Source organism: Prochlorococcus sp. MIT 0701 (genome assembly GCF_000760295.1).
Lineage (GTDB): Bacteria > Cyanobacteriota > Cyanobacteriia > PCC-6307 > Cyanobiaceae > Prochlorococcus.
Window position 1 is genome coordinate 1 of the sequence record NZ_JNBA01000014.1, and the last position, 52,312, is coordinate 52,312.

Here is a 52,312-nt window from a genome sequence, read left to right on the forward strand (position 1 = left end):
TTCACGCGAGGGTCTTTTTTTTGTTGATCAGCCTCCCAATTGGGCTCCAATGAGCCTCCTTGTTGGTCGAGGGCATAATGCAGAAAGCTTGATGAGCGGTGATTCGATGGACGAACCGCAGCCGAAAGAGAGTTTGCTCAAGAAGGGTGGACGAATCGGAGCAATCCTTGGTTTCGTCTGGATTGCTCTGAATATTGTTGTGCCATTGGCTTTGTTGCGTGTGCCAGCGGTGCAGCGCTGGCTAGTGGCCTTTGACGACAAGCTCCCTTTTCATATTCCAGGAATTGGCTAGCTGCCTTTTCTTTCCTATTGCTGGGGTGTGCATGATTGGCCCCGTAGTCACGCCCTCTTCAAGGTCAATAGCCTTGGACAACTCATCTGTTTACGGAACAAAACCTGATGAGCCGAATTTTGAACCTTTTGGCGGGTCTATAAGACGTTAAGTACAAGGGGGCGGCAGGCTGGCGTTATGGGTAACGACTCCTCGAAATGAAGCGATGACGCACGAGGTCTCTCTTGCTGTGCTGGAAAGGGATGGCCGCTGGCTCCTTCAGCTTCGTGATGACATCGAAGGAATCTTGTTTCCAGGTCATTGGGGATTATTTGGAGGCCACCTGAATGCAGGGGAAACGCCTTTTCAGGCCGTGAACCGTGAACTTGTCGAGGAAATCAACTGGGCACCTGAGAATCTCCTCGTTCCTTGGTTCAGCAACCACAGCAGCACGCTTGTGGCGCATGTGTTTCGAGGGTCACTGTGTGTTTCCCTTGGCCAATTGCAGTTGCTTGAGGGTCAGGATATGACCCTGGCGAACTTGGAGGAGCTGGCGAGTGGTGCCATCTGGAGCCCCAGACTTAGGGAGTTCAGACCGATTGCGCCAGGGCTGGATATCGTGCTGCAGCGTCAGCTCTCAGAGACAGACTGAAGCCAGGTTGTGAGGAGCAATGTTTTGAGGTTTTGCGGAATTTCGATGCAGAAGGTCTTGTAGGCCGATCCCTTGCCAAGAATGCAGGACAGGACTATCTCTTTGTTGGGCTTTGGGGAAATTGAGGGGGGATGGCATCCCCTAATCCAACGATGATGATCACCTTGGTCAAGTGCACGACTTCATGGAGGAGCTTTCCCCTCAGTTGGGCAGCTATGAATGTCTTGGCTCTGGTCAGCTAGTTGCTTGAACCAAGCGGCGATGCAGAGACAAACACTGCTCTTCATCAGAGAGGCACAGCCCCTCTCGCTGGTCATCAAGGCTGGAATTCAGATGGCATCCTTAAAGTCATTGTGCTGATACCAATTTCATGACCATTCCTGTGCTTCCAGCCGTTGTCACCTTGACTGCCGCGATCGTCTATCAAGGAACCATGTTTGCTGTGGCATTTGCACGAAGCCAGCACAAGGTAAAAGCTCCAGCAACGAGTGGGCCAGAAGAATTTGAGCGAGTGCTACGTGTTCAGCAAAACACCCTTGAACAGATGATGTTCTTCCTGCCGGTGTTCTGGCTAGCAGCTCTTTCTAGCAACACGTCTGTTGCCTGCTTGATTGGCTTCATCTGGGTGGGCGCACGCATTGCTTATGGCATTGGCTATTGGAAAGCGGCCAAGTTGAGAGGGCCAGGCTTTGCCATTAGCCTCCTTGCCAGCGCAGTTCTACTGGTGATGGCAATTGTTGGTCTATTTAACTAATAGTTCGCGATCTTATAGGAAGCTTCCATCGGCAATATTGGCCTCTTCTTCCAGAGGTCAACATTGTGAGTTTCGTTTGCAGAGGCTGCGCACCATTGGCTAATTGATTGGTTAGCAGAAAATATGCCGAGAGATAGTGATGCCTTCCTTTGCCTGGCCAGCTTAAGGTAAAATTCTCATCTTTCCAATTCTGTCTAGAATCTAGGATTTGATTGTTTAATATGAATCAATTTCTGTGAATTGGTTTCCAAGTAATGCTTTTCTAAGCAGATTCCTCAAGATTCTTCTTCTGCACAGCAATTGATTCGCTAAAACCTGCGGCAAGAATTCCGGCAGGTATTGCTATGGCGCCAATTCCCATAAGAGAAGTTACTGAAGCGATAATCTTGCCTACCGCACTAATTGGCACTGAATCTCCATGCCCCACTGAGCTGACTGCATTAATTGACCACCAGAGGCATCTTGGTATTGACCCTAATAGATCAGGCTGAATAGATGACTCTGCAAGATACATCAATGTGCTGCTAACTAGTAAAAGCAATAATGTATAAACAGTAGATATCTGCAGCTCTTGGCTCTTGGATCTCAGTGCATAGTTAAAATGAAGCATGCTTTGCTTGAATCTTTCACTTCGCCCAATCTTTAGAATCGTAAGAAGACGAATGATTCTAAGGATCTTTAGTTCTGTCCTTACGCCTATGAAGGAGGGGACAATTGCAATCAGATCAACAATGGCCATTGGTGAGAGCATGTAGCGAATAGCGCCTTCTACACCCTCTCCATATTTGCCCTCAAGTGGGGCAGTCCATGCTCGACAAAAATATTCAATACAAAATAGACAACCAATGATCCAATCGATTGCATCTATTTGTCCGCCAAACTGAAAATCAATTTGATTTTCAGTGCTTAGAACTGCAAAAAAGATTGAAACAGCAATTGTTGCGCCACTTAACTTATTGAATATCGATGTATTGCCTCCTGGGGTCTGGTTGATTACCTGTTCATGCAGTTTGAGGCGGAATCCCGTGATGGTCCCCAAGGCTTCCTCTCTTTTTGTTCAATCCATCCTAGGCATGGGCCGCTTGTGGGAGCCTGAGCTTGGCTGTTCCCCTGACTTTGCCTGGCAGTGATGAACAGAATATTTTGTTTTCTTGATTTTTCAGCTTCGACCTTGTTCTGAGAGGATGATGCAGATGTCTTGTGGAGAGTCATGTTTGCTCTTGTTTTTGCGATGGCTCTTGAGCTGAGCCCACTTACGCTTGGAGCAATTGTGGTTGTCGGAGTATTATTCATTGCGATGTTTGCGATCAGCTCGATTTTTGGCGACTTTCAAGGAATTTTTGATTGGACCAAGGTGAAGGAAGGTGATCAAAAGAAAAAATGAGAAATTAATCAATCATGAACAACTCCTTGCTTGCTTTAGGGAATTGTTCTGTCGACATCTTAATCCCTAAGTGGTAGTAGTTTTGATTGCTAGATTAAGTGGTCTGAGGCTTGATCTCTAAGGGCATTTTCAATCGTGATTGTTTATAAAGTTGGTGTGCTGAATACTCAAGAAGCCACTTTGAACTGAAAATACACACCCATCTTTTAAAGGTCTTTAGCTATCCAGCCAGCACCATACTGGTCGGAGGCCTAAACAAGGTGACCATTGCTAATCAATGCATCTCCATCGCTCAGCAGTTGTTGGGTTCGTTTTTAACGCTTGAATTGACCCATCAGTGGCTTTGACTGTATTTGTTTTTTGATTTCTTCTGCAATGGCTGCATTTTCTGAGTGGAAATTGGATTGTATTGCCCACCACAAAGCTATTGTTGAGAAACCTTTCAGGGCAACAGCCTGGTCAGCATTTGGGCTAAGTGAACCAAAGGCTGAAATAGCGACTTAAAGGATTTCGGGGTTTTATTAAGAACTGATAGATCACACAAGACCGAAGGCGGTAAGTGTCAGATAGGCGCATGATCGCCAATCTGCTCTTGTTTAGATCTGGAGTCCTGCGATACGGGCTATTGCTCGCTGCCCGGATTGGCTTCAGGGGATCTGATAAACGGACTCCTGTCAAGCATGAGCTGACCAATTAGCCGACAAGACTTGTGAAGCCACCTGTTTACATCAATCGTGAGTTCTTAACTTGAATGAGTGAGAACAGTCCCCCTGAACCTGTCGCCTGGGGGCGCGCTTTATTCGTTTGGAAAGCCGTTCACCATGATTTTTGCCGGAAGCAATCGGGCCGAGGTTTGGCAAGGTAGATGGGTCATTGCTGCCTTGATACTTCCTTGTTTTGATAGCACTTCTCAAGAGGTGTGGGCCCATCACAAGAGCTCGATGTGCAGCAGGTCCTTCTGAGCAAGTGATTAGTTCAGTAGAACCGTTGGTGGGTTTTGGCAGATTTTGCTTGGTAGATCTTGTCAGGATGCAGCAGTGGATCTTCAGCGGACTAGGGCTTGCCTGAGAAGACATCTTGCTTAAAAGGGTGTCTGTCTCGTAAACAACACTTGCCCTTTGTATTTGGTTGTCAAATTGGTCTCTCTTGGGATCGAAGCGACCTATTTGTAGCGAACTAAGGTCTTAGCGGAATCAGCAAAGGAATGTCTGAGCGAAATGATCCTGTTGAGCCAGAGTGAAGTGAGTAATCAGCGGTTCACTGTCTAGCCGTGTTGGCGAGAATTAGGAACCAGGCGCGTCTGGTTTGCTGTTCTGGAGCGATCGAGACCCCAAAGATGTCCCCTCTCTGAGGCAATCAGGATGGCCTCGTAGAGATCGCTGGTTCTGGCTTTGAATTGGCTTTTCTTCATGTAGGTAAAAGTACCGACAAGAGTGGCCTTGGATCAATGGAAATACCAGATCCTGATGCCTTACATAGGCTTGGTTTATTGATCAGATCTCCAATTCTCAAGGTGATGCCGCACACCTTGTTGTTGTGTTGGTGAATTTCTAACGAGAGGTGGCCTGGTAAATTCGTTGATTGGTTGAATTTGCTTATGGCTCAGGTCACGGTAGGGGAGAATGAGGGCGTTGAATCGGCCCTTCGTCGCTTTAAGCGAGCAGTCTCTAAGGCTGGGATTTTTTCTGATCTCAAGCGCATTCGTCACCACGAGACCCCAGTCGAGAAGTACAAACGCAAGGCTCAGCAACGTCGTCGTAGTCGCAGGCGTTGATTCCACTCCAATCGTGCAGTTGATCCCTCCTGGCAGCTCTTGCTTTGATGGCTAATGTTTGCTGCTTGGGTCCAAGAAGATTCTCCTGGGAATGATTGTTTTGCTAATTTGCGATTAGAGCTTCGACAGCATTTACGCATCCATGGCTTATCTGCGCAGATTGAGCTGGCCCTCAATCTTCTCGGTTTGATGCTTCAACTGAAGCCATACCTCCTAGCGCCAGTTCCTTGTTAGTGGTGCAAGCGGTGCTCCGAGAAAATGGCGAACGTCGTTTTTGCACGACTTGTGTGAACGGTTTTCACTGGCGCTGGAACGGTAAATCCCAGCCGAGTCAAGTTGAGATCAAGTTCTTATTAGCTGTTCTGTCTCTGGATGCGTTTCGGCCGAGCGGAAGCGAACGAATCTTTGGGCGGCAAGTGGTCACCTAGGCAATCAACCATGGCCACCATCACACCATCAGTAGGGCGATAAGTTCTTATTGCTTAGTTAGCACACTAAATATGGCATTGGCACTTGAATTAGACCTAAGCAAGTAGCAAGAGTTTCAAGGATATCCCTGACCTCTATAGCTACCTGCTGGATGGTTTACGAAGGCTGAGCTCTAGGGCTCAAGTAGTTGTCCTAGCTTGAGCGAAGAATGTGATCTATCGCATTTGGATGCTCATGGACGAATTTGAGCGTTTCCATGGCAACCTGCCTGGCCTCAAAAGAGTCATTCGCATAGGCACAGAATTCGCACCGATGACTCTGAGCATCGCGATAGCTGATGGTGTAACCGTGGCGGCTCATTAGCCCAGCCATTCAATTGATCATTTACATCCTTGCTCAGCTGAGTATGGAGTTGCCACTAATTGTTCAAAGAAGTGAGCGAATGCACAAGAACCAACCTTTTTCAAAGCTCTTCCTGACCACATCAACTTCAGGATCAGTGCCCATTCCTCTGTTGAGCAGTGGGCCCTTTTTTCATATCCTTGTGAGGGCTTACTGACAGACTCTGGCAAAGGCACAACGTGATTTGCTGCAGTGGAAGGGTTCTCTGGATGATCCATGAAGAAGGTCTCCTCCGTAGGTTTGGCAATTGCCGCAAATGTCTCTCTATTCCTTTGGGCTGCGATCAATAGTCCCGTTGGCTAAAGATTTAAATCGCTCCGTCTAGCAGCATCAATCGCCTCAACCATCAAAGGAAGTGAAGGCTTTTGTTGAAGCGCATGAAAAAGCCCCGCTATTAGTGCGGGCTTTTCTTATTCGTACCACCCTTAGGGTCGTGGAGGCTTTTTGTTTTCGTCCTTCTCCGCTGAACATAGGTTCTTGCCGCTTCTGTAGAAATGCAGTGGCTTGGATCAAGTTCAGCAATGAGCCTGATCCCAGTGCGCTGGCACTGCAGACTGAATCGGTATGTGGCATTGATGTCTCATGCTTAAAAGGCGTTGCGCTGCAAGCTTTGTTCATGGTCAACCTTCGCTGATTAAAAACGGTCAACCAAGCGTTGCCAACTGGATTGCTTCAATCACAGCAGCCGTTTCAGCAGCAATTTGATTTGTTTTGGTGCCTTCGCTCATCACACGATGCAGCTCTATAAGGAGCTTCTGTTCACTTTGATTATCGGCTTAGGCCTGAGAGCTGATTGAGTGCTTAGTTGAGCTGGCAACAGTGATCATTTGCATCCCTTCTGAGAATCTTTTGTTTGCAGAACTCCTACATTTATTTGTTGGGTTTCACCAGTTTGAAGAACGCTGATGGCATGGACGCCTTCTTTCCCAATTGCAACCATGGCAAGCGCTCGATTGGCATCAGTCGAAAGACCAGCACGGCTTAGAACTCATCTTTGATCTGTTTGGCGGCGCGCACAACAACTCCTACGCCTTAGGAACATTCGGGGTGTAATTTGCTACCCGCTCGGCTTTTGCCTGTTGGATGTAAGGCTTTTGCCAGCTCAGGGGGATCTCTAGTAGGGCTTTTGGACCGGTGATTGCTTCTGCCAGGAAGATCACCGCCGCAAGACTATTGGCGGTGATGTGCAGCCATCGCCAGCGCAGATCACGCAGGATTTCTTGTCGGGATGCCAGCGAGAACAGCATCAGACCAACGAGACCAATGCCACCCCAGAAATGCGATTGCCAGAATTCTGCTTTTAGGGGGTTGTCACCGAGGCGGAATACTTCCGGCTGCATCCCAAGGACGATGACACCTGCCCAGCAGAGTAAGGAGAAGCATGCTCGATAGGTGGGTCTTTTGTCTCGCCAGGTTGTCAGCAAAGCGATGCAACTACCAATGAGCACCAGTAGAAGTAATCCAGCACGGATCAGACCTCCCTCAAATTCCATCAGCGGATGTTCAGTGCTGATCATTACGACCAGAGCAAGCAGCACGATTGCGACCACTCCGGCTGAGAGCCATCGCCCGAGATTGCTGTGCACACTCCCGACATTGGCGGGACTTTCGTTCTGGCGTTTTAGCCGACGACTGCGGGTCTGAAGTGACAGGTTTAGTACTACCCCCAGTAGGGGGTAGATCAAAACTACGGCGAAAATCGGGTGTAGCAACCAGATCCAGTCAACGGTCTGCATGGTGAGGGTCTGGCCGGGGAATCAAAAGGGAGACACCATTGGGTTAGCAATGGTGCCAAAAGCCTGCACGCCATCGCTTAGAGCTTATTGAGTTGAACTCGATGGAGAATCTCTCCATTTCTGGGTCCCTGATTCCCTCCCTATCGAAGGAGCTTATGGGAATTCAGGTGGCTGATGTTGCTGAGTCATTCTACAAACCCCCCTAATTCGTGAGAGTGAATGAATATTTCAGCTCCTTGGCTAGGTGAGTAAGCATTTTTAATTAGCCTAAATCCCTGTGCCGTTGCAACAGTGATTAATAGAGCTTGATTGGGATCTAAGAGGATGTAGGTAAAGCAATCAGGAATGTTTCTTAGGCCCCATGCATTTGCTGATACAAGCAGGAGCGATCGTGATAATAGGCCAGCAATTGGCAATGGGGTTGGAGTGAAGAACTGCGCCTACGCATATGTCGATACTTTGCTGCCGTTATCAGTCTGCATCAAATTCAATCAGTGGGAGTGAAGGGGCTTGGAGTGAGGTTTTGAGTCGAGTGGCGAATGAACGAGATAAGTTCTTTCATTCGTTCCGCATGCCGATCGAATTTAATCAGATTTCGCTTGCTTCGCCTAGGTTTTGGCTTGCCTAGAGGCTAAGAGCAACTTTTTTGCAGTTGTGTCAAAGCAAGAGCTAAGTCGAATGCAATTCAGTCATGTGAATCAGGCGGGAACCCTATCGAAGAAGATCAGGTAAAGGCTGAACTGTTGCTACTAATGATTCAGGGCTTGCTGGTCATAGGTGAGGTGAGCTACGACTAGCTCCTAACTGAGGCGACAGATGGGTGGCCTTTTTGAGCTGTTGATGGCTTGGCGTTGGCCGCTAGCCGTTATCGTGAGCACAGCCTTTTTAAGCAAGGCTTTAATCGCGATTACTCGCGCGGGCATTCGTGTTGAGATTTTCACCAGACGTCCTATCAAGGTTTCCACTGGACCATCAGCGATTCAGGCCGAGGTCACCAAAGTAAGGCTTTAGTGGCTGTCATCTTTGTGACTCTAGACAGGAGAAGGCTCTGGTAATCTCATTAAAGATTCAAACGATTCAGCAGAGCTAGACTCTTTCTGATTATGGAAATAACGGGTCAATATCTATTGCCAGAATTACCAATTATCGGTTGTCAAGACTGCCTACAATCTTTATAGGCTGATCGGCAGTATTTGTTCTCCATTTGATTTTTCTTTGAGCCCTGCTCACTCCGTGCAGCCATGTCTGATCGTAAAGACAGCGGCTTGCGTTAGATTGGGTATATCAAGCTTACTAAAACAGAAATCCGGAGAGAACGTGATTGGAGATTGTAAGTCGCTAGAGCTGCAGAACTTGGTTCCTAAAGAAGGCCGCTGACGTAGATCGAAAAAACCTTCTGCCGTTCCTTCTAGACCAACCTATTGATTCGTGCGTGAGCAAGGAAAGACCCTTGGATGATCCGGGCACCCAAGGGAGTGAGTCGCTGTATCTCCACGCATACAGATCATGAATGATCCAGAGAAAAACCGATGTAGGCAATGATCCAAAGACATGTATTCGTGCTTACCACTTGGATGATGATGTTGGAGTGATCGAACATTCACGCGATCAAGTGAGCTTTGATGAACCCTTGGAAGACAAGGGCTATCCGCTTGGCTGATCTCAAAGTCCCGTCTATTGCGTTGAGATTTGGCGAGCGGATGGCCAATCGTTAAATGGTGAAATTGGAGTGGAAGGCATCACTGGATTACCCAATGAGCAACGTGGTGATCGGCATGAACGAACTGATGCAACCACAAAAATGCCTTTCTGGGATGGCAATCACAAGGTAGCGGCAGACCTCTACATCAAGGCCCTGACTTGATATGGAGCAGTGGGATCAACAGATGTGCAACTAGAAAATGCCTTGGGGATGGGCATTTCTGCCCCGGTTATTCAAGCCCAGGGTTGAAAAAAGAGGTCTCAGCCGTTTGTTTCCCGTGGCTGATGAGCATCGCAGTCAACGGTGTGCCGGTAACGACGAGGCCCAGCTGTTGAGGAGTGCTTTTGATCAAGCCATCTATTCCTCGAGGCAACTTTATTGGTGATTACCGTACAAATGTCACTTTGGAGTGGATTTTTAATCCCAACCGGGCCTGGTTCTCCGTACTGTTTTTGTACGGTCTAGGCATCTACGTCTACCAAGATGTAGAGATCTATCAAAGAACATCATGTACTCCCTTTATGACGAGTTTTTCTCTAGTCCACGCTTCTACAAAACAGGTCCTCGCGTTTATGTGATCAGTGATTCTGAGTACAAGGCTGCTCAGGATCGCCAGAACGCAGAACGGGTTTCTCATCTTGAGAATGTAAGGGCCGATTTGCTCGATTCAGTTAACAAGGTTGAAGCACAGATTGTGGAGCTTCAAACATCATTACCGCAGGCCAAGCAAGCCATCAAGGCACCTGTCGCTGAGCCTGCCACAGAAAAGGAGGCCAGCTCGCTCTAGGCATGAAAAGGATTTTGGTGGGGGTAAGGACGAATGACTTACAAGCTCGGTTGCGAGCACTGAAGCCTCTGCCAGTGCGGGGGCTTTCTATTCCCTGCATGTAGCTGCAATTCTTGGTAAGAAGATCGATAGACCATTCTCGTAAAAGATCCTCTTTGGCAGCTTAAACTCATCTGCTCGAGTGGATTGGCACTGAAATGATCTATAGAGAGAAACTCGCAAAAGTCGACTATGGCGAGCATATTTTACAGATATTAGGTCAGTTGAATCTTGTGAGGCCTTGAGGTTATTGACTCGCGGATTGGTTTGGACGAGGCCAGACTAAACATCGCTTCCCAATCCCCTTGGCGGTTCAAGTCCTTCGAAACGAACAACGTTCCAAGCTCGATCAGAACGATGACGTGCTTTTTTATGCTGAGCCTCGTTTCGTTCATCATCTGGACGAGGCATTTCGGGGGCGTTTGACACAGCTTTATCGAGAGAAGGTTCCGCCTTGCTCCACAGTGCTCGACTTGATGTCGAGCTGGGTGTCTCACCTGCCTGATGACGTCATCTATGACCGTGTTATTGGTCATGGCCTCAATGAAAAGGAACTAGGGGCAAACAACCGGCTTGATAGCCATTGGGTTCAGAATTTCAATCTCAACCAGTCTATTCCGCTTAAGGATGAGAGCATTGATACGACTCTCATCATTGCCGGTTGGCAATACCTTCAGCAGCCTGAGAAGATGGCTGAGGAGTTACGGAGGGTGACGTGCCCTAAGGGTCAAGTCATCATTGCGTTCTCGAATCGTATGTTTTTCACGAAAGCTCCGCAGATCTGGAGGGATGGCGATGACCGTGATCATTTCACCTACATTTCCAAGGTGCTGATGGCTCAGGGTTGGCCAAAGCCTGAGATCATCGCAGAGGAAACTCGTTCAAAAGGTGTGCTGGGTTTGCTAGGCGGCAAAGGCGACCCTTTCTTTGCGGTTATCGCGACAAAGCCTTGATTTCAGTAAAGCCAACTAAGTTAGTGATTTGAGTTGACAACCATGTCGAGACTCTTTGCATGAAGGGTACATTTACACCAGGCTCTATCGAGACATTGCTAATCCATCGCCTCTTCTCTAGTCTTAATTAGTGGTTGCTTAATTCCTGAGAGTATTGCTTTTCCTAACTGACTATGATTAATACAAAAGATGAAGGTTAAGTCACTCTATTGCTATTGATGGCTTTAGGACTATTAGGAGGAGCTTAAAATCAAACAGTGACTCTTTCGTGAGAGCTAAAATAGAAAGAGAGTAAAATCAAGGCCTCCTTTGTTTGCTGAATGATTTGATTGATGTATTGATTTTATGATTGACTCCCATACTCTTCAGCAATGCAAAGTCAATAAGCATATTTGTAAGCTTAAAGCTAGAAACCTAGAACATGCTGTTCATCAGGCAAAACTGATGATTGCAGAGTCTGCTATGGACCCTGAATCACTGGTTTCTTTAAGACGTAAAGTTGCTGAATCCATTCAGGACTTAGAAGTATTGTATTTGCTGATGGAGGAGGAGGGCCAAGCAAACTAGTAGTTTATAAGTCAACTGTTTAAAATTTACACTGATTGGTTTTGTCTCGTAACCGAATGTCTATTGATGCCTCATTGCATGTCGTCTATTCAATGACTTTTATTTGCTATAATTTGAAATGTTTATCTCTTTCACATGGATAAGTCGACCAAAAATCAAATTGTTGCATCTTCTGCTGGCTGGGTTGCTGTTGCATTAAATATTTTGCCAGGTATTGGGGCTGGTTACCTCTACCAACGTAGGTGGAGGGCCTATTGGATTACTTCCGCGATCGTTAGTCTTTGGATTGTTATTGGTGCTGTCTTGGGTCAAGACATTGACCCTGTCAATGATCAAAGAAATCAATTAGTTGGCCTAATAGGTCTCTTGTTTGTAGCTGGAGCAACGGCTGTAGAAGCTGGTCTGGCGGTAAAACGAGCGCGCAACAATGAATCGACTTGATCGATATTATTAACAAAAAGTCTAGAGCCAGCAGTCCCAGTGCAGTCTGTTGGCAATTAATGTCGGTGGTTGTCCTTATTTGTATGCCTATAGGCCCCCCGTGCTTTACTCCAGGAGGCTTTGCCCGTAAGGCAGGATGAACGGAATAAGGGATTGATTAATGGTTTAATATAGGGATTAGTTTAAACTTTCCATACCGTTAATAAGGCTTAAGCATTTTTGCTTCATTTCATTAAACATGTTTGTTAACATTGGGATGTACGAGAGAATTTAGTATGCACACATACCTTGTCGAGGCATTGATCGTTGTCTCATCTACACTTTGGGTTGTATTGTTGCTTTGGAGGCCTCAAAAGGAATAGCTGATGGTCTAATTTCAAAGTGTCTTTTGGCCTTTGCTCTTTTCTTTCAGCAAGCTGGCTTAAGTGAAGCTTCCGTGCCGTATTCCTCTTTAATCATCAAAAGTGATCTTTTCCCTGATTAGTCTTTTATAGAGATGAATCTCTACCTTGTTGTGCTGGGCGGGAGGACGCGCGGAGGACACGTGGAGATGCACGATGTGCGCTGGGTGGTGGGAGACACGATTGAAGCAACAGTTGCGCAGCTGAAATCACAATGGATTGGCAACCCTCGAGGGTTGCACGTGGACAGCTACAAGCTGATTCGCTACGTGGATGGCTATCGGATCACAATGGTTTGCGTCGACAAAGTTGATACAAGCGAGGCCAATAATCTCTGGTTCATCAACCTGGGAGGTTATAAGGCTGGCGAAATGCTTGAACAGCATCATTTGGAACTTGTGGTGGCGCCCACAGCCCAGATTGCCAAGGGGGAGGCACGTCGCCGCTGGCTCGATCCGATGGACCAGATACACAAGGATGATCACGCAGCGATCATTCGTCTACAAGGATATTCAGTCGTCCTGGAGATCGATCCTAAGGGGCGACATGATGGCATGAAACCCGACTGGAGTGGCTACTGGGTTATCGCTTGATCACCATATTCTCGATGGTCTTTATTCATGGTTCTGCTGGCTCCTTGTAAGAGAAGATTTGGTAAAATTAGATTTTATAGCGAGCTTGATTCGACTATGCTATTAGCTCTCTATGTCAAGATACTATATTCACGAGCAGTGAGTCTTTCAATGATTGTCTTTTACTTTCCAAGCTAGTCAATAGAGAGTATCCCTCTCTGCAACCCTGATATACCGTCTAATGTTCGCATTGCTTTCCATAGATCATGCGTTTTTACCCATACAGAAGGATAGCGATATCGGGCAACATCTAGGATTAGAACTTTGTCACTAATAGCGTCATAGGCTGCTAGTGGAGAAAAGTGCCCACCTCCTTTTTGACCAAGAACTCTTCTGTCATAATTAACGATCAAGCGATCACTAGAATCGTCAAGACTATTTTTTAGATGTGATCTAAACGCTGAAAGATTCAGGATATCTCCGTGTAAACGCTTTGAAGAAACACCATGATGACTGAGTAGGTTTTGCACTTCTTGAAGTGTCATTCCTTGACGCCTGACTTTGGCTGGGCTAATTAAACTCTTAGAGGGCTTAAAAGTGAAGATATTGTCTTGGGTCCAGAAGTTGTAGTTTCTGAAACCATCTACTGGAGGCGCCGGAATTGCTAGGCTGTTTAGAACCATTACGGCACTGGCAACCCCGCAATAGGCAAGGTTTGATTGGGTCAGAAAAGCTTCCATTAACGAGGCGTAATCTGATACAGACTTGCTTCTTTGCAACAAGACCATTCCTTCTGAGGTAGTTATTGGAACTAGTTTTTCCGCTAGGGCAGGATTAGACCAAGGGATTACTATCAGAGCAAAACTCACCAAGCCGATTCTGGGAGATGTTATCCAAATGAAATGCTTAGCTTTCTTGTATTGTTGATCAGGATTAAAGAGCATGGCTTCACCTATACTAAGCGGAACTCCATCTTATCTAGTTTTAGATTTTTTGAGAGTACAGATGAACCCTTACAGTATGAATACTTTCAATTTATACACAATATCCAGCGAATCTCAAAACATCTACGCCGTTATTTTCACCTGTTTGGGATATTGATCGCATTTAATACCTACTTCGAGTGTATGATCGGTTCAGAGCTTAGTTCACTCACCCCAAGGTCAGCAGAAAGCTCTTCAAGTAGCTCAAGAACTTTATCAAGAGCCTCGATCATGGCAGTGTTGTCAGCTACGATTTTAACCCTGTTCTCCCAATCCCCCCTGCAATATAATATGCCCTTCTTACATTATTTCTACCGTCTTATATTTTAACGCTGATGCATGTTTATATTTTCCGGATCTTAAGCTTATTTCAACTCTGATTGGTGTTCTGGGTCTCATTTTTATTGTAGGTAAAATTCGACGATGTCAGATCTTTGTTCAACCATGCCGCTTCTGATGATTGCCTCTCATCTATTTCTTCTGTAGCTGCTTAAGTGTGCTGAGCACCTCTTGACTGTGGCGAGATGGACTTACGTTCGCCCAGCGAGCACGAAGGATGCCATCGGGATCAATCAGAAAGGTGTGACGTTGGCTGAATGGTGAGGTCCATGATCCATACCTTTCGCTTACGACTCCACCCGGGTCAGACAAGAGTGTGTATCCAAGACCTTCGCTGCTACAAAAACTCACGTGTTCTTCGGTGCCATCAGCGCTGACTCCAACCACAGCAGCAGCTGCAGCTTTAAAGTCTGAGAGATCTCTCTGGAATCCACGGGCCTCGAGTGTGCAGCCACTCGTGAAGTCGCGAGGGTAAAAGTAAAGAACCAGCCAACTGCCTAGAAAGGCATCACGTTGTATTTTTTCTGCCAGCGCACCATCTTGAGCAGCGGCCTCTAGCTCAAAGTCTGGGGCTTGAGCGTCTAGAGCAGGAAGCTTTCCATCCATTGCCAAGGCTTGGCTTGGGCGCGCTAGACATTGGCTGATACTCAACACTGCCGCCCCTTTTATGACTCTCAAGAGTTCAGATCGTTTCACCGGTAGAAAACCAACTGCATGAGACATTAGTCAGAACAACTGCATGCCGGAGCCAATGTGGCAAACGAATCATAAGATTGTGATCTCAACCAGTTTAATTTGATTCATGAGACAATCGCCCTTGATTTTTATTTAGCACCAACAGCTTGCGTTGAATTGAGGTCTAATCCTTAGTCAGACCCCTTAAGACTTGCAACAGTTATTAGTGACTCTCTGAGCTTACACGTTGATTTAAATTTTCCAGTTCTGACCGGTAGTCTCTTCACTCTTCTTCCTCTTTCTTTGCTGCAAGCACCTCTGCTTCAAGAGTGAATGTCACACTTTTATCAGTACTGAAACGATCCACAAGAGTTTGAAGTTCTTCTTTGAGCTGTGCCTCAGAAATTGGTTCGATAGATTCTTGAACGATAGCTTCCTTCCATGTCATATCGATGAGCTTCTCTAGTGCTGCTGCTTTGATACGTGCAATACCGATCTGCTGAATGATCACTTGCTTAGGAATCTTTCCTGGACGGAACCCTGGAAGCCTTATCGCGCTACCTAGGCGCGATAAGGCAGCCTCATAACTTGATTTGCAGCGAGCTGCTGGCACCTCTATCTCTATCGAGATGTGGTTGTCTGGCAACTCACTGACTTTGACTCTCAACCCTGACTTCGTCATTGGTAAGACTCCTTAAGCAGTGACAATGCAATAGCAACAGACCCACTAACCCCTACAGCACTTGCACCAGGACGACGGAGGCTCATCAAAAGGACGTGTGTTCTCATAACCCTCACACTAGTATTCTTTCGCTGATTTTCCTTAAACGCTGTTCTGTGCATCCCTAGCTCACTGGAGGTGCTTCTTTGTCAACTTGGATGAATCATTATGAGCAACGCTGAGAATCTATCCATTTGATTGTGGCTAATTGGAGACTGACTTGATAGACAAGGGAGTGGCCATACCTAAGCCAATGTTAGCCGGCTGCGCTTCACAGTTGAATTCTTGAATTTCACCCAGCGCTGTAAGACGCTGGAAGGTTGGATGTTGATGATCTTCATAGCTCCACCACCACTTACCATCAGTAAAACTGGTTTCGCCAACGTTGAATGTTCTTGGCAGCATCAGCTTCGAATTCTCTAGGTTGATCACGACAAAAGCGCCAGCATCAAGCTCTTCATATGCTTTGACTATGCTGTATGCTCCATTCTCATTGTTGTAGATCGTTGTCTCAACAAGATTCCCATCACATGTAAATGAAGTCAACTCCGGTGCTAATGCACTTGGGACCACTGGTGAGATACTGACTAGAAAACTCATCATGAAGCTAAGAAATGTCATCATTAACTCTGATCTAACTGAAATCGAAGGAATCAAGTGATTGACAGTATGGCAAATACTAGCTCTAAACGTACTGATTCTTAAGTCATCGCAATGAATAAGAACTCGTGGAAAGCGTGGCTTTACTTATTGGTTTCACATTCTGTGGGGCTGGCGATATTTTCTCCATCCTTCACCGCTTTCTATAGGTTATTGCAACTTGCTAGGGAAAGTCGTTGCCTTGTTCAATGATAGCTGTGAGCTTGATCATAGTTTTCTAGTGGATAGGCTCTCCTCTTGTGAACCAGGCCAGATCACTTGCGTGAACATGGGCAGCTCTGCGAAGGAGTGTCTTTGATACCTGGGCAGGGCGCTAATTTCAGAGCCCCATTCTGAAATGGGTTTTCGTGTCGTCGCGATGGTCTGCAGGGAACTCCGATCAGGGGAGTGTCACCAACAAGATCAGCAAGCCGTCAATCAACCCTGTTGACAAAGCCTAGACGTAACGCTAGTACAGGTGTACTTCAATGAGTGCCATGCAAAGCTCTCCAGTGCAGCAGGTCAATGGCTGGCTCATCAGCCCTGATGGCCATTTCTGCTATCGCTTCCATCGCGATTCAAAGAGTTGGATAAGAAATCCCTTTGTTTTTGTTGATCAGTGGAGTGCACAAGTTGATGGAACTCCATCGCAAATGAAACAACGCCTGAGGCTTCCTTTGGATGAAGCCCTTGAACTATGCGGTCAGATGCTTCTTGATGGATGGCAAAAACTGACGACTCAATTCGGGGAAGACCCAGACCCTCAGCTCACAGAAGAGATCGCCGCATGACCCAGAACGAACTCGCCATGACATTGGCTCGAATACTGCTGCTCAAAGAGGGTGGTGGCAAGTTAGAGAGCTTTGAATCCTTGCTTTGCTTGCGGAGTTATTTTTCCGAATTGACGCTTGACGAGCTGCATGGAATCGCAATTGAGTATGGGATCGAGACCTAGGGAACCTGGACATGACGAAAGAAATGCCCTGGTTTTGACTCGGGTGCTTTGTTGAGCTTAAGAAGCGAATTGATCTTGATGGTTCTTGGCGACGCCGCTTTTAATCCAGCGACAACTAGGCCTTATTGAAGGGCTGAGCCGTGGTACCAGCAGTAACGGATCAAGAATGTTCACCTGCCGCGGGGAATGAACCTTGACTGGTCCATCAGATCTCTCGAACCCTTCTTGGTGGATTCAGTCGGGCATGGTTCTATTTGTCTTGCTCATGATTAAAGGTCTCGATGATTCGCAGAGCAAAAGTGATATGGGTAGCAGCCTTCATTCATCCTAATCTGTAGGCACTTTTTTGTTTTAGTTTTTGCTAGGTGGTTTCAATTAGATCGTGTTAATGAGGCACTAGTGCTCGCTAGCAGGCGGGTCTCTACAAAGACACGGCATTCGCGGCCCAGTTCGTAGACTTGGTGGGTGAGGATTGCCCACTCTTTGAGATGGATCAGCCAACGAGCTTTCACATTTGAACCTTGCTCAGACCAGGAGACAATTCCACTGGCTCGGTCTGAGTTCCTTTTGCGCTCTACCCCCAGCTCTGTAATCAGTTCATTGCGGGTCCATGCTCTACCCGTGCTTGGGTTGTTGGGGATTGGTGTGTTTGCGGCCATGGTGTTTTTATCGGCAACGTGAGCAAGCATAGTACACCTGTATTGTCGACCACGAGGAAGGGCGGCCCGCCTCTCCTCATGGTGAAAGCTTTGAGACCTTTTCACTTGTCAAACATGAGGCAAGAAGCAAATCGGAATGTCAATCGATGCCAGATCTTTTGTATTGGCAAGGGTGCTGGCGTTGACCCTCCATGCTTAGGGCTCATCTTCAGAGCATTGCCTTGTTTGTACTCCTTGCTTAGATTTGGCTCGCTGGAGAATGACATTGCCTAGGCGACGGAATTCATGCTTTGGCGCATGGTCCAGCGTTCCCAAGGGTGCTAACTCATTCCGGAACCTCAATACCTCAGATACGCGTTATCGTGACTATGTAATTACTTCGAATGCTTATTGATGGATGTATTTGCTCTAGGGCCAGCTGTTCAATGGCCGCGAACGTGGGCGAAGCAACAAGTTCTGCTTGAGGTTCATCACGACAGGCTCGAAGCGACACTCTCCTCCAGGAGATTTGATTGATCAGCTCTGCGTCATTGCGCTCATACCTCTCACGCAACTGTCACTGTTCATCACTCCTCTTGATGTTCAGGCTTTGATGTGTGAGCTCGTTCACATTGAATTGAGATCCAGCCCTCTAGCTAAGAGGCTTTTTTGTTGCTATCAAGAGCCAACAAAAATTTTTCGTCATGTCAGCAACACTCAAACTCGTTGAAAACTACTTGCCAGTAACACTGACTGAAGTTCAGAAAGTAGCCTTGGCTCGTGCAAGAGATCCTCAAGCAACAAGCGTTGATGAGTCAGTCAACCTCTTGAAGACGGTGTACTTAAGCGCCGAACCAGAGAACTGGGATGACACCACGGAATCTGAGTGGAATTGCATCGCCACCTGCATCCGTGCTGCCTAGGCAGGCTGATCTGCAAGCCTGTACAGAGCGAGGCAAAACAGCGCGATGAAAACGCCAAGTGTGATCGTGTAGAAATCCACCTGATTAAGCTCTGGCTCTGGCATAGATGGGTTGAAGTGTCCCGCCGCTTTGATCATCATCATCTTCGTTATCGAAGAACGAGAGGCCTAATAAAAGTGCGCTTACTGGCAGTAAAGGGAATAGCGCAGCCAGTTGACCACTACTTAGTACTGGCTGTACTGCATCCCAAGCGGACCAAACAATCCAGAGTGATGTGAAGAGGATGAAGGAGAGGGTGAGCTTTGATTGAGGCATTGAATGTGCCTGCCAACAGATTTTCCATGACAATGGCAAAAAATCAGCGCCAATGTGGGTCCTTAGAACCCTGCGTTGGTACGGATAGCCGAGGCTTTATCGCTACTTATCGAAGCCCAAAGCAGCGATTATCTAAGTGGCTTCAAGTGGTCTTGCTGCCATCAGTAGCGCACCGGAGTTCAAACCACTAGCTTGATCAGCCAGGCCATCCTCACTTGCTTCTTTCACCAAGCAGAAAGTCTCGTTCCCCAACTGGATGTTCATTTCTTTTCCGTGCTGTTAGTGATCTAATGGCTCATCGAAATAGGCTTCATTGATGGCTCCCTCCTCCACTATCTCGATCAATTCAGGCTTCTTCTGTAATCCTTGAGGGCGGCAGCTTTGCGTTGGGTCAAAGTCATGTCTTTAGCTGCCTCTCACTAGCAGTCTTCTCAGAAGCAGCTCTCTGTTCGCTGCTGTTTTGAGTTCGATCACAGTGACTTTTCTGCCTATGGCGGGCGACTTGCTTTTGTTGGAGACATCTTCATAGCCAACGTCAACAAACTCAATGACCAGAGATGTTGAGAGCTAAATCTCGTTTTATCCAGGTTGTTGTGGTAATCGCATGAGGAGCTTCTGCAGAACCCCATCGAATGAATTCGTGAAAACCGTATCGGAGCCGTCTAGGAGGCAACTTCGAACACTAACCGGCCCTGGTTCTTACTACCTTTTTTGTTCGGTCGTATTCATTGGAGGTCGCAGACTGTAGAGGTCTCGCACAGGACGCCATGTATTCACTCTTTGATGATTTCTTTACCGCTCCCTTTGGCTATGCAGTGCCACGAGATCGCGTTGTTGTGATCCCGCAATCTGAGTACGAGAAGCTGCAAGAGCGTCAGAACGCTGAGCGCGTTGTTCGCCTGGAGGCTCGCAAAGCAGACTATCTCGGAGTTGTTGAACAGCTCGAGAAGCAGATTGCTGAATTGCAGCCTTCTCTGCCAGCAGCAGAGAAGGAAAAAGAGTTGGCGGCAGCTCAAACCTGACCGCTAGCACCTGGTGATGGGAACACCTGGTGATGTGGGATACAAAGGGCCCCCTGCTGCAAGCGAGGGGCTTTTTTCTGCCCGATTGAAACTCGCGATTGAATGCATCAGCAGCGTTCTCTTTTTTTGAGGCTGTTGTCTTGCTTGCAGGAAGCCATGCTGAACTGGGTGCGAGCCCGCTACAGGTAGTGCTAGAAAGTCAATATAAATGTATTTAAACCTAAATATAGTGTGAAGACCATCATCTTCGTCCTTGACAACCACTAGTCTCTTCTCGTGGCCGGGTGATGGGGATCAGTCGGTTTTTGCATAAATCCGCCCCCTCGTTAGCTGGGGGCTCTTTTATTGCCTCTATAAAAACCCGCGCAGGCGCGATGTGCAAGAGGGGCTGGCCGCAACACTGCCAACAGTTCTGACTTCACTCAGCTTTGACAGGCTGTTTGAGCGGCACTCCTTCTACTCCTGCCCAGGCAACAAACACAACGGCATCTTCATTGCCAATGTTTTCACAGGCGTGTTGGGTGTCTCCGGTAGAGGCAACAAAGGCTTCACCTCGTCTGAACTCCCTTTCCTTCCCGGACTCTGTGAGTGTGCACTTGATCCAACCTTTCTCGATATACACGACACCAGGTTGAGGGTGTGTATGGACTGGGGTTTTGGCGCCAGGCGGAAAAACAGCTCTTATGAATGTCATCTCAGCTTTGCCTTGCGGATAGCTGAACCCCTCCCCATCCCATGACTCTGTTGAAGAGACCAGGACATCAGATGTGATGGGTGCAGTGGCCTGATCCTTCGTTTTGCTGCAACTGACGGCCAATAAACCAGTGAGGCAGATTGCCGAGAAGAGGAGTGCTCGCATAGGAAATAAAAAAGCGGCTTCCATGAGGAAAGACCGCTGATGTGATGTGAAGTGATTTTTAGAAGACTTAAGTGATTTATATGGTGTAGTCAACCCTTTGATCGGTGCGGTTGTGGGCACCGAGCTTCGCGGGGGATTGATGAGCCGAGGTGTAGTCAATTCCTCGATAGCTTTTCGCCATCAGAAACTGGGAATGAGACAGGGCAGATTGCTTTTGAGCTTTGCGCTGAATCATGGAGAGGATGTTCATAGAACGCTCCTGCAGTGCTTAAGCCCCCGTTGCCTGGCTTAAGTCTGACTGCGCCCCGCAACGGGGCCAACGGTTGCAAAGACTATACAGACGTTTGCTTGGCATCTCAGGCTAGAGGGATCTGGTTTTCCGACCGTCCACAATGGGCAGCAAGACTTTTTTGATGTCGTTTGCATCTTATTGTTTTCTCTTTTTTCAATTGAGAAGTAATGGACCTTTGAGCTGATCGGGCTTTTTACTGGTTCAAATTAATTGGCAGTGCTTTAGAGGCCACTACCCGCAAATAACAGAAGAACATGCTTTCTTGCGCTTTTTCGGGAGAGTCTTTCTGATCACTTGGGGACTAAGAGCGATCATTTTGGCTCGACTGGTACGCAATAGTTAATCTGTTAATTCTACGCTTATTGGCAGACAAAAACATCAGCTTAGCTAAATAAGCTTTAGAGATTTAATCTTATCTTTCGCAGATCTCCGGGGCTTGAAACTTATCGGCAAGACCAGGGGCAAGATCAAAGTAATTTTGGCCCAATGCAACTTGACGAAATGCCTTGTTACTGATATCAGCAAAAATGCTTCCAGTAACATTTGCTTCCTCTTGGTAGACATCGATTGTTTTATTACTTGAAGCTACGAAATCTGTGCCGGCGAGGAATCGTGTAGGGTAATTGCTGATAAACTTTGCATACATTGATCTTTTGTTTGGTGTATTGAAGTAATTATCAGCAATCACTCTCCATGAGAGATCTAGATATAGATTTGGATGTTTATTGAGGTAACGTGACATTAGTTTTATATGCTCAGAAGCTGAGTAAGTTGTCAATTCCTTTGACAGCCCCATGTGCATCCAGATGATTTTATTGTTTGGATACAACTCAAGGACTTTGTCCATTAGATAAATAAATTTTTCGGGATCTGCGTTGTTGCCCAAGTCAGAGTGAAGGGCTAATGGGATTCTTCGATCTCTAAGAATCTCCATAAACGGCTTCCATTCAGCAATTGAGTTTGTTGTAGCTGGCTCGTGGGCATTCCCGAGTAATGCTTGCTTCATCACATTAACCTCTCCCATCCACGTGAACAGGCCCGGAAACTCCTGATCAAGCAGCATAATATTGTCAACAATGTTTGATGGGTTTGCAAGGTCTGGGAATGTCATTGACAGCCCTATATGAACCTCTCTCTGTGGGAATTCATGGAGGTTTGCAGCATTTTCAAAATCATTCTTTATTGTTGGCGAGGCTTTTGTTCCTAGACAGTTGAGATAGTAGGAGCAGCTACTAGTATGCGGCAGTGTCTGCCCAATTCCATAAAGAAGAGCAAATGGTACTTTGGCTTCCTTTAGGTAGGTCATAAGTTCTGTGTAACGAAGGCTTCTTCCTCCAAATGGCTGCGAATGAAGGTGTAGATCTGTTACTGAATTGCTTGAATTGTATTTGCGATCATAGCAAGATTTGTTTTTGTTTGATTTCTGGAAATTAGTTAATGAACGCTGCTTGTTTAATTCTTCTGATCTTTCAAATGCCATATTCCTCTTATGAATAACTAATCCTGTTAGCCCAAGAGCTATTATGATTGTAGGCAAAAGAAGATGTTTTTGTGATAGAATCTTTTTCATGGCTGTATTTTAAAAGAAAGCTATTTATTTATTTATTTTATAGTAGGCCTGGCAGATTTTTGCGGCATCGCAGGTATCTGTTTAATATTTTCAGAGCCAATGATTTTGGCCTGGTCAGACCAGCCCAATGATCGTTAGATATGTATTGGTTTCATCCAAATCAAGTCTGCTGGACGCAGCACCTCATGTTTCTTTGAACACCACGAGGATCGACTTATCAATAACACCTCTAGGAATGCGCATTTGTGATGCGCAAGGGCGTGATGCTCAAGTGATGATATCGATCATTCATCGTTGCGATTGCTTTGCTATTGATTGAAATGGTGTGGCTTTTGCTTTGGCCTGCTGGTCAGACGAACAACTATCTCAGGGCTTGGTTTGCTGAGTTGATCATGGCTTCCCCGCGCCGGTGGATCTCATTGGCGTAGTTGGTCCAGGTGCCTTGGCCCCAATAGCGGAAGCAGCTGGTTTCTAGCAGAAGCAAGTAGAGCAGAGCTTCTTGATAGTGCAGGGTTTGTGTGATTGCTGGATCCTTTGCCACCAAGGGATCAAACAGCTGGTGGAACTTGGCGCTGAGGCTGTTGATCGGTTCTAGAACATTTTCATAGCCCTTGATCCAGCTGAGGTTGTTGGTCCAGGACGCGCCGTCCATTGAGAAGGAGGGATCTGTTTCTTTGAGGCCGCTGATGGTCGCTTCGATTGATTCCGGGTTGATGGGGCTGTCAGTGTTATGCCACAGCTTGTGTTGTTGAATGGCCTGAATCTTCGGGTGACCAGAGGCTTCGACACCGGCGGCCTCCAGTAACTCCAAATATTCTGTGCCGTTGAGCGCCACTGTGCTTACAGCATCAACCTGTGAGGCAATGGTTTGATGGGCTTGGATAAAGGCGGCTGGAAACTCATTCATCATTACGCCTCCATTTTCTCCGTCGGCAATTTGAGAGACCAATGATGGAATCGATTTGCCTGCCAGTGATTGTCTTTCTAGGCCTAATGCTTCGTGATAGGGCTGCATCTGTCCTACCAATTTGGTGTCTGAGCCCTGGGTTTTGATCAAGGCCACAATGCTGACTGTTTCCCCTCTGGAGTTGCGAGCTACAAGTTGATTTGGACCGTATTTTTGTGCGTGGCGAAGGCATGAGCCATCGAGGTTCTCAACGCTGTTTTCTTGAACAAGTAGCCAACGGTATCCGCAATCTCTTAGGGCTTTCACCAATTCATAGAGGGTGTCTGGATGGTTGGGAAGGTGCATTTCCGGTGGCGAGAAACCCCTCACCCGTTGCAATGCTTGCTGCCCAAACATGGCAGCGAATTGGTGTTGCCAGGCCAGGATTTGTAGCTTTAGATCTGGGATAGGAGTGGAAGGTGCAACGGCATGGCTCCAAAAGGTGCCGAGCCATTCCACATGGGGTTGAAGAGTGGGATCGCATGCGAGACGTTTGAGCGCCTCGAGAATGTCGAGGCGGCCCATTTGCTCAACACCCCAGAGCAAGTTGCCTGAGTAATCCAGCATGATTCGAGGGTTGCATCCTTCTTGAATCAGTTGGGGAATGATGTCTGCGAGGCGCTTGTAGCAATGGGCAAAGGGTTCGGCATTGTGGTTATCGCCTTCTTCGCTGTGCTCCAGCATGTATTGCAGATGCGAGATCAGTTCTCCATTTGACCCTGCTGGAATTGTTGGCTGATGCATGTGGAGAGCACAGGCAAAGGCTGACTGAAACTGATCCAGGTTGAGATTGCTGTTTGGCAACACAACAGGATTAGCTTGCTGAACCAGGGCAAGAATTTCGGCTTCATAGCCAGCGATTGGAGGCAAGTTTTGGTTGAGCATCAACTTTTGGTTGCGGTAGTACTGGCTGTGTAGAGCCTCAAGCAGCAGCTGCCCAAGACGAGGTCTTGAAGGTGGACTGGCGGGTTGCCAGTCAGGTGGAACGTCGCGCAGTGGATTGGTCCCCTACACCTTGTTGACGTTGTTCTGAGTGAGATCGGCACTTTTTTCGCCGATGAACGTCTTGAGATCTTCCGGTGGTAGCCAACGTCTGTTGGCTCCATGTTTAAACGCGAAGCGAAGGAATTCTGCTGCGTACTGAATTCGCAGTCTTCTGCTTGTTGAGCCGGGCTCTCCTCCATGACGTTCAACAAGTGCTTTCAAGAGCGTGTATCCGGAGGTGGGTTCAGGTTGGCTTGTGAGAATGAGCACTGTGCGGGCAATTGGTGTGCGGTAGTTACGGTTCCAAACCCTGGCTCCGTTTTTGCTGTTACTTGTTTTATGTGATTTGAATTTTCTCAGTAGTCGTTCCCATTCGAATGCGCTATCAGATCCGGACTCGTTTCTTTGTTTCACCAACTCATAGGCGTCAGTCAATCCTTTGCCCTGCTCTTTCATCAAATCAGAGATCTCGGTTGAAATTCTCAAGATCCAATCAGCGCTTGTTGCGATCCATGGAACGAAATCGGGATCGCTCTTGGCTTTTGGACCGAGGATGATGCTTGCGCGGCTGCCATCGTCGAAGCGCACAGTCAGCTGAACCCTCTGGAGAAGCCCGTCACCGACGCCGCGAACCATCCAGCCAGCGCCACATTCTCGTCGGATCCCGTTGCGTAGGGCTGTGATCCATTTCGTTGACTTATCGGCCATTGAGATGTTGTTGCAACACAAGCTGTTGGATTGTTCTTGTCAATTCAACAGCGTTGCTGCTGCTTCCTCAAGCTGCTGGGGCTTTTGCTTTGGTCTGCTGATCAGGCTCATCACTAGCAAAGACATTCAAAGCTCTGCTGGCGATTGCTGCAGAGCACTTCAGTTGAAAGTAGAAAGGGACAACACGTACTGATGAAATAGATGAGTGGCAAGGCTCTTTTTCTGGCAATCGCCCTGCTCCTCGCTGGCATCGCTCTATGTGAACCCCTGATCGTCAGATTCCTCCAACCAGGTTGAGTTTTGATCAGTCCTTCACTCTTTCAAGTGCTGCATTGATGAACGGCAAACTTCTTGTGCTGGCAATCGTCCTAACCCTTGTGGGTATAGCTGTTTATGAATTTGTACTGGTTGGTGGGGTTAGCTTGGAAGGAATTGCCAGGTTTGCCAATGGGGATCTTGGCCCGACTTGAGCGAGCATGATTTCTAAACGGTGCAATCCCTTGGCTTGCAGTTCTTTTCCCCATTTTTAATTGGTGGAGACCGAAAGCCTTGCCCAGTTGTTGGCTTGAGATGGCCAGGCCAACATGCTCACCGCAACAGTGGCAGGTCCTTGCAAGACTGGACTCGCACAGCACTTGAGCAGAAAGTAGAAAGGGAAGTTCCTGTCTCCACGACATCGATGAACGGCAAAGTACTGGTGAGCGGAATCGTCCTGATCTTGTTGGCGATAGCTGTGTATGAATCCCTTCTCTTTAGAACTCTCCAACCTGCTTGAGTTGGGATGAGGTTCGACTGAGAAGATTCCTTGCCTATTTGATCGGCTCTCATGGCAAGAGGTGGACATAAGCAGCGACGCGCACAATTTGAGCGGAAGTAGTTCTAGAACCGCATTGCCGCATACCAGTGGAACAACACCCGTAGTTAAACCAGACACAATTCAAGGTGCTCTGGGTGACGTAGGCAGACACCATGTATCTGCCTATGGAGTTTTATTCGCGGAAACCGTACCCATTGCCTCCTCGATGGACCTTTAAATGCAGGCCGGTTAGGAACGACTTTCCCCTCCCTCCAATGACCTCCTTAGACAACCGCATCGCTGACTATCAGGACAAAGGCGAGGTTCTCGACACCTATTTCGCTTCCGCTAGCGCCTCTGTAAAACCCAAGTTCTATGCAATGAGCGATGGTGAGTACAAGGCACACCATGACGCTCAGAAGGCTGCACGCGTTGCAGACCTCGAGCAGACCAAGGCTGCATACCTCAGCTCCCTTGAACGTCTTGAAATTCAGATCGCACGGTTGACTCTTGAGGGAGCCCTGTCAGACCAGGCTAAGGAGCTAGCCCGTACTGCGAGCTAACCCCACCTCACACGAGAACGCCAAGACCCTTGCTGTGAATGCAAAGCAACCAGGGGTCTTTTTTATGCTCTGGCAAACCTACTGGTATGACTTGATGTTGCCCAACAACTAAGGCATTTGGACATTCGCTGACAGGCGACATCGCTCTTGGCTTTTTGCTCAATTGATCGTTGGGGCACCACATGTTGCTATTGAGCTGATCACCAACGATCATCCTGGCCCTATTGGCGATTGGCTGAGTTGTTGCTATCAACTGAAAGTCTTGCTGTAACTGACATGGGTATCAGCTTTTGGGGTAGTTGCTATGAACTGACCCCCACTTTGGTCTCGACCCTTGTAATTCTCACCGGCATCAGCTCTGTTCTTGCCTTTTTCGGACTTCGCGGTCTTGCAGTCGCCAAACCCCATAGAGCCCTGTGAGAACCACAAGGTTTGCCCCTGGCCCTACGGGGCCTTTTTTTATTGTCTTGCCTTCTTGCGCATCACATCAACGCGAAGGTGATCTCTTTGATGGCCTTGGCATGCACGAGCCAATCGATGGCGATGGTCGAAGGGGGTCTCAATCCAAGTTGTTCCTGATCAGCATGCTTGCACTGGCTTGGGGCATGCCTAAGGCCAGAGGAATCTCTCTCTCTCTCTTCTGTACCCGGTTCTTAACGGGTTCTTTGCGCTGAATTCAAGTTGCCCTGCTTGCTAGTCATCGCGACGGTTTTTTATGCAGTGGTCAGATCGTCATGGTGGCTGGGTGCTTTGCCTTGGTCATCGATGAGCAGTTCATCGTCAATATTGTTGGTGCCATGGGCAAATCGATTGTTTTGGCTACAACTGAGAGAGACATACTCCCAACTGATGCGCAGATTCCTGGTCGCGGCTGTGTTTTTGTTCACCACTCTTGCGCCAGCTGCGTTAGCGGAAAAGCCATCGGTACTTCTGAATACGCTTCCACAGGAGGTCAGAGGGAAATTGGCCTCTCTATTTACTGCAAATGCGATTGGTCAAACTGGACTCAATGGTCAGCTCAATGGCACACCTGCAACACTCTTTCCGATTGTTAAAAGCGCTCTGACGAAGGCTGGTTATAGCGAACAACCAATCCGAACCACGATTGGTCCGTGGGGGTTTTCCGCGACCTGGGCACCACCCTCTGGCGTTTCAGTTGATGGAACAGCAAGCCAAAAAACAGCAGTTCTGGTGACGCAAGCTACTGCCCTAGGGCCTGAAAGGGTGAACCTAAATGTTCGCTTCGAGGGTCTCTGAAGCGTTGACCTGCTGGTGAATTCAGGCAGTCCATCTTGCTAACCAGCTTGTCTTTATAAAGTTGATATGGCCTAGTCACTGCAACTTGATGCCAGTGTTCTGGGATCTGATTGAGGCGAACAGTCCAATGCCAATGGAGTCGTTGTTTCCCTTGAGAAACCCTTCTCTTTATTCTTCTAAGACTTGAATGAATGACTACCCATTTGAGCATCTTGCTATCCCAGTGGCACCCAGGATCACCTTTGGCGACCAATCATCGACGGGGTTGATCAGTCGATTGAATAGGTGGAAGGAGTAGAAGGTGATTTGGCGATCGTCAACTCTGAGTTTCAATCTTCGATCATGTTGAACGATGAGTGCGGCATGCATGACCAGATTTGTGCTGAAGCGATCGCCAAAGGGGCTACAGCGATCAGTTAGTTCTTTTACAACCAATCGCTAGATCAGAGGAAAGCATTCAGGGAAATGGATACCTGTTTGAAGGCGTTGGAAGAGACACCTCTTGATATGGATAAAAAAAGCTGCTAACTCCAAAGCTTTCGTTCAACAAGACGCAGGGATCTAGTAGAACATTGGTACTGATTGATATTGATTCAATGATGGACCGTCGCCACTGGTCTCTACTGGCAGTGGCTGCATTACTGATTGGCATTCTGTCTCTTCTTTTTGTTGAGATCGATTTGGGCATGGAAGAAGCCATCCCACAAAACCCAGAGGAACAGCCAATACCTGACCTGCCAGAGAAGTATGGCGAAGGCAAGATCTTGATGGGTGACTGACAATGATGAGAGAGATGAGGGTTGGCCGGGTCTACTTGTTGGCTGACCTCAAGGGCTACCGCTTTCTGCAATTCATGGATTCGCTGGCCTTAGCGATCTCGATCGCTATATCGAGTCATCAAAGGCCGCTCTATGAAGGGTGAGCTTGCCTTACTAAAAAACAAGACGATCAATCGATCAATCACCACGTGGATGACCCGCGGGAGCGATGGAAGCAGCGCAAGAAAGATCGGGCGTAGGAATACAAATACCCCTCCTCAGGGTTAAGGCGTCTTAGTCCTCCGTTCGTGAAGCGCTATCAGCGAAGGTTTTTTCTAATCGCTCTTTGATTGCGTCGTTTGGTGCGATCTTGCGCCGCGAGCTGCCCTTCTGTTGAGAACTGAAGTTAAAGAGCCCTCCTCCTTTTCCCCCTTCGCTGGCCCCACCACGGCCTTTTCTGATCGTCATCCCTAACAACCACCAAAACCCAAGGCCAAATAAGACAAGCAAAGAGAGAAGAAGTGCTAAAGCAGCGTTCGTCTCCATAGCAGGCCAAGGGGGTATTAAAACTTAGACCACATGTTGTACACCGGCAGCCTTGCACACATCTGATCTGTGCAAATTGAAAGACCGGTGGAGTATGCACCACCTAGGTATTAGAAGGCCTTTAAGGGCTTTTAGAGAAGGTTTCCTCTAACTGCTTTTTGATTTTGTAGCTCTGGATGCTGTCCTTTGGCTTGACCTCTTGTTGAGACCTGAAGTCAAAAAGCCCTGTTTTCCCCCATCCATTGGCCCCACCACGGCCATTTTTCATCGTCATTCCTACCCACCAAATCTGAAGGCCAAGGAAGACAAGCAAACAGAGCCCAAGAGCTATATAGCCAGCGTTCATCTCAACTCAGAGCGTGTTGCATAAGAAAAGCTTTGCACACATCTGATGGGCTTACATGACCAGATACAGCAAGAACAAAAAAAGTTGTGCCCAACGTAAGACGAAGTGGATCGAGGCTCGTCTTGCTGAATATCAGAAAAACGTCGAGGCCAGCGAGCCAAGCGAGGGCAGGCCTTCGTTATCGACAAGATCACAGGTGAAAAACACCACGGACAAAATCTCGCCTAAGTCATCGTGTTCAGGTCTTCGCCTGAGCAGGCGATGGATTGGTAGATATATTTTGATTCGCGAAAACCGTACACGAGCCGTTTATGGGGTGATGTCTATCGCCGACCGGCCCTGGTTCTTACGACCTTTTTGGTTCGGTCGGAAATTCTGATGGCGTCATGCTGTAGAGGTCTTGAACTGAACGACATGTATTCACTATTCGACGAAGTCTTCAATGCTCCCTTTGGCTACACCATTCCTCGTGATCGCGTTGTTGTGATCCCTGATTCTGAGTACAAGGCTGCTCAGGAGCGTCAAAACGCACAACGCGTTGCTCGTCTTGAAGCACGCAGATCAGAGCATCTCTCAGTTGTTGATCAGCTCGAGAAACAGATTGCCGAATTGCTGCCTTCTCAGCAAGAAGCAGTGCCAGACAAAGGGTTAGCAGCAGCTGAAACCTGACCGCTAGCACCTAAGGGTGTGGGAGACAAAAGACCTCCTGGTTCCTCGGGGGTCTTTTCCCTCTAACGGAAATTTTGAAGTGCAGCGTGATGGTGTACACCTTCACAAGATCATCACCATGGCTTCAAGTGGTGCGTTGCTAAGCAACCAGGGAAAAGTCAGCTTGGATCAATTCGGAATGAATCAGCAGGTCTTTCTGACCAATGGCTCAGTAAACGAGGTGAAATTAGTAAGTCTTCAGATTGTTCTCTTCTCCCTAGCGGATTTATCGATGATCTTAAGGAGCTTGCTTTGATGGTTGGTGATCATCCAGCTGTTGATTGCTGCTTGCATGCTTCGGTATGTTTGCCCGTTAGGGGCACTGATAGGCGGGGCAATTCATCTCTCTCTTCCTGTTTCTTCTTGACTTCTTTTATCTTTGATCGGAGTTGTATTTTTAACGGAACGGAACCATCCATTTGAATGCCTAATCAACAGAGGCTGCGAGCCCGCTTGCTGGAGTTCCTGAAGTTCCGAGTTTTGGCTGCTCAGGACGAGTTCTTTACTCCCTGGCAGAGCAAGGCTGGAATCGATTGCGTCAAGCTACGTGCTTGGCTCTCTGATGTTTGGCCAGAAGCCATGGCTCTCGATGACGACCAGTTGAAGCAGGTGCTTGTTCAGGCCCGTTGGCTCTATGTGAACTGACAGTCCAAGAAAATCAAGGCTCCGTCCTGCCTGGTGGTAGAACCAAAGAAATACTTTCGTCAATGTCTGCTCAAGCTCTGATGCTCTTCTTGCTGATCGGAGCTCTGGCTGCTCCTTCTAGAGCTGAGAAACCGTACGTCAACATTGACTGTCAGAAAAATACCTCGACCTATACCCAGCAGTGGTGCGCCGGAGAAAGATGGGGCGACTCAAGCAAAGAGTTGAGTCAATATCTGGAGGATGAGGAGAGGAAGGAATGGGAAGAGGCGACAAGAACCGTCTGCATCAAGGTTTGGGCTCCCTATATAGATGGCACTGGCTGGAAGCAGGGCGACGTTGATTGCGCAAATCGCTTGAACCAGTCCCTCCTTAAGGAGTTCAAGGCTTTTGATAACCCTGAAGATTCCATTTGGGGCAACTGAACTGATGGCTGTCACTTGCTGACTCTCCAAAGTCCACATATGCAGCCGCTCAGGATGAACCAGCACAGCCTCACCTGACGCCTCATCTTGCTTTGCTAAAAAAACTTGGGATCTTCAGTAGCGCAGTGACGGTTCGAATCACAAAAGCAGGAGCAAATAAGCCCTGCCATTAATCCAAGCCCCACCAACTGGTTCTAGAAACTGAGATGCGTCTTACGGGTGAAATTTTTGCTGGTTATCGAAGAGCCGCATCATGGAGTGATCCATGCCTGCACGATAAGAGAGATGCTCCCGCTAAACATGCACCAGGCGCAGGTGGTCCAGAAGTGGCTCATATCCATGAATACCCAAAGGAAATGAGCCCTAGGTTCATAACTAGATAGCTGTTCACTTTTCTTTTGAAAAATACTTCTCTTTCTCAGGGGCATCACTGCTTGATTGAGCAGATCGAGGCCTATCGTCTCTGCCATAAAAAAAAGCCCCCTGATAGCTACAGAGGGCACCTCATGCGTTCTTTCCCACATTGGCTAAGTCACAAGGCGTTTGCACGCACCAAGGAAACAAGTTTAGGTATCAAATGCCCCCTCGCATAGCAACAGGGGGGAAGTAGGCGTTCTCTTTTATCCGATATCCCTATTCCCTGTATGTTTTATCCCACCTAAGCAGCGCCAGGCTGATTCCACATCATTAGGGCTAGCGGTCAGCAATCTGCTTCTCGAGCAGTTGCCAACAACTGCGAGATGGTCGAGTACACGAGCTTCGATCTACTTCTTTTCTCGTTTAGTACGCGTTCGCCTGTTCTTGCTATACGTGCCCATATCGCGACCATGCCAGTTGTATGCAAGGCTTCTTGTATGGAGATGAACGCTGGCTACATAGGGCTTGGGCTCTGTTTTCTTGTTTTCGCTGGACTTCAGTTCTGGTGGCTAGGTATGACGATGGGACTATTCAGTAAAAGAAGGGACTTACAAATCGAGTTCAAGCCTCCACGGGAAGCCGGCACAAACTTCAAGCCGCAAAGGGATCTTAGTCCAATCAGTCGGGACGACGAATTCAAAAGGCGCTTGGAGCAGACCTTTGCTGAAAGTCCTTCACAAAGGGAGGACTGATAACAACCATTGCCACTATCCCTTAAAGCACTGGGAAGTATTTAGTTATTCAATATAAATAAACCTGATTGATGCCAAAGTATTGTTGGAAGACTAGTAAATAATGATTCCTTTGCGCAGCCTAGACATCGATCAAGCCTCTCAGTGCTCTAAATTCTCAAAGATCTATGCAGCTTAAGTATGACTGTATTGCTTGAGTGTCTGAAGATCTATAGCTGCCAAAACCTCAATATTAGTTGCTTCTAATCGAATATTTGGGGCCATGCCATCATCATAGGCTTGTTTCCAACGAGATGCACATACACACCAATGATCACCTGGTTCCAACCCTGAGAAGCCATACTGAGGCATTGGCGTTGATAGATCGTTCCCTTGAGCTTTGCTATAGGTCAGAAATTTCTCGCTGATCACGCAGCAAACCGTATGCTGACCAAGGTCATGTCCATCAGTTCTACATTTTCCGTCTCGATACCAACCCGTGTTTGGATCACAACTACAAATCTCGAGAGGTTCGCCTAAAACATTTCGATCCATTTGCAAATGACTGATTAGCTAAATCCTATAGGTTTAAAGCTACAAGGCAATAGCCTCTGAGCCTTAGCATCTGCTTTAGATAAATATAGGTAGTATTCTGCCTGCCTTAGGTAAGACGAATTCTATTTACCGCTGATGAATCCAACTGTCAACCACGCTAAAACTTGGTCGTTCTGGATCACTAAAATCTAATCGGTACTTTTTAACCTCATAGCCCCATCCATTCCCAGAATGATAGTCGTATTCAATAATTGATGAACCTGCTTGTCTTTGGATATTATGGATAAACAAGCTCCTACCAGGGGTTTCTATGGGTGAGTTTTCTCTAAAATTATTCTTCGAAAGGCATAGCATCCTACTCCCATCACTATATCTTGTTGCGAAGATCAAGTACTTATTCCCATGAGTGTTGAATCTACTTGCATAATCTATTTGCCAATTTCCAGGATCAAAAGAATCGCTTACCAGCTCACAATTATCTCCAAATGCTCTTTTGGCTTTATGGATTCGTGAAGAGGATTGGCATGATTTTTCAATATCATTCCTAACATTTGTTTGCCGAGTACCTGTAAGCTCCTCTAGTCTTTCAATTGTAATCCAATCTTTGTCGTTGACTCCACGACTAATTATTTTGCTTTTCCAGAGTCCTTCTCTGCAATTATAGCTATAAGTTGTGCCTTTAATGACTTTATCCTTTGCATCTGCAGAGATTGTTGATGTGCCAAGCAAAATGCTCGCTAATGCACATTTAAGAATGAAAGCTGAGATCGGCATTTTTCGCATATAGAGTGTTGAAGATGATTTGTATATTTTATCATAATCAGAAGACTCTACTCTTGAATATTATATTTTAGCCGTTGTAGACTTGGAGTCTGAGAATAGTTAATAGATTTAGCTTGTATGCCCGTCTAGAAAAGATACCAGTAGACTTGAGAGCCAGTGATTAATTTAGGCTGCTGGTAAAGTGATTAGTACACAGAGCCGATCCATAGAGTTGGCTACATGCTAAACAGTAATATGATCAGAACTTCACTGCCTTTTATTACAGCTGCATCTAATCGCCATCACAGCCAAGGCGCTCCTAAATGCCACTGGGGCAGTCGCAAGTGCTAGCAGAAACACTTATGGCGCTTGGCGGATCCATGCAGCGTTGCTAAAAGATTTAAAAATGCTGGTTGGCATTCACTGGATAAATACTGGAACAACTGCAGTAGTACTTGGAGATCCTTTCACTCCTATCAGCTTGAGCCAACCATCAACGACCTCTTATCCCTACTGAGGCCGGATCCCTGCTTGCTTAGAATTGAGATAACAATCTGAGGATGTAGAATCCATCAATCCAAGAAGCTGCTAAGCATTGGCTGATTTGTTGTAGGTGTGAATGTAGAGTTGCCAGAAGCTCATATCCATTTCAGACCAATAGAGCTTTGCGGAAAGGAGATGTTTTGCTAGTGGTCAGCATAGTAAAAAAAATCATGCTCCCGCTTGTGGTACTTGCCATCAACGTGTCTGGGTGCGGAAATCAAATGACAGAAGATGAATTAGCTCGCTTTTACTGCGAGCAGTGGCGAAAAGGAGAGATGACTTCGGAGTTTGCCTACAACGTCCTAGTACATGGGATTGTCTTTAATCGGGGTGCTTATGGGAAAGGCTTTGCTGACCCAAAGGAGTATGAAAAGCAGCTCAACAAAAGATGCTCAGATGTAGGTTTCCAATAATGCAACGCCAGTAAAAATATAGTCATCGTTTCGATACCGGTGAGTCGCAAAACATTAATCCCAAGATCTCTATGGATTAATTTCGGGGGGATGGACGGTCTTGCAATGTGGTTGAGCAGTTCTAAAGACATTTTCGTTACACCAACTGCAGAAGGCCACTACTACCCCTTTGATTGCGAATAAGATTTGTTCCACCAGTCGGCTGGGAAATCACCTAAGACGGTGGAGATTGTGATTCTTGATGTTTCCTGTGTTTTGGCTATTCGCTAGCCACGCCAAGGACGAATCAGATGATGATGACTGTCTAGCTGGTGAGCTGAATGAAATTCTCCATTTAACCCTCCGATCATTTGATCCATTTAATGGTCAGTTGCTCAAGCAGCTTGCAGGCAGAGCATTAGCGTTCAAGTGCGTTAGCAAGTTGATTGTGTGGTTTTTTGACGAGCGAAAGCAGCTCACCGGATGGACTTTTAAACAACGCGCTTTGAAACCACCTGCGGATCTCCTTCCCTTAGATGAGAACCCTGAACATAGGCGTCGTATCTATTGTGAGTGTTCAGTGAGATCAGCTTCAGGAGCGGGCTTGAGCTAAGGCGGGACATCGATGACCAGGCCAGGTCTTAAACCTAGATAGGGTCTCGTGACTTGTGAGATAGGGCACCGGCATCTTCACCAGCAATGCCATAGACCCCTTCTCTTTCTTGTCTTACGGTTCTTCGTTCTATCACCAGTTGCTTTAATCGGGCTAAATTGAGTTGGCTGAGATCAAATGGAGGTTTAGGCGTGACTGTTCACGAAAGAGACGTCGATGATGATTCCTATGACGAAGTTGATGAGTACCTCAGCAGCCAAGAATCTGATGATGAAGAACGTGCTTACTTTTCAGTTGAAGACTCAAAGCCGCCTCACTACTGAGAAACTTGTCTTTTAAAAGACCGATTATAATTTTAAATCTTAATTGCAGATTGCAACCTTTAATCAATGTCAGTAGATAACCAAAGATTTTTTGAGCCAAGGCATGTGCCGCTTGTAGACAAGGCACTGTCTATCCGCAGATGATCATTGGCTGCCATGACAACCTCAACCGTGCCCTTCTGAAGGAACTAAAAGGACTGGGAGAGAACTGATGGGGCACTTGCACTGGAGTTATCTCGAAGTTGGTTTGTTGGTTGTTTTCTACTGGGGTTTGATGATTTGGTGGATCAGGAGAGCTAAGAGAAAACAAGACTTTGCCAGACCGTTGACTGAGAAGGAGTTCTACAAGTTCTTGGAGCGGATATGGGCAAGGCACTTTTAGTTCTTCTTTTTGCTGTTACGGAAGTCCCATGCAATGCAGCAGAAGTGCTTTCGATAGGTGATGGCGACACTCTCACCGTCACAGAAGGCAGTCGAAGAGAAATCCAAGTGCGCCTTACCCGCATAGACGCTCCAGAGACCTCACAGCCCCCGTACGGCATTACAAACAGCACGACAAACATTGAGGAGTCTTCTGCCGGTTGGTTCTGATGTGACCCTCCGCGCTAAGGCAACTGACCGCTATGGAAGAACCGTGGCAGAGGTCTACAGCAACGGCAGCAACATCTACCAATCGCTGGTGGAGTCAGGAAATGCGTTTGTTTTTTGGTAGTACATCAAAGGGTGTGATCACAGACCTACTCACGTCTAGAGATCACTGTCAGACAAGGAGGAATGGGAATGTGGTCTGTTTTTGTTGGGATTCAACGACCTTGACCTTGGGACTACAGGCAAAGCAACAGCAATGGGAAGCGTTATCGCTGCAAGGACATCAGTTCATAGCGTGTAGTACAGGAACTGCTCAGACAAGGTCACTCCCATCTGGATAAGAGATAAAGACGGGGAAGCATATGAGTCGATCAGCTAGGCAGATTGCAACTTGATGAAGGTTTCGTGCCGATAGGGGCCTGATAGAGCATTGTCTGATCGGAGGTGCTTTAGCGATGCAACATCCCATTTGGGTGATCCTTGCTTGGGCAGTTGCTTGTTTTGCTGTTGGTATGAAATTAAGAAGACTCTCCCATCTACTCTTCCAGAAAACATTGAATAGATCATTCGCAACAGAAGACTTCAGAGCATCGTTAGAGCGTATCTGGGAGAAGGAAATAGTGCGATGAAACTATCGTTCGAGAACTCTTGCATGATTTCGATTAAAAAGGTATGAACCCATAGTTAATTTCCACTGGCGTATCTAACTATGGAAATAACGGCAATGATGATTACACCATAGGTCCAGATTGCTCCACTTCTATTCGTTAGCCTCTCTAGCCACACAGGAAATCCTGAGGCATCATTTATCAGTAGATAGGCTAGACCCAAGACAACCATGGGAATGCCTAGCGCTAGCAATAAATCCATGCCTTTACCTCATTGATCTTTATTGTATCCTCTATATCGTGAAAGCAAGTATTTTTTCAAGACAAAGAAAAAGGCTGTAGTTTCTTTGGAGCCGATTTAGTCTTCTTGCCTGATAGTACTCTCCCGCCAATCTGGCAGAAAATCACAAAAAGACCATAAGAGAGTGGGCCACCAGCTCACTCAGCAATGGCAAGGAATTCAGCCTAAAGATCAAAATCTTCCGATCGGATCAGCTTCTGCCATCCTGAAATCAAAGACTTATAAGACCTCAGTGACCAAGCCCAGATGAAGAATGCAATATCAATCCACAAGATTTTAATGACTACATCGGGCTAGTTTTCGATCCCTTCAGCAATCAAAGTAAGGGTAGTGATGATGTTGCCCATTAGTGGCTAATGGAAGCTAGTGAATACAGGCAATCAGGCTGGGGATCGCCATTTGGGGGAGGCCAGCGGGCTCAAGATCCCCCAGATAGGTGATGTGAAAACCCTGTCCTAACAGCGATTGTGCAGGGGTAGAGAAAACCATGGCTACCATGAAAAACTTTTTCAGCGAACTTCCAAGCATTGCTGCTGGTGCTATCGCTAGTTCTCTTTTGGCAGCAGGTTTGTTTTTTGTTGCTGATGCCTTGATGCCGAAGAAGGCTTCTTCTCAGATTCGTTGCAGCCACGACACGAACCTGTCATTTCAACCTGCAGGGAACCTCAGGTTATTTATAGGGGAAGTCATGAAGTGAGTCTGGGAATTTCAACCTGGAGTGGACAGAATATCACCGCCCGCTACACGCATGACACGAACCTTGGTACTACGACCTGCCTGCTGATTCCATCACCTTGCCTTGCGGGGCCTTTGTCATATACACACGCATGACAGTCATGAATGAACCAATCCACGATAAATCAGTCCCCGTTTTCTTTGACCAAAGCGGATTTAACCCAAAAGTCCCTAAAGCATTCTTCAACGTTTTAGGGATCACATTCTTTGTGATCCCAAGTCTATGGCTTATTACGACGTTAGCCATCAACCACCACACAGAAAATGTCAATGATCAAGAGAGAGAAGCCGTGATGGAGTTAATCCAAGAGCACATTCGCAACCACAACGAAAAGGCACGCTAAGGGCCTTTTTTATTGTCCACAAACGAAGAGCGGCTGTGCCTTCAAGTGCCTAACGATCAACCAGATAACCACTGCTGATCAACTCATCAAAGACTGTTGCGCCTCTTGCCTTCTTCCCAGCTGATACAGGAGTGACCTGATCAAGTACAGCGGCAAAGCAAGTGATCCAGAAACTACCTTTGCAGACACCAGCTGATTGGCAAATGTGATCAGGAGCGACTTCAATACAACCCTGTGTCCGAGAAACTTTGATACTTGCGATTTGAGAGTCCAGCTCTAGATCCAATAGCTGTGCCTCTCTTACAGTTATTGCTGTACCTGCGGCATGGCATTCGAGCAGCATTTGATAGTTCATTTATCGGTCAGCTCCTCGTAGACGCTACATTCACATTTCTAGTTGAGAGTCGTTTCAAGGGTCACCAGTGAACCCATAGGCATTTCTTGTAGGTTCGGACACCTCGAAGATTCGAGAGAGCTTTGGGATAGAGAGGGCTGGAGGGCCACGTCTGCCCATTGGTAAGGGGTCGTGTCAACCTCCTGCACCAGGCCAGTGGTAGCAAGTCAAGCCCTTGGCTTCTGCTCGAGAAGACCTTGCAAGATTTCCTTTTGCCTAGCAGCAGCGCGGATATACCCCCTTTGTACCTCTGCTTCAGCCAACTCCTTCTTTAGAGGAACCTCTACCTCAGCAAATTCCTTCTTTAGACGAGCCAATATCTCAGCGATTTCGTTTTTTAGACGAGCCTCTGCCTCCGCCAATTCGTTCTTGATACGAGCAATCCGAAGATCTATTTCCTGCTCGCTTTCCTTGCTGCTGTTGCTGCTCATCTAGATACCAGAAGGTTTGTCCAGCTGATGTTCTCACATGGCGAGGCATGGCAAGAACAGACGAAAGCGTGCTCAACGAGAAAAGAAGTGGATCGAGGCTCGTCTTGCTGAAGATCAAGATAACGGCGAGCTAAGCGAGCCAAGCGAGGGGCAGGTCTTCGTTATTAACAAAATCACAGGAGAGAAGCGTTTGGGTTCGATCCTGGCGCAAGCAAAGAAGCTCTTGGGTTCCCTCGAGGATGCGATGGATTGATCGATGGATTTGTATTCGCGAAAACCGTACACGAGCCGTTTAGGAGGAGATGTCTAACGCCAACCGGCCATGGTTCTCACTACCTATTTGGTTCGGTCGCACAATCCATCTGCATCAAACTGTAGGGGTCTTGAACTGAACGACATGTATTCACTATTCGACGAAGTCTTCAATGCTCCCTTTGGCTACACCATTCCTCGTGATCGCGTTGTTGTGATCCCTGATTCTGAGTATAAGGCTGCTCAAGAGCGTCAAAACGCACAGCTCGTTGCTCGTCTTGAAGCACGCAGAGCAGAGCATCTCTCAGTTGTTGATCAGCTCGGGAAACAGATTGCCGAATTGCAGCCTGCCCTATCAGAAGCAGAGCCAGATAAAGAGTTGGCGGCTAGTAAAGAGTGACCGCTGGAGCTGGGACGTGGCGAATGCAGCTGGCCTGTCTCCAAGGCAAACAGCGGGGAAATGGTAACCCCGCTGCAACCTCACGCGGAACAACGGCCCTATCTCTGTTCAGGAGTTTTTGTTTCGAGTCGAGGGAGCTCTTGCCGGAGAGCAAGTGGCCTTTTTGTTGGATACCTCGCCTTGTTGTCTTTGTACCTTTCAGCTTCTTAGCTATGAGTCAATTTAAGGAGGAGCGAGTTCCAAGCTCAGTGCTTCCAAGCGATCAAACTCTTGGGGACATTGTATTGAGCACCTCAGTTTGTTCCCTTAGTAGCTGCTGGCCAATGAAGACCTGGTCAAAGTGAGAGGGAGCGATCTGCGTAAAGGACAGCTCACTAGTCCCCCGTCTCATCTGGGGGACTTTTTAATGGCACCCGAAGTGCATCTCCAGCTCCTGTTCAGTACGAAGAAGCTGAAAAAGGTATAGATCCAGTTAAGGAAGAAGAGGCAGGGGGCTAACTAAATATCGGCTGGTCTTAAGGGATTTTTTATTTAACTGGCACAAGTTCTGGGAGCTGCCAACTGCCATCAAAGTAAGCCTTCTGAGGCTGATACATTCTCAGTACAAAACTCCAGCCTTGATAGATCCCCAGGTGATTACTCTGAGATGGGTCGCCACCAAAGTGGATCACATACGCACCATCAGCATTTGGTTCTGCAAAGGCACTGTTGATGTTGTAGGCATCACCTTGAACGAATCCGTCTTTGTCGTAAACGGTGATTGACCAAAAGCCATCGACAGGAACATCCTTCAGCGTGAGAACATTAGGTCCTTCAAATTTCGGGGTATAGAAGGGGTAAACAGCCTGATCTCTGGGTAGTCCACCCCAGCCCATTGCGGGGCCAGCTCGATGTTGGTCTGCTGTGAGCTCGCCTTCCTTTCCAAAAACATCTTCGGACTTATATCCTTCACGATCGATAACCCCCTGAACTTTCTTACGCATGGCAAGAATCTGAGCCATGTCCCAGTTGTTTGTGGGTTTATAAGATCCGCGCTTGGTCTGGTAGACACCCAATTGATCCTGAAGAGCGGAGGCTTTTGCTATGTCGGCAGGATCTCGCATGTTCACGCCAGTCCTGAAAGCCACAAACGCATATTGCGTACCCACGTTGTCTTTGGTCAGTGTGAATGCTCCTGGCGAGGTGATTGTTATCGGTATGTAGTGCTCTTCAGAAATCACAAGTGCACTTTGGTAACGCCCTTTCGTTCCTGGCATTGAGATTGTGGCAGGTCTTGAGAGGTCGAGAACTAATGCGGAGTAGAGCGTGTCAAAGTTCGGGCGAAGGATCGTTCGGTCGTTGGGATCCATGGCTCCCTTCATGTGCCAGAACACACCGACCCCATCAGAACAAGTCTGCTTGGCAATCTTTTTCACGTAGTCAGCAAAGATGACCTGAGTTTCTGCAAGCGCATAATTGTCTTCATTCACCTTGGTTACGGCTTTGGTAGGCCAGTGAATGGCAGCAAGCGGTGACTGAGCACATTCCGTTTCTGCGGCCTTTATTGCTGTGCTGTCTATCGATGTGCCAAAAAGCAGGCTTGATGCGAAGAAACTGCCAAACAGTGCGTGGCGAAATTTGAACATCGATAAAAAGGATCAGTGCTTCACGCTAAAGCCAAGGCCAAACAATAAAAAAGACCCTTCGCGGTTGAGCGTCAGGGCCTGGGTGATGGGGAAAGTACTTATTAGGACGGCGCCGTATCAAATGCAACCCCCGAAATTCTTAAGTGAGTGCTTAGCGCTACTTATGGCGTTAACAAGTCTAAAGTTAGGTGAAGCTATCAATATATAGCGTATTACAGCTCCCTAACAACTCCCATCAGTGACTACCTTTTGCGTAGGGCCGGGTGATGGGGATCAGCTGGTCTTTTGTGAGTGGGCTATGCCTCCTGACCTCACACAGGGGGCTTTTTATTGATCACATAAAAAACTCCAGTCAAGATGTAGCGCAAGGGGTTGATCAATCCAATCGCTCTGCGTAGTCCCTTAGAACCTCTGCAATTTTGTGTGGTGGGATTTCTTGCTGATATTCCCTGCAGAGATCGAAGAGCTTGTCGGTGAAGTCCTTCATAGGGCTTGCTTTCTTGGTTTCAGTCATTGAGCAGTCTCCACATCAGGAATGCTGGCATGCGGTAAAAAAAAAAGAGCCCCCCCTAGGCCCTGGTTTGTTTTTTCTTCTTTTTCTAAGCAGTGGCTAGTAACGTCCTCCTCCAGTGGAGATACCCTTTTAGAGTTTGTGGGCTTCTTCAGTTGCTTGTGCAGCTCTCGAAGCGCGAATATGGGAAGCATAGAATTAATAGCCATGACAACTAGAGCAGGTGTGCCCATGCCCTGAAACGCCATACACTTATGTGTTAGCGCCCTTGTTATCGTTATCCTGTCGGCATGGCTAAGAACGCTTGCAGTGCAATCTTGATCGTTCGGCAGAAGCCAGTTCATGCGGCGTCAATAACTCAGGCCGGTTGGTGGGTATGGCATCACGGTTCAAAGGCAATACAAAGCCCTACCTAGATGGACTGGGATTAGACCTTTGAATGCTTTCTGAGTTAATAGTTATGGTCCTATTCCTTTCGTGATTCCTATCCACTGTGCTACCTCGGCAGAAGATTGAAATTGATGCTGTTGCTGATGTGATGGGTCACAGACTTGAGTTCGAAGCACACTCTTATCGCTGGATAAGTAGTGCTCCAAAGGCAGCAGCCTTTTCTGGAGTAATAAATTAATTAGGTTAAACTAACCCCCAAAAGCACATCGTTCTACTAAAGACTTCTTCATGCCAAACCTTATATTCAAATCTTCAAGCGACAGTTGACCCACTCATTAGCAAACTGCATGTTGTATTATTTGTAAATTTAAGCCAATATCATTCCAGGAGAGCGCTTGAAGAGACAATGTTTTGCAATTTGCTTCTTTAGCAAACTCAATTAATCTATCGAAGAGAAGACTGCCTAGCCCTTGACTCCTGTATTGCTTTTTAATTGTAAAATTATCTATCGCCAACCTTCTTCCCATTCGCATCAATACCACCATGACTCTCGTCACGCCACATCAATAAATGCGCTCCAGAGCTCATCCCTAGCTCATTTAATTGTTCTGCTGAGACTCCATAGCCAAAGCACTTATGGCTGTCATATTCCAGACTTGTACTGTGATGGCGATAGCGCTGGCAGAAACGCTCATACCACCTGGCGCATCCATCGAGCGTTGCCGAGAGCTTTAAAAAGGCTGGCTGCTATTCACTGATGCCATCTGCCTTCAGCCTCCTGTAGCGGTTTGCTTCCCGTAGATCAACTTAAGGGTAAGGATTGTCACGTTGAGGATGAAGGTAATGATGTTTGCAATAAGAACAGGAAGAGCATTTGTTTCTATTGCATAGATAATCCAAAATAAGAGACCAGTGATAAACATCAAGAGCATCACTATCGATACATCATCAGCCTTCTTAGTTTTCCATATCTTTATGGCCTGAGGTAAGAATGCAACGGTCGTTAATGCAGCAGCTATAAAGCCGAAGGTGTTAGGAGTTATTAGTTTATCAATGCCCATTTGTAACTATAAGAATTAGCTTCTAGAGAATAATTCTCTCAGTGTAATTGCACAGCAGCTTTGCCTCTATAGAGAGGCACACCCCAGTGGCTTGTGGGAGTGCCTTGGCAAGACGCTCCTTGCTGAGGCGCTCCTCTGCAAAAAATCCCTTATCGGCTGTGCTCAACCCAAAACGCCAACAGCTGTTCATATGACGGAGCGAGTGGTGCTTTGTTTTCGATAAGGAATTGGATGATGGTTGCCTTCCTTGCGTATTTGCTTCGTCCAGGGAGAGCCATGCGTGACGCAATGGCTCTAAGCTCTGTGGCCTTCAGTTTTTCGAACTGCTCCTCCTTTGCTGGAGGTAACGACCTAAAGGCTTGAGGGGAAAGGCCTTGGCCTCCACCTCATTCTTCAGAGCCTGAAGCGTGCGGGCCTGGGAGTCGATGTGCTCCCCGATGTCACGAGCCAGCTTCTTGTCGAGGTTGTTGACCTCCTCAATGGCTGCAAGTAACCCATCAGCGATTGATATCGACCACCTCCTTGGTGGCTTCACGCTTAGTAAGCCGTGCCTCCTTCGCCTGATCCATTGCAAGGCGGAAGGTCTGGATGAATGCCCGCACAGCCTCAACCAAGGTAGATCCAGAGAACACACCCCAAGAACCGTTCTCCTCAAAAGCCTCCTCTAGAGCTTCCCCTGCGTTCTCGAGCTCCTTAAGCACCTGGCCATAACCATGGAGGAACTTGTTTGGCTCAGCATTCTGGCGCAGGTTGAGATCCATTCCGAAGTAAGCCGAACAGGCGATCAAGAATTGGCTTTAGCTCCACGGCAAGCTCCCCCAGGATTAATTTCAGTCATCTGATCAGGGCTTCCAGGCCTGATCTGTTGGCAGGAATGGCTTGAAATGCCATTCTCTGACCATTTAGCCCCCCTTTAGGGAAGAGCAAATGGAAAGCTGCAACTAGCAATCAATAGCTGAATGATTACTGACTACAAGATCATCTTCTTCCCACCTCTGGCCATGCGAGCTCATCAGAGGTGTGCAAGGCTGCAGGGATGGACATGTGATCTAGATGGAGACGCACACTGCTCTACTCACGTTGATTTCAATGGCGGTGTTGGTTGGCCTTGGTGTTGGCTATTTGGCAAAAACTGCGATGTTCAAGAACGGACCAATTGAGAGAGGTCCACTCGGGCAAATGAAGGCAGGAGGGCTGTTTGACTTTGGGGCTGGGGAAAAGGTCAGCTCTCAACGAAAGCCTCCCTATCAAGCGAAGATCAGCCAGGACGAGACAATCAAAGCGCGATTAGAGAAGACCTTTGCTGATAGCGCATCAGGAAAGGACGACTGAGAATGACTGCAGCGCTAGGGAGTAACAAGCATGGCAACGAAGTCATCGTTCTCGCATGATCCAATTGGTTGTGTAGCAAAGACATCGAAGCAAAGACAAGACAAAACCATTCTTGATTTGTACTTCAACAAGGCTTGGTTATTACTGGCTTAATGGAGACCGCTCTTGGATGTATGGGTTGAATGCTGCTGATGAGAGCCGTCTTATGAATACAGGCGATGTTGATGCTCATATCCAGGTCGCTAACTCCGTTAAATTCAAGCGTGATATTTGCTTGCAGCAGATTGCCGCTGGTCTAGAAATAGTCTGAGATACTTGTAACTTCAATGCCTATGCACTGGTTCCTATCGGTGATGTCGAAAATGTCTCAATACTGAAATAGCCCTGGAGAAATTCACATCACTTGATTGAGAAAACGGCGGCTGCGTTCTTCGCGAGCATTCTCGAAAAACTCATCTGGTGATGAGGTCTCCACAACCTTGCCCTCGTCCATAAACAACACCCGATCTGCCACCTCACGGGCGAAGTCAATCTCATGGGTGACAACCACCATGGTCATCCCATTATTGGCCAGCGATCGCATCGCATCAAGAACCTCCTTGACCCGTTCCGGATCGAGAGCGCTTGTAGGTTCATCAAAAAGCATGATTTCAGGTTGTAGTGCGAGTGCACGTGCAATGGCTACTCGTTGTTGCTGCCCTCCACTCAGCTGGCCAGGGTATTTACCTGCCTGCTCGGCAATTCCCATCTGAGTTAATAAATCGATAGCGCGTGCCTCCGCCTCCTTTCGAGGCCGACGCTGCACACGAATCGGTGCAAGGGTGATGTTGTCGAGGATGGATAGATGCGGGAAGAGATTGAATTGTTGAAACACCATGCCCACACGTTTACGGATACGTCGTATCTGACGTTCATCGTGATCTGCGTTTAAGGGGATACCAAGCACTTCAAGTCGCCCCTCATCAAGAGATTCGAGTCCATTGAAGGTTCGAATCAAGGTGCTTTTGCCAGAACCCGAAGGACCCATCACTACTAAAACTTCTCCGCTTTCAACGTGCAACGACACCTCATCAAGAGCTCGCTGATGATCACCAAAGCACTTAACAAGGCCCGTGGCATGAATGGCTGGAATCATTGCTTTGAAGTAGCAGACCTTGTGGGGCTGAGTTGATGTTCAAGATGACGGGCAAGTAAGGCCATAGCAGTGCAAACCAACCAGTAAACCCCAGCTAGCCACACATAAACCTCCAGATACCGACCAATGAAATCAGGGTTGGCCAAGAGGCTGCGGCTGATCCCAAGGAGTTCCACCAAACCCAAGATGGCCATCAGGCTGGTGTTCTGAAGTAATCCAACTGCTTGGTTGGTCAGGGCCGGTAGAGCTGTACGAAGTGCCTGCGGCAACACCACAAGTTGAATCATTTGCTTCGGGCTTAGTCCCAGCACAGCAGCAGCTTCACGCTGGGTTCGTGGGATTGCCTGCAATCCACCTCGCACGTCTTCCGCGATGTATGCAGCAGCAAATAATGCGAAGGCCAATACAGCGCGCAAGACTCGATTCACCTCTAGATGCATGGGAAGGAAAAGGGGAATCAAAAGTTGACCAAAAAACAACACTGCAATTAGAGGAACAGCCCGCATCACGTCGATATAGATACTGCAACTTCGTTGGATCACGGCCAGCCTGGTTTGACGTCCGAGTGCCAAAAGGATGCCCAGCGGCAGAGCAAGAGCACCACTGCAGGCGGTGAGCAGCAGGGTGAGGGTTAGGCCACCCCAGGCATGAGAAGGGACCGGCAGTAAACCGAGGCCACCGGCAAGAAGAACGACACCACAGGGCACCATTGCAATCCATACCAATGGCAAGGCCTTACGAATCCAACCCCGACGTGGCCCCAACAGCGTTAGCAAGGTGAGCCCTATCAGCAGTGCAATCCAAAGAAATGGGCGCCAACGTTGATGAGGTGGATAACTGCCAAAGGCATACAGCGGAAGGTTTTGGCTAACGACTTGCCAATCCGCATCAACAAAAAGCCAATGCAAGGTTGTGGTCGCAACCCAACCAAGCAGGGCAAGCAGCAAAACAGTCATCAAGCCATCCAGAGGGGTGGCCAATAGGTGCCGTTTGAGACGTTTAAAAGGGCTTGGCCCAAACTGCATCAGGATTTAGCAGGTGTACTCGGGGGAACTAGAAACACAATTCGGACATCTTCGCTTGGGATAGAAACGGTCCAGGGACATGCTCAAACGCATAGGCCATCGATGCAGACAATGAACGTAAGCCCCTTGGGACATCCTGTTGAACCAGAGGTTCTGTTGCCCTAGTTGAGCCAAACATGGGCAGAAGCACAAGCCATTGCTATTGCTTAGAGGTCCTTCAAGATTTAGCCAATGGAGAGAGCTGAACTCGCTGAAATCTTCGCCAAGGCAACGGTGCTGAATTTCGCACTCTTGACCTTCTGGCTGATTGCTTTCATACGTCACCGTGAATGGGGCTATCGCTGGCATTCACGCTGGTTCATCGATCTCAGCAAGAGAAGCTTTGACCGCCTCCACTACGGCGGAATGATGCTTTACGAAATCATGATCATCCTCTTCTGCTTGACACCTGCTTTGGTACTTAGATGAGGTTAATGATCCTTTTGGCTTCTGCATTGCCTCGGAGTGCATTGACTACAGCTAAGTAGTAGTAGTGCAAACATTGAAGGATTCAATGCATCCCTATGGGAATGTTGAGATCTCACCTTGTTAATCGAGACTGGTCTCATTGGCGACATTTGATAATCTCGCCAATGAGATCCAATTGCTAAGTGGTCTCAGCAGGCTTAGGGCCCCTCAGCAGGTTGATTGCAGATAGGAACAATGCTGCCCCGAATAATGTTCCTAGAGCCCAAATGCTGTCTGAAGGCCATTCAATAACAAGCAATAGACCGAAGATTGCAGTGATCACTCCATCGAAGACCACCAATCCACCTAAAGGGCTTGGAGATGCAGCACCTCCAGCCAATTCCATCAAGCCTTCTATTAGAAGCAAGACGCCTGCAAACAAGGTAAGGCTGATTTCACTATCAACCGGGTCAATCAAAATCCAAAGAGCAGCTGCGATATAGAGCACGCCACTGAAGCCTCGAAACACTTTGCCCTGCAAGCCCGCTTCACCGCCAAGACGCAATAATTGGCCAATGCCTGCGGCACAGGCAGCCCCCCCGAGGGCAATGGTTAGCAGGGTGGCTGAGGCAAAAGGCAAAAGGATGGCAATGGCAGCTGCAATAAACAAGAGCACTGCTGCGATGCGCCGTTGAAGTAAAGAGTTCATGAAAAACAAAAACCTAATTGAGCTTAAGGCTATTGCTGGGATCTGATCACAACTCGATTGAGAACTTCCATCCCTCCAGTGATCAGAAGGTTAAGCAGCAAAAAACTGATCAACAACAGTAAGAATCCTTCAATCGCTCTGCCGGTCTGTGTGATTGTCGTATCACTTACCGCATAGACATCGGCATAACCTACGGCGATTGCCAATGTGCTGTTTTTGGCCAAGTTGAGATATTGGCTTGTCAGGCCAGGCAGGATGGCTGGTAAAGCTTGAGGTAACACCACCCGACGTAACCCAAAACCTTCTGGCAAACCAAGACTGCGAAACGCTTCCCATTGACCACGCGGAACAGAATTCAATCCACCGCGGACAATTTCAGCAATCGATGCTGCCGTGAAGACGCTTAGGCCCACTAATAAAGCCGAAAATTCAACGCTCAGATGTAGACCAAGCAATTCGATCCCTTGGTTCGAGACACGGATCAAGGTTCCCAATGGCGCCAAGGGGGTCCCGGAAAGGCTTAAGAAAGCAACGAAATACCAAAACAACAGCTGAAGCAACAGAGGGATCTGCCGGATCAAGGCCACATATCCGCTCGACAGTGCTCGTAAGAGCAGATTGCGGCTACTTCTGGCAGCGCCTGCAAGCACTCCAATCACCGTGGCCAGAACAAGGCCGCAAAGGATGACCTTGAGGCTGTTTAACCAGCCCATGCAAAGAGCCCAGGCATAACTATCCGAAGGCCTATAAGACAGCGGATGTTCAGCGAGAGCAAAGCCTGCAGGTCGTCCTAACCAAAGAAAGCTGAGCCCCATGTCCGTGCGGATCAGATTCACAGCGAGATTGTTGATCAACACGCCAAGAATGGTCAGCAGAGCGAGAGCAACGCCAACTTGCAAGCAAAAGTGCTGCGAGCGCTTCATGGGGGGTTAGTTAAAAGGTGGCGCGATCAGTAAGCCACCTTGCCGATAGGAGCGATTCAGGCCTCTAGGAATTGGCACAGAACTGTTTGGACCGAGGTGGCGGTTGTAGATCTCTCCATAATTGCCTGTGGCTCGGATCACCTTGACAACGAAGTCATCTGCCAGACCAAGCTTTTGACCAAGGCCAGCATCAACGCCAAGAAAGCGTCGCAGCGACGACATCTGCGGGTTTGACTTGGCTTGTTCAAGCTTGCTGTCGACATTCTCTTGAGTAATACCAAATTCCTCAGCGGCAAAAAGAGCAAAGACCACCCATCGGATGGCATCACCAAGCCGTTGGTCTCCACCCACTGAGGCAGGGGCAAGCGGTTCCTTGCTCAGCACAACATCAAGAATGATGTGCTGCTCAGGATCAGGAAACCCAGATCGGGCCGCCGCTAGCTGAGAACGATCGGAAGTCATCGCTAGGCATCGACCCTGAAGGTAACCGGCGACAACCTGATTGAGATCTTGATACTTGATCGGCGTATAAGAGAGTTTTCGTTCCTGAAATGCATCGTTGAGGTTCTGTTCCGTCGTGGTGCCTGAACCGACGCAGATGTTGCTGGCCTTCAAACCCTGAAGGCCCTTAATTCCGGTACTTCGCTTGACCATCAACCCCTGGCCATCGTGAAACACCACAGGTGCAAAGGTGAGACCGTTACCTCCTGCTGCATCCCGACTGAGAGTAAATGTGGTATTGCGCGAAAGTAGGTCAATTTCGCCTGTTTTTAGAGCAGTGAAGCGTTCGGGTGCTGTAAGAGGTCGATATTGCACTTTCGTGGCATCGCCAACAAATGCAGCGGCCATAGCGCGGCAAATATCAACATCTAGACCTTCATAGCGACCATTGCCAAGTAGAAAACTAAAGCCTGGGATCTTGCCGCTGACGCCACAATGCAATTGGCCGCGCTTGCTGATCAATTCCAGTCGAGAACCACCACCTTGATCAATCGAGGCACATCCTGTAGCAAGCAAAGACAGACTGACTAGAGCTGTGGTTAAACGCCTCATCATGCTCTAAGTATGCAAATCATTGCCATTCTCTCAGATCTTTGGGAAGGTTTGAGAATAATCGATTGACCCCTCACGCAATGCAGCAACTAAACGATTCCTTAGTTGAGAACGGAACTGGAGAATAGAATTACTCTTCTTAACTTCCGAAGACTAAATCTTGTATGAAGTAGATGTCTTCAAATATATTGTGTAGACTATGGTCAAAAGGAATTCATTCCCCATCTAGACTATAAACAAGAATGGGATTTGATTAGATGAAATAGGCTTTAGGGTGATCAAGCAAAAGTCAAGTGAGTGATCAATTCAGCATTAATTAATTCCATCAGCAGGGTGAGGTTTTCAGTCGTAGGGCCGGCCAGTAGCATCGAAATTCAATATTAGATTTCTAGTATTATTGATTAATCATTAGCCGGGAATCTGCTTGGCTTGAAGTGGATATTCCTGGAACACATTGACTAAGGGCCTAAGGGCTAATATCTTCGCAGTTTAATCAGTAATCTTATTTATAGAGATTTATAGGTTAACTAGATGAATGAAATACTGCGTTCAAGAGATCGTTCTAACTCTTCGCCGGCGTACGATCTTTAACCTGCTTATATGGCAATAATGATTCTTATTGCTCTGATATTGACCTGCCTAGACTTTCAATGATGGGCCCCTACGGTAAAGGCAAGGACAAGAAATCTGTAAGGGGGAATTTGTCTAAATACGAGTTCTATTTAGATAAGGCTTATGCCTTTTTATGGATGTTATTCTAAAGAGATGAACGAGAGCATTATCGGTTTTATTGGATGCTAGAGAGCTGAATTAACAGTTTAATAGTGGTCTTATTGTCAAGATAACTTTTAAGTACTTAGCCGACATAATTGAGACTAGAGAGAAGAAGAGATCAAATCCTAATGATTTTCATTTGACAACCAATTCCGGAAAGGAAAAACACATGGCTCAAAGAAAGTTTGACGAACTCCCCATGCCTTCTGCCCTACAATCTAATGATAATCAATAGTTATTTAAAGCGACTAGCCTCGTTAAATGAAAAGCTAGGATTCATGCTGATCGCTTAATGTGCTTATATAAATTTCTCTAGGCAATACCGATTGGGTCGCAACAGAAAGCATAGAGGCAAAGCTCAGACACGACTATAACCACATCTTGTCTCGAAGATTTTTAGGGGTAATCCAGTTGCTGTCATTGCAGCTCGACACTCAGCGCCAATGGTGCCGTAGACCTCAACACTAAAACCATTACCAAGCTCTGCATGCTTAGCGAGATAGTTACCAACGATGGGGTTCGATAGATGAGCTAAAAAGGCTGCATCATTTGCATAGACTTCAGACCAAACAAACGCGAGGGGATCCTCTGGATCCTGATCAAAGGTGTGATGCAACATCCCAGGTTCAGAATCCTTGACCCCTGCATCTGTCGTAGCTGCCAATGAAAGATAATCATCAACACAGCCTGGCTTTACATGGATGCGAGCCAGCAGAAGAAATGGCGTAGAAGCATCGAATTTGGCCATGAAAAGCATTAGGGAGCCAAGGTGTTATAGCAGTCTGGAGTAGGGGCATGAGAGAATTGAAAAATGAGTCACACAATCATCTGCTCAATAGTAGATCAGACAAATGAGATTATAATGTTGCCGATAGTCGGATGACGACACACAGGATCTGGCTGAACTATTTTCAGGAAGTTATTTCAATATCAAAATATCATCATGCCTGAGGAATTAATGATTTGGATATATCTAAAGCTCTCAGCCAACGTAAGATTTAAAATCATTAGCTCTGCAACAAGCAAATCTAACTACAAGACAGTATAGAAAGTCTTTGCAATAACCCCAACAAATACAAACATTCTAGATATGAGCAGGCTCCTGATTGCCACCTATTCGTTCAAAAAGGTCAAGACTCTCCTTGTTAAGCCCCACTACTTCGACCTCCGATCCTCCAAGGCGAAGCTTGCGGATCACTTGGTCCAAAGCAGCAACTCCGCTTTGGTCCCAGATGTGTGCTCGCGACATATCGACCGTCACCTTGGCAGGGTGCTCGTGAATATCAAAGCCCTGCAAGAAATAAACCTTGCTCACGAAGAACAATTGTCCACTCACCTCATAGCGAAGCTCATCAGGGGTGACTTGAATAACACTGACACGGATCACTTTGGCAACTTTACGGCTGAAGAGTACGCCTGCCAGTGCAACACCGGCTAAAACTCCAAGCGCCAAATTATGTGGTGTGGTGAGCATGGTGACTGCAAAAGTCATCAGCATCACAGCTGTATCACTGCGAGGAATCT

The 52,312-nt window shown here is 47.4% G+C and carries 76 protein-coding genes (1 of these 76 cut by a window edge); 41 read left to right on the plus strand and 35 right to left on the minus strand.

Translation table 11 applies throughout. The annotated features are described in order from the left end of the window. The 3 genes from EV12_RS14535 to EV12_RS03210 all read left to right on the plus strand — a co-directional run. Positions 1–292: hypothetical protein (locus EV12_RS14535; RefSeq protein ID WP_241477266.1), on the plus strand; the 292-nt coding region annotated here is incomplete at its 5' end. Between the two features lie 205 nt (positions 293–497). Beyond that, positions 498–923 carry an NUDIX hydrolase gene (locus EV12_RS03205; protein ID WP_036911861.1) on the plus strand — a complete coding sequence of 142 codons (426 nt, stop codon included), beginning with the start codon at positions 498–500 and terminating at the stop codon, positions 921–923. Positions 924–1,293: 370 nt separating this feature from the next. Then, positions 1,294–1,677, plus strand: a complete 384-nt coding sequence (locus EV12_RS03210) for an MAPEG family protein (RefSeq protein WP_036911864.1) — start codon at positions 1,294–1,296, stop codon at positions 1,675–1,677. A gap of 262 nt (positions 1,678–1,939) precedes the next feature. Here EV12_RS03210 and EV12_RS03215 read toward each other — a convergent pair whose 3' ends face one another. Continuing rightward, a complete protein-coding gene (locus EV12_RS03215) occupies positions 1,940–2,716 on the minus strand; it encodes an ion transporter (protein WP_036911867.1) in 777 nt (258 codons plus the stop codon). Positions 2,717–2,887: 171 nt separating this feature from the next. On the opposite strand from EV12_RS03215, the gene EV12_RS13975 reads away from it, so the two are divergent. The 4 genes from EV12_RS13975 to EV12_RS14890 all read left to right on the plus strand — a co-directional run bounded on the left by EV12_RS13975 (position 2,888) and on the right by EV12_RS14890 (position 5,627). Beyond that, positions 2,888–3,061, plus strand: a complete 174-nt coding sequence (locus tag EV12_RS13975; protein ID WP_193742129.1) for a hypothetical protein — start codon at positions 2,888–2,890, stop codon at positions 3,059–3,061. Between the two features lie 1,597 nt (positions 3,062–4,658). Continuing rightward, positions 4,659–4,835 carry a 30S ribosomal protein S21 gene (rpsU, locus tag EV12_RS03225; protein ID WP_011130394.1) on the plus strand — a complete coding sequence of 59 codons (177 nt, stop codon included), beginning with the start codon at positions 4,659–4,661 and terminating at the stop codon, positions 4,833–4,835. A 236-nt stretch (positions 4,836–5,071) separates the two neighbouring features. Then, a complete protein-coding gene (locus tag EV12_RS03235; protein ID WP_152562363.1) occupies positions 5,072–5,263 on the plus strand; it encodes a hypothetical protein in 192 nt (63 codons plus the stop codon). Between the two features lie 235 nt (positions 5,264–5,498). Next, positions 5,499–5,627, plus strand: coding sequence for a hypothetical protein (locus EV12_RS14890; RefSeq protein ID WP_342626214.1), 129 nt, complete (start codon positions 5,499–5,501; stop codon positions 5,625–5,627). 1,064 nt (positions 5,628–6,691) lie between these two features. Here the strand turns inward: EV12_RS14890 and EV12_RS03255 are convergent. Beyond that, complete coding sequence (locus tag EV12_RS03255; protein WP_036911885.1) at positions 6,692–7,402, minus strand: DUF4079 domain-containing protein; 711 nt, start codon at positions 7,400–7,402, stop codon at positions 6,692–6,694. 816 nt (positions 7,403–8,218) lie between these two features. Here EV12_RS03255 and EV12_RS03260 point away from each other — a divergent pair. The 3 genes from EV12_RS03260 to EV12_RS14760 all read left to right on the plus strand — a co-directional run bounded on the left by EV12_RS03260 (position 8,219) and on the right by EV12_RS14760 (position 9,266). Next, positions 8,219–8,413, plus strand: coding sequence for a hypothetical protein (locus EV12_RS03260; protein ID WP_036911889.1), 195 nt, complete (start codon positions 8,219–8,221; stop codon positions 8,411–8,413). Between the two features lie 499 nt (positions 8,414–8,912). Then, positions 8,913–9,062 carry a hypothetical protein gene (locus EV12_RS13980; RefSeq protein WP_193742130.1) on the plus strand — a complete coding sequence of 50 codons (150 nt, stop codon included), beginning with the start codon at positions 8,913–8,915 and terminating at the stop codon, positions 9,060–9,062. 69 nt (positions 9,063–9,131) lie between these two features. Continuing rightward, a complete protein-coding gene (locus tag EV12_RS14760) occupies positions 9,132–9,266 on the plus strand; it encodes a hypothetical protein (protein ID WP_255327649.1) in 135 nt (44 codons plus the stop codon). A 67-nt stretch (positions 9,267–9,333) separates the two neighbouring features. Here EV12_RS14760 and EV12_RS14435 read toward each other — a convergent pair whose 3' ends face one another. Further along, complete coding sequence (locus EV12_RS14435) at positions 9,334–9,477, minus strand: hypothetical protein (RefSeq protein WP_193742263.1); 144 nt, start codon at positions 9,475–9,477, stop codon at positions 9,334–9,336. Positions 9,478–9,612: 135 nt separating this feature from the next. Here EV12_RS14435 and EV12_RS03270 point away from each other — a divergent pair, with 135 nt between their 5' ends. The 5 genes from EV12_RS03270 (at position 9,613) to EV12_RS03290 (ending at position 12,885) form a co-directional block, all read left to right on the plus strand. Beyond that, positions 9,613–9,891, plus strand: a complete 279-nt coding sequence (locus EV12_RS03270) for a hypothetical protein (RefSeq protein WP_036911895.1) — start codon at positions 9,613–9,615, stop codon at positions 9,889–9,891. Between the two features lie 344 nt (positions 9,892–10,235). Continuing rightward, the gene (locus tag EV12_RS03275; protein ID WP_036911897.1) at positions 10,236–10,883 is read left to right on the plus strand and encodes a methyltransferase domain-containing protein; all 648 of its coding nucleotides are present in this window, start codon (positions 10,236–10,238) and stop codon (positions 10,881–10,883) included. Between the two features lie 345 nt (positions 10,884–11,228). Beyond that, positions 11,229–11,450, plus strand: coding sequence for a hypothetical protein (locus EV12_RS14440; protein ID WP_036911900.1), 222 nt, complete (start codon positions 11,229–11,231; stop codon positions 11,448–11,450). A gap of 135 nt (positions 11,451–11,585) precedes the next feature. Then, positions 11,586–11,891: a hypothetical protein gene (locus tag EV12_RS03285; protein ID WP_036911903.1), complete on the plus strand. Its 306-nt coding sequence runs from the start codon at positions 11,586–11,588 to the stop codon at positions 11,889–11,891. A gap of 496 nt (positions 11,892–12,387) precedes the next feature. Continuing rightward, a complete protein-coding gene (locus EV12_RS03290) occupies positions 12,388–12,885 on the plus strand; it encodes a DUF1543 domain-containing protein (RefSeq protein WP_036911906.1) in 498 nt (165 codons plus the stop codon). Between the two features lie 173 nt (positions 12,886–13,058). Here the strand turns inward: EV12_RS03290 and EV12_RS03295 are convergent, their stop codons facing one another. The 4 genes from EV12_RS03295 to EV12_RS03310 form a co-directional block, all read right to left on the minus strand. Further along, positions 13,059–13,808 (minus strand): phytochelatin synthase family protein, encoded by a 750-nt coding sequence (locus EV12_RS03295; protein WP_036911908.1) that lies wholly within the window; start codon positions 13,806–13,808, stop codon positions 13,059–13,061. A gap of 510 nt (positions 13,809–14,318) precedes the next feature. Further along, positions 14,319–14,909, minus strand: a complete 591-nt coding sequence (locus EV12_RS03300; RefSeq protein WP_413314690.1) for a peroxiredoxin — start codon at positions 14,907–14,909, stop codon at positions 14,319–14,321. A gap of 235 nt (positions 14,910–15,144) precedes the next feature. After that, complete coding sequence (locus EV12_RS03305; protein WP_036911911.1) at positions 15,145–15,543, minus strand: trigger factor family protein; 399 nt, start codon at positions 15,541–15,543, stop codon at positions 15,145–15,147. 243 nt (positions 15,544–15,786) lie between these two features. Further along, positions 15,787–16,206, minus strand: a complete 420-nt coding sequence (locus EV12_RS03310; protein ID WP_241466998.1) for a hypothetical protein — start codon at positions 16,204–16,206, stop codon at positions 15,787–15,789. Positions 16,207–16,718: 512 nt separating this feature from the next. Here EV12_RS03310 and EV12_RS03315 point away from each other — a divergent pair. Both EV12_RS03315 and EV12_RS13985 read left to right on the plus strand, forming a co-directional pair. Further along, the gene (locus EV12_RS03315) at positions 16,719–17,012 is read left to right on the plus strand and encodes a DUF1651 domain-containing protein (RefSeq protein ID WP_036912104.1); all 294 of its coding nucleotides are present in this window, start codon (positions 16,719–16,721) and stop codon (positions 17,010–17,012) included. Further along, positions 17,009–17,176: a hypothetical protein gene (locus EV12_RS13985; RefSeq protein ID WP_193742131.1), complete on the plus strand. Its 168-nt coding sequence runs from the start codon at positions 17,009–17,011 to the stop codon at positions 17,174–17,176. Before EV12_RS03315 ends, EV12_RS13985 begins: the two co-directional genes overlap by 4 nt. 371 nt (positions 17,177–17,547) lie before the next feature. On the opposite strand, the gene EV12_RS03320 is transcribed toward EV12_RS13985, so the two are convergent. Next, a complete protein-coding gene (locus EV12_RS03320) occupies positions 17,548–17,835 on the minus strand; it encodes a hypothetical protein (RefSeq protein WP_241466559.1) in 288 nt (95 codons plus the stop codon). Between the two features lie 683 nt (positions 17,836–18,518). Here EV12_RS03320 and EV12_RS03325 point away from each other — a divergent pair. After that, positions 18,519–18,737, plus strand: a complete 219-nt coding sequence (locus EV12_RS03325; RefSeq protein ID WP_036911917.1) for a hypothetical protein — start codon at positions 18,519–18,521, stop codon at positions 18,735–18,737. An 84-nt stretch (positions 18,738–18,821) separates the two neighbouring features. Here EV12_RS03325 and EV12_RS03330 read toward each other — a convergent pair whose 3' ends face one another. Continuing rightward, positions 18,822–19,052, minus strand: coding sequence for a hypothetical protein (locus EV12_RS03330; protein ID WP_241466558.1), 231 nt, complete (start codon positions 19,050–19,052; stop codon positions 18,822–18,824). 132 nt (positions 19,053–19,184) lie between these two features. Next, complete coding sequence (locus EV12_RS14765) at positions 19,185–19,316, minus strand: hypothetical protein (protein WP_255327648.1); 132 nt, start codon at positions 19,314–19,316, stop codon at positions 19,185–19,187. A 464-nt stretch (positions 19,317–19,780) separates the two neighbouring features. On the opposite strand from EV12_RS14765, the gene EV12_RS03335 reads away from it, so the two are divergent. Continuing rightward, positions 19,781–20,074, plus strand: a complete 294-nt coding sequence (locus tag EV12_RS03335) for a guanylate-binding protein (RefSeq protein ID WP_241477267.1) — start codon at positions 19,781–19,783, stop codon at positions 20,072–20,074. Positions 20,075–20,492: 418 nt separating this feature from the next. On the opposite strand, the gene EV12_RS03340 is transcribed toward EV12_RS03335, so the two are convergent. The 5 genes from EV12_RS03340 to EV12_RS03355 all read right to left on the minus strand — a co-directional run bounded on the left by EV12_RS03340 (position 20,493) and on the right by EV12_RS03355 (position 25,433). Next, complete coding sequence (locus EV12_RS03340; protein WP_241466557.1) at positions 20,493–20,957, minus strand: cupin domain-containing protein; 465 nt, start codon at positions 20,955–20,957, stop codon at positions 20,493–20,495. Positions 20,958–21,009: 52 nt separating this feature from the next. After that, on the minus strand, positions 21,010–21,183 hold the full coding sequence (locus EV12_RS13990) for a hypothetical protein (RefSeq protein WP_193742132.1): 174 nt from the start codon (positions 21,181–21,183) through the stop codon (positions 21,010–21,012). A 454-nt stretch (positions 21,184–21,637) separates the two neighbouring features. Then, entirely contained in the window at positions 21,638–22,795 is a 1,158-nt protein-coding gene (locus EV12_RS03345; protein ID WP_052039538.1) for an amidohydrolase family protein, read from the minus strand. A 361-nt stretch (positions 22,796–23,156) separates the two neighbouring features. Next, positions 23,157–24,626 (minus strand): glycosyl hydrolase family 57, encoded by a 1,470-nt coding sequence (locus tag EV12_RS03350; RefSeq protein ID WP_036911925.1) that lies wholly within the window; start codon positions 24,624–24,626, stop codon positions 23,157–23,159. Positions 24,627–24,749: 123 nt separating this feature from the next. Further along, positions 24,750–25,433, minus strand: coding sequence for a hypothetical protein (locus tag EV12_RS03355; RefSeq protein ID WP_036911928.1), 684 nt, complete (start codon positions 25,431–25,433; stop codon positions 24,750–24,752). A 335-nt stretch (positions 25,434–25,768) separates the two neighbouring features. Here EV12_RS03355 and EV12_RS14770 point away from each other — a divergent pair, with 335 nt between their 5' ends. From EV12_RS14770 to EV12_RS03370, 3 genes are all read left to right on the plus strand, one after another. Then, positions 25,769–25,903, plus strand: coding sequence for a hypothetical protein (locus tag EV12_RS14770; protein ID WP_255327647.1), 135 nt, complete (start codon positions 25,769–25,771; stop codon positions 25,901–25,903). Positions 25,904–25,923: 20 nt separating this feature from the next. After that, positions 25,924–26,208 (plus strand): hypothetical protein, encoded by a 285-nt coding sequence (locus EV12_RS03365; protein ID WP_036911934.1) that lies wholly within the window; start codon positions 25,924–25,926, stop codon positions 26,206–26,208. A gap of 296 nt (positions 26,209–26,504) precedes the next feature. Next, complete coding sequence (locus EV12_RS03370) at positions 26,505–26,792, plus strand: hypothetical protein (protein WP_036911937.1); 288 nt, start codon at positions 26,505–26,507, stop codon at positions 26,790–26,792. Between the two features lie 7 nt (positions 26,793–26,799). Here EV12_RS03370 and EV12_RS03375 read toward each other — a convergent pair whose 3' ends face one another. Continuing rightward, positions 26,800–27,006 (minus strand): hypothetical protein, encoded by a 207-nt coding sequence (locus tag EV12_RS03375; protein WP_036911940.1) that lies wholly within the window; start codon positions 27,004–27,006, stop codon positions 26,800–26,802. Positions 27,007–27,023: 17 nt separating this feature from the next. Here EV12_RS03375 and EV12_RS03380 point away from each other — a divergent pair, with 17 nt between their 5' ends. The 4 genes from EV12_RS03380 (at position 27,024) to EV12_RS13995 (ending at position 28,971) form a co-directional block, all read left to right on the plus strand. Beyond that, positions 27,024–27,212 (plus strand): hypothetical protein, encoded by a 189-nt coding sequence (locus tag EV12_RS03380; RefSeq protein WP_036911942.1) that lies wholly within the window; start codon positions 27,024–27,026, stop codon positions 27,210–27,212. A gap of 429 nt (positions 27,213–27,641) precedes the next feature. After that, on the plus strand, positions 27,642–28,049 hold the full coding sequence (locus tag EV12_RS13560; RefSeq protein ID WP_152562362.1) for a hypothetical protein: 408 nt from the start codon (positions 27,642–27,644) through the stop codon (positions 28,047–28,049). A 596-nt stretch (positions 28,050–28,645) separates the two neighbouring features. Further along, entirely contained in the window at positions 28,646–28,828 is a 183-nt protein-coding gene (locus EV12_RS03400) for a hypothetical protein (protein WP_036972819.1), read from the plus strand. A 2-nt stretch (positions 28,829–28,830) separates the two neighbouring features. Beyond that, the gene (locus tag EV12_RS13995; RefSeq protein WP_193742133.1) at positions 28,831–28,971 is read left to right on the plus strand and encodes a hypothetical protein; all 141 of its coding nucleotides are present in this window, start codon (positions 28,831–28,833) and stop codon (positions 28,969–28,971) included. Positions 28,972–29,101: 130 nt separating this feature from the next. Here the strand turns inward: EV12_RS13995 and EV12_RS03405 are convergent, their stop codons facing one another. Next, positions 29,102–29,275, minus strand: coding sequence for a hypothetical protein (locus tag EV12_RS03405; RefSeq protein ID WP_241466556.1), 174 nt, complete (start codon positions 29,273–29,275; stop codon positions 29,102–29,104). Between the two features lie 199 nt (positions 29,276–29,474). Continuing rightward, the gene (locus EV12_RS03410; protein ID WP_036911958.1) at positions 29,475–29,699 is read right to left on the minus strand and encodes a hypothetical protein; all 225 of its coding nucleotides are present in this window, start codon (positions 29,697–29,699) and stop codon (positions 29,475–29,477) included. A 378-nt stretch (positions 29,700–30,077) separates the two neighbouring features. Between EV12_RS03410 and EV12_RS03420 the strand changes: the two genes are divergently transcribed. From EV12_RS03420 to EV12_RS03445, 4 genes are all read left to right on the plus strand, one after another. Continuing rightward, the gene (locus tag EV12_RS03420; RefSeq protein WP_072015057.1) at positions 30,078–30,368 is read left to right on the plus strand and encodes a guanylate-binding protein; all 291 of its coding nucleotides are present in this window, start codon (positions 30,078–30,080) and stop codon (positions 30,366–30,368) included. Between the two features lie 462 nt (positions 30,369–30,830). After that, positions 30,831–31,052: a hypothetical protein gene (locus EV12_RS03430; protein ID WP_036911969.1), complete on the plus strand. Its 222-nt coding sequence runs from the start codon at positions 30,831–30,833 to the stop codon at positions 31,050–31,052. Between the two features lie 62 nt (positions 31,053–31,114). Next, positions 31,115–31,474, plus strand: a complete 360-nt coding sequence (locus EV12_RS03435; RefSeq protein WP_052039608.1) for a hypothetical protein — start codon at positions 31,115–31,117, stop codon at positions 31,472–31,474. Between the two features lie 740 nt (positions 31,475–32,214). Beyond that, positions 32,215–32,583 (plus strand): hypothetical protein, encoded by a 369-nt coding sequence (locus EV12_RS03445; protein ID WP_036911974.1) that lies wholly within the window; start codon positions 32,215–32,217, stop codon positions 32,581–32,583. Positions 32,584–32,757: 174 nt separating this feature from the next. Here EV12_RS03445 and EV12_RS03450 read toward each other — a convergent pair whose 3' ends face one another. Both EV12_RS03450 and EV12_RS03455 read right to left on the minus strand, forming a co-directional pair. After that, positions 32,758–33,117, minus strand: a complete 360-nt coding sequence (locus EV12_RS03450) for a DUF2237 family protein (protein ID WP_036911977.1) — start codon at positions 33,115–33,117, stop codon at positions 32,758–32,760. A gap of 126 nt (positions 33,118–33,243) precedes the next feature. Beyond that, positions 33,244–33,891, minus strand: coding sequence for a hypothetical protein (locus EV12_RS03455; RefSeq protein WP_241466623.1), 648 nt, complete (start codon positions 33,889–33,891; stop codon positions 33,244–33,246). A 752-nt stretch (positions 33,892–34,643) separates the two neighbouring features. Between EV12_RS03455 and EV12_RS03460 the strand changes: the two genes are divergently transcribed. The 4 genes from EV12_RS03460 (at position 34,644) to EV12_RS14550 (ending at position 36,462) form a co-directional block, all read left to right on the plus strand. Further along, positions 34,644–34,835, plus strand: coding sequence for a hypothetical protein (locus EV12_RS03460; protein ID WP_152562393.1), 192 nt, complete (start codon positions 34,644–34,646; stop codon positions 34,833–34,835). Between the two features lie 783 nt (positions 34,836–35,618). After that, positions 35,619–35,750, plus strand: coding sequence for a hypothetical protein (locus tag EV12_RS14775; RefSeq protein ID WP_255327659.1), 132 nt, complete (start codon positions 35,619–35,621; stop codon positions 35,748–35,750). Positions 35,751–36,113: 363 nt separating this feature from the next. Beyond that, positions 36,114–36,341 (plus strand): thermonuclease family protein, encoded by a 228-nt coding sequence (locus EV12_RS13570; RefSeq protein ID WP_241466624.1) that lies wholly within the window; start codon positions 36,114–36,116, stop codon positions 36,339–36,341. A 1-nt stretch (position 36,342) separates the two neighbouring features. Further along, a complete protein-coding gene (locus EV12_RS14550; RefSeq protein WP_241466625.1) occupies positions 36,343–36,462 on the plus strand; it encodes a thermonuclease family protein in 120 nt (39 codons plus the stop codon). 1,148 nt (positions 36,463–37,610) lie between these two features. On the opposite strand, the gene EV12_RS14780 is transcribed toward EV12_RS14550, so the two are convergent. Then, on the minus strand, positions 37,611–37,736 hold the full coding sequence (locus tag EV12_RS14780) for a hypothetical protein (RefSeq protein ID WP_255327660.1): 126 nt from the start codon (positions 37,734–37,736) through the stop codon (positions 37,611–37,613). Here EV12_RS14780 and EV12_RS03480 point away from each other — a divergent pair. After that, positions 37,735–37,944 carry a hypothetical protein gene (locus tag EV12_RS03480; protein WP_152562394.1) on the plus strand — a complete coding sequence of 70 codons (210 nt, stop codon included), beginning with the start codon at positions 37,735–37,737 and terminating at the stop codon, positions 37,942–37,944. The two genes, EV12_RS14780 and EV12_RS03480, sit on opposite strands and share 2 nt — an antisense overlap. Before the next feature lie 139 nt (positions 37,945–38,083). Next, positions 38,084–38,326, plus strand: coding sequence for a hypothetical protein (locus tag EV12_RS03485; protein WP_152562395.1), 243 nt, complete (start codon positions 38,084–38,086; stop codon positions 38,324–38,326). Between the two features lie 49 nt (positions 38,327–38,375). On the opposite strand, the gene EV12_RS03490 is transcribed toward EV12_RS03485, so the two are convergent. Together EV12_RS03490 and EV12_RS03495 are read right to left on the minus strand one after the other, a co-directional pair. Beyond that, positions 38,376–38,681: a hypothetical protein gene (locus tag EV12_RS03490; protein ID WP_036911998.1), complete on the minus strand. Its 306-nt coding sequence runs from the start codon at positions 38,679–38,681 to the stop codon at positions 38,376–38,378. Positions 38,682–38,887: 206 nt separating this feature from the next. After that, positions 38,888–39,151: a hypothetical protein gene (locus EV12_RS03495; RefSeq protein WP_036912001.1), complete on the minus strand. Its 264-nt coding sequence runs from the start codon at positions 39,149–39,151 to the stop codon at positions 38,888–38,890. A 37-nt stretch (positions 39,152–39,188) separates the two neighbouring features. Between EV12_RS03495 and EV12_RS03500 the strand changes: the two genes are divergently transcribed. Next, the gene (locus EV12_RS03500) at positions 39,189–39,404 is read left to right on the plus strand and encodes a hypothetical protein (RefSeq protein WP_036912003.1); all 216 of its coding nucleotides are present in this window, start codon (positions 39,189–39,191) and stop codon (positions 39,402–39,404) included. A gap of 69 nt (positions 39,405–39,473) precedes the next feature. Continuing rightward, positions 39,474–39,803 carry a guanylate-binding protein gene (locus EV12_RS03505; protein WP_241466457.1) on the plus strand — a complete coding sequence of 110 codons (330 nt, stop codon included), beginning with the start codon at positions 39,474–39,476 and terminating at the stop codon, positions 39,801–39,803. Positions 39,804–40,330: 527 nt separating this feature from the next. On the opposite strand, the gene EV12_RS03515 is transcribed toward EV12_RS03505, so the two are convergent. The 5 genes from EV12_RS03515 to EV12_RS03545 form a co-directional block, all read right to left on the minus strand. Beyond that, positions 40,331–41,428, minus strand: a complete 1,098-nt coding sequence (locus EV12_RS03515; protein ID WP_052039428.1) for a DUF1254 domain-containing protein — start codon at positions 41,426–41,428, stop codon at positions 40,331–40,333. 1,236 nt (positions 41,429–42,664) lie between these two features. After that, a complete protein-coding gene (locus EV12_RS14935; protein ID WP_036912014.1) occupies positions 42,665–42,874 on the minus strand; it encodes a GNAT family N-acetyltransferase in 210 nt (69 codons plus the stop codon). Between the two features lie 225 nt (positions 42,875–43,099). Beyond that, positions 43,100–43,390: a SemiSWEET transporter gene (locus tag EV12_RS03535; RefSeq protein WP_036912016.1), complete on the minus strand. Its 291-nt coding sequence runs from the start codon at positions 43,388–43,390 to the stop codon at positions 43,100–43,102. Positions 43,391–43,700: 310 nt separating this feature from the next. Beyond that, positions 43,701–43,925, minus strand: a complete 225-nt coding sequence (locus EV12_RS14555; protein ID WP_036912018.1) for a hypothetical protein — start codon at positions 43,923–43,925, stop codon at positions 43,701–43,703. Further along, on the minus strand, positions 43,888–44,178 hold the full coding sequence (locus tag EV12_RS03545; protein WP_241466458.1) for a hypothetical protein: 291 nt from the start codon (positions 44,176–44,178) through the stop codon (positions 43,888–43,890). The genes EV12_RS14555 and EV12_RS03545 overlap by 38 nt, the downstream gene beginning before the upstream one ends. 265 nt (positions 44,179–44,443) lie before the next feature. On the opposite strand from EV12_RS03545, the gene EV12_RS03550 reads away from it, so the two are divergent. Beyond that, positions 44,444–44,722 carry a hypothetical protein gene (locus tag EV12_RS03550; RefSeq protein ID WP_036912024.1) on the plus strand — a complete coding sequence of 93 codons (279 nt, stop codon included), beginning with the start codon at positions 44,444–44,446 and terminating at the stop codon, positions 44,720–44,722. A 112-nt stretch (positions 44,723–44,834) separates the two neighbouring features. Beyond that, entirely contained in the window at positions 44,835–45,032 is a 198-nt protein-coding gene (locus tag EV12_RS14560; protein WP_342626215.1) for a hypothetical protein, read from the plus strand. Between the two features lie 84 nt (positions 45,033–45,116). On the opposite strand, the gene EV12_RS03560 is transcribed toward EV12_RS14560, so the two are convergent. Together EV12_RS03560 and EV12_RS03565 are read right to left on the minus strand one after the other, a co-directional pair. Beyond that, the gene (locus EV12_RS03560) at positions 45,117–45,857 is read right to left on the minus strand and encodes an amino acid ABC transporter ATP-binding protein (protein ID WP_036912026.1); all 741 of its coding nucleotides are present in this window, start codon (positions 45,855–45,857) and stop codon (positions 45,117–45,119) included. Next, positions 45,854–46,882 carry an amino acid ABC transporter permease gene (locus EV12_RS03565; protein WP_052039429.1) on the minus strand — a complete coding sequence of 343 codons (1,029 nt, stop codon included), beginning with the start codon at positions 46,880–46,882 and terminating at the stop codon, positions 45,854–45,856. Before EV12_RS03565 ends, EV12_RS03560 begins: the two co-directional genes overlap by 4 nt. Before the next feature lie 231 nt (positions 46,883–47,113). Here EV12_RS03565 and EV12_RS03570 point away from each other — a divergent pair, with 231 nt between their 5' ends. Beyond that, positions 47,114–47,350 (plus strand): DUF6868 family protein, encoded by a 237-nt coding sequence (locus tag EV12_RS03570; protein WP_011825859.1) that lies wholly within the window; start codon positions 47,114–47,116, stop codon positions 47,348–47,350. A gap of 178 nt (positions 47,351–47,528) precedes the next feature. Here the strand turns inward: EV12_RS03570 and EV12_RS03575 are convergent, their stop codons facing one another. The 5 genes from EV12_RS03575 to EV12_RS03595 form a co-directional block, all read right to left on the minus strand. Beyond that, on the minus strand, positions 47,529–48,038 hold the full coding sequence (locus EV12_RS03575; protein WP_011825860.1) for an HdeD family acid-resistance protein: 510 nt from the start codon (positions 48,036–48,038) through the stop codon (positions 47,529–47,531). Between the two features lie 29 nt (positions 48,039–48,067). Next, complete coding sequence (locus tag EV12_RS03580; RefSeq protein WP_036912028.1) at positions 48,068–48,961, minus strand: ABC transporter permease subunit; 894 nt, start codon at positions 48,959–48,961, stop codon at positions 48,068–48,070. Between the two features lie 6 nt (positions 48,962–48,967). After that, on the minus strand, positions 48,968–50,017 hold the full coding sequence (locus EV12_RS03585) for an amino acid ABC transporter substrate-binding protein (protein ID WP_036912031.1): 1,050 nt from the start codon (positions 50,015–50,017) through the stop codon (positions 48,968–48,970). A gap of 1,129 nt (positions 50,018–51,146) precedes the next feature. After that, positions 51,147–51,536, minus strand: a complete 390-nt coding sequence (locus tag EV12_RS03590; protein WP_036912119.1) for a putative quinol monooxygenase — start codon at positions 51,534–51,536, stop codon at positions 51,147–51,149. A 336-nt stretch (positions 51,537–51,872) separates the two neighbouring features. Further along, positions 51,873–52,312, minus strand: partial view of a SulP family inorganic anion transporter gene (locus EV12_RS03595; protein ID WP_036912122.1) — the final stretch only. Its footprint extends 1,141 nt past the window's final position; only the last 440 of its 1,581 coding nucleotides appear in the window; its start codon lies beyond the right edge, outside the window; the stop codon is at positions 51,873–51,875.

Excerpts from the sequence above, each read along its gene's own strand:
- EV12_RS03320 (WP_241466559.1), bottom strand. The coding sequence starts at position 17,835 with ATGGCCGCAAACACACCAATCCCCAACAACCCAAGCACGGGTAGAGCA.
- EV12_RS03435 (WP_052039608.1), top strand. The coding sequence starts at position 31,115 with ATGTCTGCTCAAGCTCTGATGCTCTTCTTGCTGATCGGAGCTCTGGCT.
- EV12_RS13570 (WP_241466624.1), top strand. The coding sequence starts at position 36,114 with ATGGGCAAGGCACTTTTAGTTCTTCTTTTTGCTGTTACGGAAGTCCCA.
- EV12_RS13560 (WP_152562362.1), top strand. The coding sequence starts at position 27,642 with ATGCGCAGATTCCTGGTCGCGGCTGTGTTTTTGTTCACCACTCTTGCG.
- EV12_RS03430 (WP_036911969.1), top strand. The coding sequence starts at position 30,831 with ATGCCTAATCAACAGAGGCTGCGAGCCCGCTTGCTGGAGTTCCTGAAG.
- EV12_RS03410 (WP_036911958.1), bottom strand. The coding sequence starts at position 29,699 with ATGAACGCTGGCTATATAGCTCTTGGGCTCTGTTTGCTTGTCTTCCTT.
- EV12_RS13995 (WP_193742133.1), top strand. The coding sequence starts at position 28,831 with ATGATGAGAGAGATGAGGGTTGGCCGGGTCTACTTGTTGGCTGACCTC.
- EV12_RS14935 (WP_036912014.1), bottom strand. The coding sequence starts at position 42,874 with ATGGTGGTATTGATGCGAATGGGAAGAAGGTTGGCGATAGATAATTTT.
- EV12_RS03570 (WP_011825859.1), top strand. The coding sequence starts at position 47,114 with ATGGAGAGAGCTGAACTCGCTGAAATCTTCGCCAAGGCAACGGTGCTG.
- EV12_RS03260 (WP_036911889.1), top strand. The coding sequence starts at position 8,219 with ATGGGTGGCCTTTTTGAGCTGTTGATGGCTTGGCGTTGGCCGCTAGCC.
- EV12_RS03340 (WP_241466557.1), bottom strand. The coding sequence starts at position 20,957 with ATGGAAGCCGCTTTTTTATTTCCTATGCGAGCACTCCTCTTCTCGGCA.
- EV12_RS13985 (WP_193742131.1), top strand. The coding sequence starts at position 17,009 with ATGACCCAGAACGAACTCGCCATGACATTGGCTCGAATACTGCTGCTC.
- EV12_RS03270 (WP_036911895.1), top strand. The coding sequence starts at position 9,613 with ATGTACTCCCTTTATGACGAGTTTTTCTCTAGTCCACGCTTCTACAAA.
- EV12_RS03580 (WP_036912028.1), bottom strand. The coding sequence starts at position 48,961 with ATGAAGCGCTCGCAGCACTTTTGCTTGCAAGTTGGCGTTGCTCTCGCT.
- EV12_RS03480 (WP_152562394.1), top strand. The coding sequence starts at position 37,735 with ATGGCTACCATGAAAAACTTTTTCAGCGAACTTCCAAGCATTGCTGCT.
- EV12_RS14440 (WP_036911900.1), top strand. The coding sequence starts at position 11,229 with ATGATTGACTCCCATACTCTTCAGCAATGCAAAGTCAATAAGCATATT.
- EV12_RS13980 (WP_193742130.1), top strand. The coding sequence starts at position 8,913 with ATGATCCAGAGAAAAACCGATGTAGGCAATGATCCAAAGACATGTATT.
- EV12_RS03325 (WP_036911917.1), top strand. The coding sequence starts at position 18,519 with ATGTCAGCAACACTCAAACTCGTTGAAAACTACTTGCCAGTAACACTG.
- EV12_RS03535 (WP_036912016.1), bottom strand. The coding sequence starts at position 43,390 with ATGGGCATTGATAAACTAATAACTCCTAACACCTTCGGCTTTATAGCT.
- EV12_RS03370 (WP_036911937.1), top strand. The coding sequence starts at position 26,505 with ATGACCTCCTTAGACAACCGCATCGCTGACTATCAGGACAAAGGCGAG.
- EV12_RS13990 (WP_193742132.1), bottom strand. The coding sequence starts at position 21,183 with ATGAACATCCTCTCCATGATTCAGCGCAAAGCTCAAAAGCAATCTGCC.
- EV12_RS03485 (WP_152562395.1), top strand. The coding sequence starts at position 38,084 with ATGAATGAACCAATCCACGATAAATCAGTCCCCGTTTTCTTTGACCAA.
- EV12_RS13975 (WP_193742129.1), top strand. The coding sequence starts at position 2,888 with ATGTTTGCTCTTGTTTTTGCGATGGCTCTTGAGCTGAGCCCACTTACG.
- EV12_RS03445 (WP_036911974.1), top strand. The coding sequence starts at position 32,215 with ATGGTCGAGTACACGAGCTTCGATCTACTTCTTTTCTCGTTTAGTACG.
- EV12_RS03285 (WP_036911903.1), top strand. The coding sequence starts at position 11,586 with ATGGATAAGTCGACCAAAAATCAAATTGTTGCATCTTCTGCTGGCTGG.
- EV12_RS03355 (WP_036911928.1), bottom strand. The coding sequence starts at position 25,433 with ATGGCCGATAAGTCAACGAAATGGATCACAGCCCTACGCAACGGGATC.
- EV12_RS14765 (WP_255327648.1), bottom strand. The coding sequence starts at position 19,316 with ATGAACATCCAGTTGGGGAACGAGACTTTCTGCTTGGTGAAAGAAGCA.
- EV12_RS03295 (WP_036911908.1), bottom strand. The coding sequence starts at position 13,808 with ATGCTCTTTAATCCTGATCAACAATACAAGAAAGCTAAGCATTTCATT.
- EV12_RS03255 (WP_036911885.1), bottom strand. The coding sequence starts at position 7,402 with ATGCAGACCGTTGACTGGATCTGGTTGCTACACCCGATTTTCGCCGTA.
- EV12_RS03400 (WP_036972819.1), top strand. The coding sequence starts at position 28,646 with ATGATGGACCGTCGCCACTGGTCTCTACTGGCAGTGGCTGCATTACTG.
- EV12_RS03515 (WP_052039428.1), bottom strand. The coding sequence starts at position 41,428 with ATGTTCAAATTTCGCCACGCACTGTTTGGCAGTTTCTTCGCATCAAGC.
- EV12_RS03590 (WP_036912119.1), bottom strand. The coding sequence starts at position 51,536 with ATGGCCAAATTCGATGCTTCTACGCCATTTCTTCTGCTGGCTCGCATC.
- EV12_RS03290 (WP_036911906.1), top strand. The coding sequence starts at position 12,388 with ATGAATCTCTACCTTGTTGTGCTGGGCGGGAGGACGCGCGGAGGACAC.
- rpsU (WP_011130394.1), top strand. The coding sequence starts at position 4,659 with ATGGCTCAGGTCACGGTAGGGGAGAATGAGGGCGTTGAATCGGCCCTT.
- EV12_RS03310 (WP_241466998.1), bottom strand. The coding sequence starts at position 16,206 with ATGATGACATTTCTTAGCTTCATGATGAGTTTTCTAGTCAGTATCTCA.
- EV12_RS14780 (WP_255327660.1), bottom strand. The coding sequence starts at position 37,736 with ATGGTTTTCTCTACCCCTGCACAATCGCTGTTAGGACAGGGTTTTCAC.
- EV12_RS03375 (WP_036911940.1), bottom strand. The coding sequence starts at position 27,006 with ATGATCGTTGGTGATCAGCTCAATAGCAACATGTGGTGCCCCAACGAT.
- EV12_RS03450 (WP_036911977.1), bottom strand. The coding sequence starts at position 33,117 with ATGGATCGAAATGTTTTAGGCGAACCTCTCGAGATTTGTAGTTGTGAT.
- EV12_RS03495 (WP_036912001.1), bottom strand. The coding sequence starts at position 39,151 with ATGAGCAGCAACAGCAGCAAGGAAAGCGAGCAGGAAATAGATCTTCGG.
- EV12_RS03500 (WP_036912003.1), top strand. The coding sequence starts at position 39,189 with ATGGCGAGGCATGGCAAGAACAGACGAAAGCGTGCTCAACGAGAAAAG.
- EV12_RS03350 (WP_036911925.1), bottom strand. The coding sequence starts at position 24,626 with ATGCTCAACCAAAACTTGCCTCCAATCGCTGGCTATGAAGCCGAAATT.
- EV12_RS14770 (WP_255327647.1), top strand. The coding sequence starts at position 25,769 with ATGAACGGCAAACTTCTTGTGCTGGCAATCGTCCTAACCCTTGTGGGT.
- EV12_RS14890 (WP_342626214.1), top strand. The coding sequence starts at position 5,499 with ATGGACGAATTTGAGCGTTTCCATGGCAACCTGCCTGGCCTCAAAAGA.
- EV12_RS03305 (WP_036911911.1), bottom strand. The coding sequence starts at position 15,543 with ATGACGAAGTCAGGGTTGAGAGTCAAAGTCAGTGAGTTGCCAGACAAC.
- EV12_RS03330 (WP_241466558.1), bottom strand. The coding sequence starts at position 19,052 with ATGCCTCAATCAAAGCTCACCCTCTCCTTCATCCTCTTCACATCACTC.
- EV12_RS03455 (WP_241466623.1), bottom strand. The coding sequence starts at position 33,891 with ATGCCGATCTCAGCTTTCATTCTTAAATGTGCATTAGCGAGCATTTTG.
- EV12_RS03315 (WP_036912104.1), top strand. The coding sequence starts at position 16,719 with ATGCAAAGCTCTCCAGTGCAGCAGGTCAATGGCTGGCTCATCAGCCCT.
- EV12_RS03345 (WP_052039538.1), bottom strand. The coding sequence starts at position 22,795 with ATGAAAAAGATTCTATCACAAAAACATCTTCTTTTGCCTACAATCATA.
- EV12_RS03205 (WP_036911861.1), top strand. The coding sequence starts at position 498 with ATGACGCACGAGGTCTCTCTTGCTGTGCTGGAAAGGGATGGCCGCTGG.
- EV12_RS03405 (WP_241466556.1), bottom strand. The coding sequence starts at position 29,275 with ATGACGATCAGAAAAGGCCGTGGTGGGGCCAGCGAAGGGGGAAAAGGA.
- EV12_RS03575 (WP_011825860.1), bottom strand. The coding sequence starts at position 48,038 with ATGAACTCTTTACTTCAACGGCGCATCGCAGCAGTGCTCTTGTTTATT.
- EV12_RS03560 (WP_036912026.1), bottom strand. The coding sequence starts at position 45,857 with ATGATTCCAGCCATTCATGCCACGGGCCTTGTTAAGTGCTTTGGTGAT.
- EV12_RS03420 (WP_072015057.1), top strand. The coding sequence starts at position 30,078 with ATGGCGTCATGCTGTAGAGGTCTTGAACTGAACGACATGTATTCACTA.
- EV12_RS03490 (WP_036911998.1), bottom strand. The coding sequence starts at position 38,681 with ATGAACTATCAAATGCTGCTCGAATGCCATGCCGCAGGTACAGCAATA.
- EV12_RS03565 (WP_052039429.1), bottom strand. The coding sequence starts at position 46,882 with ATGCAGTTTGGGCCAAGCCCTTTTAAACGTCTCAAACGGCACCTATTG.
- EV12_RS03210 (WP_036911864.1), top strand. The coding sequence starts at position 1,294 with ATGACCATTCCTGTGCTTCCAGCCGTTGTCACCTTGACTGCCGCGATC.
- EV12_RS03300 (WP_413314690.1), bottom strand. The coding sequence starts at position 14,909 with ATGTCTCATGCAGTTGGTTTTCTACCGGTGAAACGATCTGAACTCTTG.
- EV12_RS03550 (WP_036912024.1), top strand. The coding sequence starts at position 44,444 with ATGGAGACGCACACTGCTCTACTCACGTTGATTTCAATGGCGGTGTTG.
- EV12_RS03585 (WP_036912031.1), bottom strand. The coding sequence starts at position 50,017 with ATGATGAGGCGTTTAACCACAGCTCTAGTCAGTCTGTCTTTGCTTGCT.
- EV12_RS03460 (WP_152562393.1), top strand. The coding sequence starts at position 34,644 with ATGACAGAAGATGAATTAGCTCGCTTTTACTGCGAGCAGTGGCGAAAA.
- EV12_RS03505 (WP_241466457.1), top strand. The coding sequence starts at position 39,474 with ATGGTTCTCACTACCTATTTGGTTCGGTCGCACAATCCATCTGCATCA.